The sequence below is a fragment of the bacterium genome (assembly GCA_008933615.1).
Classification (GTDB): Bacteria; CLD3; CLD3; order SB21; family SB21; genus SB21.
The window spans coordinates 1-57,671 of the sequence record WBUR01000011.1 but is presented as its reverse complement, the minus strand read 5'-3'; the positions used below and the strand labels follow the sequence as shown (position 1 = coordinate 57,671).

The following is a 57,671-nucleotide window of genomic DNA, read 5'->3' as shown; positions in this document are numbered from 1 at the left end:
ATGCGCATGCTTATTTTCTCCCAGGGATCGGCTTCGGCGCTGACGGCAAATCTTTTCAGCCTGTTACCCGGCAAGTTTAAGTCTGACAGATTCAAGCCGAATGTGGTGAAATTCCATTTCCTCGAAACGCCCAATTGCAAACTAAGAGGGAGCTTTTCTTTGTGGTCAAGAAATGCATGAGTCGCGAATCCGGCATTCAAAAGACTTGCGCCGAGCTGCATATCGTATTGCTGCAAAACATAAATGGCTCCGAGATCCACAGCGACCGCTCCGGATGAATAGTTTTCAATAGCAGATCGAATGATCTTTACCGTCGCGCCGAAATGAACATTTTCTTTCAGCTGACGCGCATAGAACAAACTAAGAGCATAATCGCTGGAAGAAAAACTGCTGGTCTCATAACCCGAGGCATCATAACCTTGAAAGTCCCCATAACCGAAATAGACAAGCCCTGCTCCGAATACGCCGATATCTTTATACGGCTGCGCGTAGGCTGCATAACCGGATCCAATGTCAAGGATATGGTTCATATAGCCGGCGGAAAATTGCCTATGGGAAAGTTTAGATAGACCGGCAGGATTATACATGAAGGTATTCACATCGCCAAATTGAGACACATATGTGTCACCCAGCCCCGTCGCCTTGGCCGGAACGCCTACACGTAAAAATTGATATCCGCTTTCACCTGCGTATGATGAAGAAAAGCCTATAAAAATTATTAATATGACGAATCGTAACATGAAAAATCCTATAATCGTATGTAAAAAGTTATAACAAAATAATATACGCACGGACTGAAACGAGAGTCAAGAAAAGAAAAACTGAGCGGTCAATCACGATCTCCGATTTTTTTATAAAGTTCATTGATCTCCTGCTCGGCTTTTTCAATGCCATACCGCTTCTGAAGCAAATAAAAGAACAGCGCAGTAAAAGTTACTAAGCAAATAACAAAGGTCAGCATCATTTCGGGCGCAAGACCCGACTTTTCTCCGCCGCCCATCACGGCCGCAGGATGCTGAGTACGCCACCAACGGATCGACATGTATACCAACGGCACGTCAAGAAAACCAATGATACCCACGACGGCCGATAGTCGGGCGCGTTTGCCTTCGTCGTCAATGTAGATCCTCAACATTACGTATGCAACGTAAATCAGCCACAGTACAAGCGCCAGCGTCAGTCGCGGATCCCATGTCCACCAAATCCCCCAAACCGGCTTGGCCCATATCGGACCTGTGATCAACATGATGGAACAAAAAACAAGCCCCAACTCAGCGCTTATCGCCGCAATGAGATCCCAATGGTCATTACGGCTGACCAAGTATGCTATACTCGCAGCAAATACAATTCCGAAAGCCAGGAACGCAACCCACGCAGCCGGCACGTGAAAATAGAATATTCGTTGAATGATTCCCATTGTTTTTTCGTTCGGAACCCAGATAAAAACAAAGTACAGAGCAACTAACATCAAACATAATATCACACCGTCAAATACTCTGTCAAGTACTGTCGATTTCATAATTTTTCCTTGAAATAGATTAGTAAGTTAAAGCATACACTACAATATTCGTCGCTATTTTAAGCGCCTGTTGATGTTTTTCTATTCCATCCTCGGGAAAAACGTCCGGCCCTTCCAGCCCGTCGCTGATATCGGTGTTTTTGGAATAGAAGCAAACCAAACGTCCCTTCCAGAACAAACCAAATGCTTCGGGTGCGCCGCCATCGTGTTCATGAATCTTGGGAAGTCCGTTCGGAAAATTATAATAAATATGATATAAAGGATGAGAGAAAGGTATTGGAACAAATTCAAGTTCAGGAAAAACTTTCTTCATTTCGCGTCTAAAAAACTTATCTATTCCGTAGTCGTCATCGCACCAAAGGAATCCGCCATGAGTCAGATGCGTTCGTAAATTTTTCACATCGGCATCTGAAAATTTGACATTTCCATGTCCCGCCATATACAGAAAAGAATAATCGAATAACTTGATGTCCGACAGTTCAACAAAAGTTTCGCTGTTGCCGGTAACAATATTGGTTTGCTCTTTCAGATATCGTAATAGATTGTTCAACGCCGTCTTGTTACCGTACCAATCTCCTCCTCCGCCGTATTTGATTCGGGCAATTGTAAACCTGCTCGTTTGTTCGCTACCGACTGGTTCATTTGTGATACCTGCCCGGTTCATGAACAAAACACAAAATGTTGCCGTCAGTATTTTCGTAAATCCGTTCACAATTATTTAATTTTAGCTGATATCTTATTCAATTCCGCTTTAGGTTGTATTTTGAAAGCCCAAAACATCCAGATTCCCCCAAACATTATCAAAACCAGGCTGATCAGCTGTGCGCCGCTGAGATCGAAAGCAACTTTCGGATTTATGCGGAGAAATTCGATCAGGAAACGCTGAAGCCCGCCAAGCATAAAATAAAGTGAAATCTGAAACCCGGTTGGCAGTTTTTTCTTCGTGGTATACCATAGTATAGCAAAAATAATAACGGAGAATACGGTTTCATACATTGGTGTTGGATGGCACAACGTGTGGTCCGGTACAATTCCGTTAGGATAATCTTTTGCAATCTCCGTTCCGTAAAAAGCCTGCGATGGCGGTACGATGCCTCTGGAATAATCCGTTGCAAAAACGCCGTCCCAGGGCTTACCGTAATCTCCGTCGCCCGCCAGATGGCAACCGATACGCCCGATGCCATATCCTAACGGCAACGGTACCGATATCATGTCAATCGATTTCAGTATCGGCAACTTATTTTTTCTGATCAGCCAGATGATGCTTATCATAGCAAGAACAAACCCGCCGTACCATGTCAGACCTGCGCCGGAAAAAAGCATGTCTATCGGATGCTTCATAAATCGGTCAAATGCTTCAAAGAGAAGGTAATAGAACTTTGATCCGGCCAACCCGGCAATGGCCGCGACCAATATAACCTGATCGGCCAAATCCACCGGATAATTTGCCCGCTTAAATAATTTCTTAAGCACAAAACTTGTCGTAAGAAATGACAATGCCAGCATCAGGCCAAAGCTGTGAATCGGTATGCCGCCGAAAATCGGAATTTCAAAAAGAGTCGGTATCATGAATCCTCAAATGGTAAATTAACTTAACTTTATTATTCGTCTTTCATTGCTTGATGAACTTTTTTCTTTCGCTCGAGCGCATTATGTTTGATCAACTGAGCCAATTCAAAGTCCCTTTTTTCCTCCTCTGTTTCGACGATCAACGGCGGAATTGGCGTCGGCGAACCGTCTTCGTCCAGAGCGACCATATTGAAAAAGGCCGTCGTACAATGCTTACGCTTACCCGATAAAGGGTTCTCCGAATAAGCGTCAATCTTGATCACCAACGAGGTATTGCCGACATACACCACGCGCGCAATTGTCTCCAAACGATCCCCGACCTTCACCGGGTTTCTGAAATCTACCGCCTCCGTTGACGCGGTAACAACGATCTTGTGGCAATAATGGGATGCAACGATTCCCGCTTGAATATCCAGGATCGCCATCACTTTCCCGCCAAACATGGTGCCGTGAGGATTCGCGTCGTTCGGGAAGGCTATGTGCCAACTGCTAAGGGGAAGCGCTTTTTGTGCTTGCATGTGCTTTCGTGATTATGAAAATCGTTATAGCCTCCTTAAACCAGTTCCGCCGATGGTCATTTCACCTATCTTTATAGTCGGCTGTCCGACCCCAACGGGAATATTTTGACCCTCTTTACTGCAGGCGCCGGCGCCGGTTTCTATTTCTAAATCATTTCCTATTGCATCGATCTTATTGAGAATGTCCGGCCCATTGCCTATCAAATTTGCGCCGAGCACCGGATACGTGATCTTACCGTTTTCGATCCAGTATCCTTCCTGAACTTCAAATACGAAATTGCCGCTGGCAATGTCAACCTGACCGCCGCCAAGAGTTTGAGCATACAGGCCCCATTTGACGGAGCGAATCAAATCTTCCGGATTATCTTTTCCACGCGCGATATAAGTATTGGTCATGCGCGGCATCGGAAGTTGCGCAAAACTCTCCCTTCTGCCGTTGCCTGTCGGCACCGCATTCATCAAACGCGCATTGTAGTTATCATACAAATAATTTTTTAAAATTCCATTGTCTATCAGGATATTTTTTTTTGTGATCGTTCCTTCATCGTCGGAATTCGATGATCCGCGCCCGTTGAGTATGGTACCGTCATCGATGATCGTTACATATTCTGAAGCAACTTTTTGGCCGATTTTTCCCGTGTAGACAGATGAACCTCGCCGGTTAAAATCACTTTCAAGTCCGTGGCCGACGGCTTCATGGATCAGCACGCCGCCCCAGCCTTTATTGATAACAACCGGGAATTGTCCCGCCGGACATTCACACGATCTTAGTTTGCGCAGCGCCTGCCGGGACGCGTCACGCGCGATCATCTCCGGAGTTCTCTTTTCAAAATAGGTAAAAGGATATCGGCCTCCGCCGGTTGCGTATCCGAAATTATTTTTGCCTCCATCGCCCGTCAGAACAAACACATGAAACCCGTAAAGCGAGCGTTGGTCATCGCATTGCAACCCGTCGGAATTAACAATACGAATCTCCTTTTCTTCGTCATAGTAGGTGCAACTTACTTCCTTTACGCGGTTGTCTTCGTCGCGCGCGGCTGAGTTGGCCCGGCGCAACAAGTCAGTCTTTTTCTTACCATCGGATTCGAGCCGGTAGAACGTAACTGACTGATCCGTTCGTGGTGGAGTTACATTAACCGGGTTTGAGAAAGATTCCGGACTGCCTTCATGAGTGATATACGCTGCCGTTTTTGCGGCGATTTCGATACTCTCCGGGCGGAGATCCTCACAATAAGCATAGCCAACGTGTGTGCCGCGAATCACACGGACTCCGGCGCCTGCTTTAATGCCGGCCCGAACTACATTGATCTTGTCCTCTACCAAGGTAATCCATGTCGACAGACGCCGTTCAATGTATACCTCTGAAAAGTCGGCGCCCTTCACGCGCGCAGACTCACAAATTTTGGATAAAGCGTCATAATCCAAAATATGGTCAAAGCCATTTGCAAATGCCGTCGCAATTTGTCTATGAGTAAGATCTGGAAGAGTCATGCTTATCGGTTTGAATCGGAGGCTTTGTTAATATCAATGATTTGACTTGAACCCGCGTACGCTGTCGTTTCATATTTCCTGATCCGCTGAATCTTGTGTATAACGTCTGTAGCGCGCTGAAGGCACTCATATAACATTTTCATTTCAGTATCGACATCTGTTATTTCTTTTTCGCGTTTAGCCAAAATGACCTGAATTAAAGCCATGGCGCCCGTTACGGGCTGAGCCAATTCGTGAGCCGCTGCGCCGGCCATCTCAAATAATACTTTCAGCCGTTCATCTTTCAGCAGCTGCAGATACAATTCCCTCAAGCGAAGCTGCGCCCGGGTTCTGCTATACACTTCAGAATAATCAAACGGCCGCATGATAAAATCGTCCGCTCCGTAATTAAGCGCATGACTGCGGTTATTCAATGCGTTTTCCGATAACAGCGCGACGACAGGAATATTCCACAAGGCTTCATCGGACTTGATAAATTTACAAATGACAAACGGATTTGGATGATCCATCTTAGTATCGAGAATAACGATGTCAATAGGCTCCGCCTTTAAGATCAACTGCGCATCGGGTATCGATTGGCATAAAAGAATATTGATGCCCAAAAGCGTAGATAAATTAAATTCCATTTCCTGCGCATCGCCATGATTCTGGCTTACAATCAATCCGGTTCTCTTCGTAAAAACATCAATGGATTGATGCAGACTAGCGTCGCTCATAAGTGCTGCTTTCTGAAACCCGTCAACAATTAAACTCGTATCCAATCATGAGAAGCAAAAATTGCCGCCTTGGTGTCCGACTCGCTTCATCTATTTATTATTTGATACCTTTACTTCGTTCGGAAAGTTTTTCAAGATCTTTTTTGAGACGCTCTAAGCTTTCGCCGTATTTTGTCCAGTTCCCTTTTTTCAGTGCATCCTGAGCGTTGTTATAATTGTCCATTGCGGAACGCGACAAATCCCTAATTGCTTTTGCCGTTTCCGAAGAAATGGCAGCCACATTCTTGTCCGTCACCGATGAAGCTGCCTCTGCAGACTCGGCAGACTGCTTGTCTCTGTTGAATGCGGCAAAATTTCCTCCGAAGATTTTTTCTAGGCCGTTCTCCAGATTGTCTTCCATAAAGATGTAATTGTCAAATGCAACTATGACTTTTTTCAGTTCCGGCATTTTGCTTTGCTGCGACTGAAGATACAAAGGCTCCACATACAAGACGGAATTGTTGATCGGTATGACGAGGAGATTGCCCCGGGTCACACTGGATCCCTGTTGATTCCATAAGGTTAGTTTTTCAGAAATTTCCGGCGTCTGGTCGATCCGGCTCTCTACCTGCAATGGCCCATAGACCAATTCACTCTTCGGAAATTTATATACTAACAGTTTTCCATAATTATCTCCATCGCTCCGGGCGCAAAACCACGCGATCATATTCGGTTTGGTGTTTGGCGTGAACGGAACCATGAGCAAAAATTCTTCTTTCGATTCACCCGGAAGCCTCATGATGACATAATAACTCTCCATACGTTTCACATCGTCGCCGTATTTTTCCGTCGCGATATTCCACTCATCTTCCCGGTTGAAAAACACATTGGCGTCATCAACATGATAGAACGTGAATAATTTTGCCTGAATATCGAAAAGATCCTGTGGATAACGCAGATGTTTCCTCAAATACTCCGGCATATCCTGAATCGGTTTAAAAACTCCGGGGAAGATCTTAGCATACACCCTAATCAGCGGATCGGTTTCAGAATTAAAACTATAAATTTGAGTGGAACCGTTGTATGCGTCGATCACAACTTTGACGGAATTTCGAATATAATTATATGTTATGCCTGCGCCAAATGGAGACGAACTTTTTTCGTACGACATCTTGGCATACGGATACTGATTCGTGGTAGTAAATCCATCGTAGATCCAATATAGCCGTCCGTTTTCTGCGACCATATAAGGATCTTTATCCAGCTTGATATAAGGAATTAATTTTTTAATGCGATCGTTGATATTCCTGTAATAAATGATTTTGCTTTCCGGCTGAATGTAATCGTTCAGCAGAAAATTGAATTTACCGAACCGAATTGCAAACATGGCCTTACGTGCAAAACTGCCGATACCTACCCCCGCATCTTCTTTATAGAACGTGTGCTGATTTTTTTCTCCGAGCGGGAAATCAAATTCCTCTTTGCTTGTTTTAACAACGATATAATCGTCAATGCCCTGGAGTTCTCCGAAATAGATTTCAGGCCGATCTAACGTAATATCCACAGATTTTTCGGGTGGAATATTTTTGATAAAGAATTCCGGTTGGCCTTCGGTCGTCACCACATTCACCGGGCTCATAACGATGCCGTGTCCGTGGGTATAGATGAATGTTTTATTGATCCAGTTATCGCTTCCGATCTTCTGGAGATTGAGTTCGCGCGCAGACAACATGACCTGCCGGTATTCGCCATTGACAAAATAACGGTCAATGTCCACGTCATAAAAATTATAATAGGGACGAATTTCCTGTAACTGCGAATAGGAATCCCGCAACGGCCGGTAATCCCAAAGCGTGACGTTTTTGATTGTTGCATTGTTTGCTTTAATATCCGACGACGTCAGCGCAAGGTCATACTTGAAATCTTTTTCGGTAATTTTGTCCAGTTCGTACGCGCGGCGTGTCTGTTTGATATTTTCTTCGATATACGGTTTTTCTTTTTCCAATTCATTGGGCTTCACGACAAATCGCTGTATCAACGACGGATAAATATTCAGAAGCAGGAATGCGGCGCCGAATTGCAGTATGACGCTTCCGATAAGCCACCGCCAAGTTCCTTTAAATGCGCTGATAAACGCACCGCACGCGCCGACCAAAGCAATCACCTGCATGAGCATGTACCCCGTAAGCGCGGCGTTTACATCGGTGTACCCCGCGCCGACCACAATGCCGTTATCCTTATATAAGATATCGTACTGGCTGTAATGATAATCAAACGCGTAAAGAAATAAGATCAGTCCGATCAGCACCATGATATGCCGACGCGTAAATTGGCCAAGACTGACACCCTGCGGCGTAAAATTAACGGCGCGTTTGTATACATGAACGGCGGCCGTCGCAATGATCGTTACAACCAGGACGCCAAATAGCCAATTGATAATACTCTGATAGAACGGCAATTCATAAACATAGAAGCCGATGTCCTTTTGAAAAACCGAATCCAGTTCGCCAAAGGACTCACTGTTAAAATACTGCAGCACACGCATCCATTTCGTCGCCGGCGCTGCTGCCATGATATAACTGACAAACAAAAGCAATCCGAAAAATATGAGCTTTGCAGGTTTTGCAAAAAACTGAAGCTGCTGCTGAAACACCTCCCCGCCGGGCTTTACCACTACCGATTTTACCCGAGAAGCGATCAGTATGTTCGAGCCTATGATGATCCAAAAAACCGCAAAATATACGAATCCTAGCAGATACTCCGATGTATACATCGTCCAGAATGGATTTTCATAACCGAGTGATCTGAACCATAGTAATTCAGTATAAAACCCGGTCGCATTCGTTGCGACATAAAAAAAGAATACCGCTAAAAGCCCAATGGCTACCCATTTTTTCATATAACTACTCCTAAATATTAATCTGTTTTCGTATCGTTTTGTTTAGTGTATTTTCCGCCGGACAAAATGTCTAGAATCGTAAATGCGGCACGTACTCTCACTATCAGCTCGCCATCATTTTTAAGCCTGTCGAGCAGCAGAGGCAGGATCACTTCATTCTGCAAGGTTTCGTCTTCAATACTGCCCAGGCCGGATATCGCAACCGAACGCATCGAATAAGTATCGTCATTGATAAGTTTCTTAAGATCTTCCAGCATTAGTTTTCCTTTCAGCCTCGATAAAACGCCAACCGAAATTTCCCGAACTTCCTGCGACGGATCATTCAATGCCGATTCAATAATATCTATCGATTCATAATCCTTTAAGTTCCCAAGCGACGCGACGGAGGATATTCTCACCCAGTCCGAAGGTTGCGTGGTCAGACTCCTCAAGAGCGGGATAACTTTGTCCCGCGCCGGTTTAGACTTAACTTCCCCCAGAGCGAGAATGATCCGGCTTAGCACATCCTCGTCCCCGCTATCCAGCAACTTTAATAACAGGTTTACGGATGTCAATTCATCGTATTTCATCAATCCGATCGCCGCATTGACCTGCATATCTTCAGCCTTGTCACTCGCTAAAATGTGTCGCAGCCGCGATTCGATGTCGTTTGGCTTAATCTTAATCAACGATTCCAGAGCTTTGGAGCGAACATAGGAGGATGAATCTTTCAAAAACGGTAACAGCAAATCTAACGAATTGGGCGGATTAATTTCTCCAATAACTTTCGCAATTGAAATCCGGAACTGAAGGGAACGGTTTTTTGCCAGAGATTTCGTATACGTTTGACCGGACCTGTCGCCGACTTTAAGCAAAGCCATCCCGATCTTTGCCCGAAGTTCGAATTTATCCTGTGAAATTTCAGCCGAATCATACAATAGAGTGTCAACTGCAATACTGTCCACGCTATACATCATTTTATTCAGATAGCGCGCAACCAACGTATCGGGAAATAGATCGGACATCCGCGCAATTCCGACAACGACGTATTCCCTTATCATAAAATCCTTTGAATCAGCAAAATGTCGCAGGCTGTAAAAAGCTGCACTGTCGTGGATTTGCGCTAAAGTTAGCGCGCACGTCTTGACGGCGACCGGTTTCCAGCCATAATCGAAAGAACCCAGCGCATCGATCGCCGTCCGATTTCCAATGCGCCCCAAAGTACGAATGGTATTTGTTCGGATAAATTCGTTTTTATCTTTCAGTCCGAATTCAAACGTTTGCCAACAGTATTTGATGATCGTTTCGCGGGGAGGGAGTTTCCCTACAACCGGCATCTTAATATTGCAGGATGATAACAGAACGAAAATAACAAGCGTAATCAGTGTTTTGTCAATCTTCATTGGCTCTTTCTCATGATGGATACTGCGGAAACGCCCAAAAAAAACTTGATAATGGTTTGGAAAATGTATATTATCGCCTACCTAAAAATCCTCTGTAGGTTGACGTTTTCCGTCATGATATGAAAAAAATTCTGTTCAATAGTATAATATTTATCACTAAAAGTCAATCTTAGAATCAACCGTTCCTCTCTGTAAATTCACAATTCATGCCAAATAAGCCAAAAACTATCTCAAAAAAAACAAAAGCGGCTCGTGATACCAAGGAATACGCTAAGTCTAAAAAGCCCGCTCACCATGTGCCTACAAAAATCCTGATCATCGAAGACGATCAGGATACCGTTTCTATCCTGAACATGTTCTTTTCCAAAGAAGGGTACGACATCGACATTGCAGGCGACGGTCAGGAAGGCTTCGACAAACTGAAAAAATCACATCACGACCTTGTTTTGAGCGATGTGATGATGCCGAAAATAGACGGGTTTAAATTTTGTGAAATGGTTCGCAGCGAGCCGTTACTCAAAATGACGCCGATTGTCCTTGTCACAGCCAAGAATGATCCGGGCGACAAAATTGTCGGCCTTGAAAAAGGCGCAGATGATTATCTTACAAAACCGTACAACCTTGTTGAATTACGCGTTCGTATAGCATCCATGCTTAAACTAAAGAAATTGCGCGGGGAACTGATTCTGAAAGAAAAGGAACTTGAACGTATCAAAACGCTTGAACAAACGCTGATTGCGATATCGCATCACATTAACAATGCTACGGCGCCTATTGCCGGCCGGGCGCAGATCTGCGACGTTCATGATCCGGATGGCGTCAAGAAACTCGTTGACGTATGCATCGATGGATGCCGCAAGATCACAAACACGATAGAACTTTTGTCACAGGTCATCAAAGCAATGAAGCAGCCCTCGAACACTGTTCCCGTTGATTATTCAAGTTTGACAGTCAATGAATTATTAACTAAATTCGAAGACCAGAACGGGTTTTAATTTTTCACTTCCGCATTACACTAATTCCAAAATGTCCGTACCCGAAGAAAAATCAAATATCATCGAATTTTCCGGCCGCATCCCCCCTCAGGCGCTCGAAGTGGAGGAAGCGATCTTAGGATCCATGCTGATCGATGACAATGCAGTGGGGAAAGTCATAGAAATAATCGATGAAACCTGTTTTTATAAAGAGGTGCACCGCATTGTTTTTCAAGCCATGCTGAGCCTTTATGGCCACTCACAACCTATCGATCTGATCACGTTGACGGAAGAATTACGTAAATCCAATCTACTTGATCGTGTCGGAGGAAGTTATTTTATTTCCGGTTTAAGTCAGAAAGTTCCCAGCGCCTCCAATATTGCCCATTATGCCAAGATCGTACTTGATAAAGCCCGTTTGCGTAAACTGATCCATGTCGGCGGACAAATCGTGACACAGGCTTTTCAGGAAACGGAAGAAGTGGATAACCTGATAGACTCGGTGGAACAGCAGATATTCAAGATCGCGGAGGACAAGAGCAGGCAAGGTTTTATCGCTTTAAATCCGGTACTGCATAAGGCATTTGAACAGATCGAACATTTTCATCATCAACCGGGCGGCGTCACCGGAGTTACTTCAGGCTATAAACCGTTGGATCAGATGACCAGCGGATTTCAAAACTCCGATTTGATTATCGTAGCCGGCCGGCCGAGCATGGGAAAAACAGCGCTTGTATTATCCATTGCCCGCAACGTTGCGGTCGACGCAAATAAACCTGTCGGTTTTTTTAGTTTGGAAATGTCCTCGTTGCAATTGGTCATGCGTCTGCTTTGCGCCGAAGCCCAGGTCGATGCGCATAAAGTTCGCACGGGCATGCTCCCCAGCAATGACTGGTCAAAATTATCCACCAGCGTGGGCCGCCTCTCCAAAGCGCCTATCTATCTGGATGACACGCCGAGTTTGAATATTCTCGAACTTCGCGCGCGTGCCCGCCGTCTGAAAGTCGAAAAACAAATTGAAATCCTGATCGTGGATTACATGCAGCTGGTCAATGCGAACGCCAAGAGCAACGCCAACCGCCAGGAGGAAGTTGCGATCATTTCACGTTCGCTCAAAGCCCTCGCTAAAGAATTGGATATCCCGGTTCTGGCGCTCAGTCAACTGTCGCGCGCGGTGGAGCAGCGTGGCGGCGATAAGAAACCCATGCTTTCAGACCTACGTGATTCCGGATCAATCGAACAGGATGCCGACGTCGTTATGTTCGTACACCGGCAGGATTATTACGATCAGGATGACTTCAATCGCCAGGCAGACGTAGTGCCGGCTGACATCATTATTGGTAAACAGCGTAACGGGCCTGTCGGCGATGTCAAATTAGGGTTTATAAAGAAATTTGCTCGCTTTGTCGAAATTGATACCACCCGCAGCCAGGAAGTGCCTCCGCCCTACTCGCGCGATGAACAGCCATTTTAATCAACCTGAATAAACATCGATCGCTTGCATGAATCCATCTCCGCTCGTCTCCGTCGTCATTCTCAATTATAACGGCAAAAAATTTATAAAAAGTTTGTTCGATTCGCTTTCCAAAACGACTTATCCTTCCGTCGAATGGATCATGGTGGACAATGCATCGATGGACGATTCTGTTGCTTATACGGAGCAACATTATCCTCAGGTCATGTTGATCCGATCTGATGCCAACCTCGGATACACCGGCGGCAATAATCTCGGAATAGCTGCGGCGCAGGGTAAATATATCGTTTTATTGAACAATGACGTTGAAGTAGCTCCCGACTGGCTCGACCATCTTGTAAATGAAGCCGAAAAGGACGAGACGGTCGGCGCACTGCAACCCAAACTTCAGTCTATGATCAACCGCGGATATTTTGAGTATGCCGGAGCATCGGGCGGATTTATTGACCAATGGGGGTTTGCATTTCTCCGCGGGCGTATGTTCGATACGATCGAAACGGATCGCGGCCAATACGATGATATCAGGGAAATATTCTGGGCCAGCGGCGCGGCGTTATTTCTCAGGCGGTCTGCATTGGATGAGGCCGGAACGCTTGACGAAACTTTTTTTATGCACTACGAGGAAATCGATCTTTGCTGGCGTCTGCACCTCCACGGGTATATAGTCAAGGTAATCCCTCAATCTAATGTATTACATTATGTGAGCGCATCTCTGCCAGCGGCAGATTTTAAAAAACTGTATTGGAACCATCGAAACAGCCTTATTTTACTTATTAAGAATTTACCGGCGCGGCGCTTATTCTTGACTCTGCTGCAACGATTCATTTTGGACGGAATTGCCGGGATACATGCATTGGTACAGTTTGAACCGATGCGCATCGTCGCTATTTTAAATGCCCATTTTTGGGTCTATGCGCATGCCCTTGTGCTTCTCAAAAAAAGGAGGTTGGTGCAAATAAACCGAAAAGTCACCGATGCGCAATTCCGTCATCTGATCTATCCTAAGAGTATTGTTTTTGATTATTTCTTGAAGAAGAAAAAAGAGTTTCATACTTTAGGCTTTTAGAAAAATAAAAGGGCGGCTGTGCAAAATATCTTGTTAATTGGCGCAAACGGACAACTGGGACAAGACCTTATCCGTGTATTATCGCGCGACTTTAACATTACAAAAACGGACGTCGACCAATGCGATATCACTAGTCCGTCGCAGGTGGCTGAGCTTTTTGAGTCCCATCGCCCCGACCTGGTTATCAATACCGCTGCATGGACCGATGTGCCGGGGTGTGAAACCAACGACAGGAAAGCTTTTGAGGTCAATGCCCTCGGCGCAAAACATGTTGCTCAAAATTGTGAACAAGCGTCATGTAAACTGGTTCATATCAGCACCGATTATGTTTTTGACGGGAAAAAAAACAAGCCGTACATTGAGTCGGATTTGCCGGCGCCCTTGAATGTATATGGAGTGAGCAAATTAGCCGGTGAACATTATGTTTCTGCGTATGGCCGTAAAAATTTTATCATTCGTACTTCGGGTCTTTACGGGATTTATCCTGCAATCGGCAAGAAATCCAATTTTGTTGAAACAATGCTGAATCTGGCCAAAGAAAAAGATACGATCAAAGTGGTTGATGATGAAGTTTTGACGCCGACTTTCACGATACACCTTGCGCAGCAGATCAAAAAGTTGATGTCAACGAACCATTACGGACTGTATCACGCAACCAGTGACGGCGCATGTTCCTGGTACGAATTCACAAAAAAAATATTTGAGATCGCACAGGTCAAAACCAAACTTGAAAAAACGAGCGTGAAGGAATTTGGAAGCCCGGTCCGTCGCCCGGCGTACTCCGTTCTCGGAAATTACAATCTAAAGGAGCGGGGCCTGGATATTATGAAATCATGGGAAGAGGCGCTCGCGGATTATTTTCTCGATAAAGAAAACAAGTTGAAAATATAATAATCTAAATTATCAGGAGATCAAACCGACTATGTTCAATTATGTAAAGGTCAATCGCATCACGGGCCTCGTTGTATTTGTGTTATCCTTATTTGGATATTTAGCGACCGTGTCACCGACATTATCTTATTGGGATTGCGGAGAATTTGCTGCATGCGCCTACAGTTTAGCGGTACCTCATCCTCCCGGTTCACCGCTGTTTCTGCTCGTCGGCCGGCTGTTCTCCATGCTGCCGACTTCGGAAATTGGGCATGCGGTAGGCATTGCCGTCACGGATTACGATATCGGATTCCGTGTGAATATGATATCGGTGCTGTGCAGCGCCTTTGCAGTATTGTTTTTGTACCTGACTATCGTTCGGCTTTTGTTACAATGGAAGGAACGTCCGACGGATACGTTTGGCGCACTGAAAATCACACTATCCGCGGCCATCGCCGCATTGACATTTGCTTTCACCTACAGCCATTGGTTTAATGCCGTTGAAGCGGAAGTATACGCAGCGAGCACTTTTTCTACCGCGATCGTGGTATGGCTCATTATGGTATGGCTTGAAAAACCGGACGACATTCACAGCGATGTATATTTACTGCTCATTGCGTACATGGTAGGCCTGGCCATCGGCGTCCACCTTTTAAATATACTTGCGCTTCCGTTCATATTCTTTATCATCTATTCAAAAAAATTCGAGATCACTGTTTCCAGTTTCATCAAGTTTGTCATCGTCGGACTGATTGCAATGGCCGTTATTTACAAGGTGTTCATATTCTGGAGTATTCAGGTTCCCCTCTTTTTTGACCAATTTGGGTTAGCCGGCGCTTCTATTCTATTGTTTTTCGGAATCCTGATCTATTTGTCGTACTACATGATCAAACAAAACAACCATGCCGGTGCGCTGGTTGTTATTGCTTCGCTGCTTATTTTTGTAGGTTATTCAACGTACGCCATGATCATGATTCGTTCCGGGATGAATCCGAATATTGACCAGAACGATCCGGGCAACTGGGCGGCTTTTATCCGGTACATGAACCGCGAACAGTACGGCGATTTCTCATATTGGCCACGCGTGGCTCCATTCTGGGATTATCAGTTCAACAAGATGTTCGTCCGCTATTTTAACTGGCAATTCATAGGGCGGCCCGATGATCTGGCATTATCCTTTGTCGATCACGTACGGAATGCAATCGGTTGGTCGGTAGACAAATTACAGGATACTCAGGAAGACCGGTACGGATATGTTTATACCGTATTCAGCATGCGCGGGCTTTACGGAATTCCATTTATCGTTGGAATCATCGGCGCTGTACATCATTTCAGCCGCGATTGGAAAAGAGCGTTAGCGGTATTCGGCCTCTTCATTACGACCGGTTTTGCCATCATTATTTATCTGAACCAGCCGGACCCGCAGCCGCGCGAACGCGATTACAGTTATGTTGGGGCGTTCTTTTCTTTCTCCGTATGGATCGGTATTGGCGTATATTCCATTCTGGAATCTATCGAAGAAAAGTTGAAAAATAAAAATTTCATGCCCACGCTTGTATATACGGCGTGTTGTGGCCTTATTATTCTATTGCCACTAAATATGTTCTTGTATAATAAAAATACGACCAGCCGTCAGGGAAACTATGTTGCATGGGATTATTCATATAATCTGCTTGAGACTTGCGAACCGAATGCGCTCATTTTTACCAATGGCGACAACGACACCTTTCCGTTATGGTATTTGCAGGAAGTTGAAAAGGTCAGGCCGGATGTACGCATAGTCAACTTGAGTCTGCTGAATACGGAATGGTACATTCACCAGCTGAAAAACCAAGAGCTGGAGTATAGAATGAAGGACGGCTCAACGGTCAAAGCAATGAAAGTCCCAATCGGATATACCGATCGGCAAATTCTCGGCGATCCGAAAATCCCGAACTCCAGTATCCAGCCGACGCGGTGGAAATCACGCGAATTTACGATAGATGTGCCGAAGGAGATTTATTGGAAAGACTGGGTCGAGTCCGGTAAAGCGCTGCCGAAGAATCATGATACCCTCGTCATCCCCAAAATGAAGTTTAAAGTGGATCCGACTATTTCCGGTCAGGGTCTGCGTGTTCAGGATCTGATGGTTCTGGATATTTTGTTTGCATCAAAATTCTCTCGCCCGATCTATTACGCAATTACCGTAAGTGATGATAATAAAGTCGGCCTTGGCCGTTACTTGCGAATGGACGGGCTGGCTTATAAACTGATTACCGTACCCGATCAGGATATGTCAATTGACCTTATGTATGAAAACACGTTCAAGAAATATAAATACCGAAACATGAACAATCCGGACGTGTCATATGATGATAATATCCGCCGTTTGACGCAAAATTACCGCACCCTGTTTCTGCGCATGGTGGAATATTATCGTCAAAGGAAAATGATGGGAACGGCGGAAAATCTGAAAAATAAAATTGATCTGGAATTTCCAGAATCGCTTACGGCCGATCAAAAAATAGTCGCAATATTAGACTCCATGCAGTCGATAATCACCGAGGAGGCGGTTCCCATGCGCGATTACCGCCTGAAACTCGCGATAGGCCAATTTTATGCGGACGCGGGACAGCCTGAAAAACTAAAAGAATATATAGCCGAAGTACTCGCGAATGAAAAATTATATCGCATCGATCAAAACGGCAAGATTCGTATTGCCGCATTGCACCTGTTTGTTTTAAAGGATGCCGCAACGGCTGTGGACATTCTGAAACCGATTTACGAATCCAATCCGGCCAATCCGGAGGCTTTGGGTTATTATATACAAGCGTTGGAGGAAAGCGGCAATCTGACAGAAACGGCATTGATACTTGAGTCATGGCTCGCGCGTAATCCGCAAGATGTAACGGCTAAAACGAAATTAGCTGAGATCAAGGCAAGATTAGATTCGAAAAAATAATTTCTTCTAAAAGGATGATGAAAAAATATTTATACGTTGTTCTTAAAATTGCAATCAGTTTCGGAATCATATTTTTCACCGTCCGTTCGATCGAGCTGGATGCTTTACAGGCGCAATTTCTTAAAACGGATCCGGCGTGGATCGGTTGGTCTTTGATCTTATTGTCCTTCAGTTATTTTTTAGGAGCCTTTCAGTGGAGGCTTATTTTACGTTTGTCTGAGATCAGAATCAGCTATCAGGTTACGCTGGGTTACTATTATGTCGGTTTGTTCTTTAATAATTTTTTGATCAGCGGTATGGGCGGCGATCTTTTGAGAGTCTATGACGTTAAGAAACATTCGCCGGATCGTGAAAGATTATCGCCGGCGGTCGCAACGGTTTTTTTTGACCGGTTTGTCGGATTGCTAACTTTAATCTTTCTGGCCTGCATCACCGGTGTATTTATGATCGGACGCGGCGAATCGATAAGAATGTTTTTGAGCATTGTTGTACTGCTTACGATCTGGATTATGGGGTTGGTATTTGTGTTGAACAAGAAAGTTGCCGATGCCGTAGTAAAGCCTTTTACGGTTTTCATTCCAAATAAACTATACGAACGTCTCCGTCATCTGTATCATGAAATACATAATTTCAGAACACGGAGGTTTGACTTGCTTATAATTTTCTTGATTTCCATCGGCGTGCAGGGTCTTCGAATAATGACTATCTGGGCTATTGGGCGGGCAATGGGTGATGAATCGTCGATATTATATTACATAATTTTCGTTCCCATTATTTCACTGGCCGCCAGCCTGCCTATCTCCATTGGAGGAACGGGCCCCAGAGAACAGACGACTATCTTACTGTTCAGAAAAATCGGTGTGACGGCTGAAATCGCATTTTCGATCGGGTTCGTTACTTACATTATCTCAATGATTTCTACTGTTCCCGGCGCATTGATTTTTTTTATGAGAAAGAGTAAACACACATGAAGACACTTTTTTGCGTCATGGCGGCGTGCTTTATTGCATCCTGCGGGAAGGTTTACAAGTCTCCGGCGATCGGCGGCGATGATCAGATCATTGTTTTTTCGGATTCGGCCAATTGGAGCCAGGGTAAAGAATCATTACAGATCGTATTCGAAAGAAATTTTGTGACGCCGCAGAATGAAACCGATTTCTATCTGCAGCGCGCACCTATCAGCGTTTTTGATATTTATAAAAAGTATAAATACATCGTCATGATTGGCACGTTGGACTCGAAAGAACCGGTATCGCAAACGGTTCAGAGTATGCTCAATGAGGAAGCGGCCAAGGCGGTAGCGTCTGGCGAGTATTTTATTTTTACGCGCAAGGACGAATGGTCGGTCGGGCAAGTCATCATGGTACTGACGTCAAATACCATCCAGGAAGTTAACCGCTTCATCCAGGCTAACGGAGATCAGCTTTTTGAAATTTTCGACACGCATAAAACAAATCTGATGTCTGATTTTCTTTATGGTTCGTCAGCCCCTCTCGAAGACAAGGCCTTGCAGAAAGAACTTTTTATGAAATACCAATGGACCCTGCGAATTCATCCTGACTATAAACTCGTTGAAGAAAGCCCGGACAGGCATTACGTTCGTTTCCACGCATCGTCATACTACAAGTCGCTGCAGCGATGGCTCTCGGTATATTGGGTTCCGCTCGACTCTCAAGCCGTTCCTGACAGCTTTTTGACCAAAACATGGATGACACAGACGAGAAATAAAATAGGATCCTGGTTTCTGGATTCAGTCAAAACGACGCCATCTTTCGATTCATTTTACAAAACTGAGATCGGCGGCCGTCCGGCGCTTGCATATACCGGAATTTGGAAAACCTTAGATTTGCAAAACGCATTTGGCGGCCCGTTTCGTAGTTACGCGTTTTACGATGATCGCACGCGGCGTATTTATTTTATTGACCAAGCGTTGTTTTTTCCGGAGGAAATTAAGAAGCTTAAATTTCTCAGAGAATTGGACGTCATAACAAAAACATTTACGACTAACCCTCCCGCTGAACAATGACAAATGAAACCACTGGCGGTAAAAATCCTCACGCCGACAAAATATTTACCGTTTCAAATATCCTAAGCCTTTCGAGGATTGTTATTGTCATACCTATCATTTATTTTCTTGATCTTGGCAATACAAATCCGCGCCATAATCTGACCGCACTTGCCCTTATGATCATCGGGGGTCTCACAGATACGTTTGACGGACAGCTTGCAAGAAAAATGAACCAAATTACCAATTTCGGCAAAGTCATTGACCCGATCGCTGATAAAATAGGAATGGCTGCGATTCTCTTATTTTTAGCTTTTTCACGTGACGATTTCCCGGTGTGGTTCCTTGTTGTCGCGCTGGTTAGGGACATATTGATCTTTTCGGCAGGACTCTACATTAAGAACAAATATGCTTTTCTTTTTACATCAAATATGCTCGGCAAAATTACAATTACTGTTGTTGCGCTCATGGTGACGGTCTACGTTGTCAAAGATGTATTTCTAATCGAGGGGTTTTATGTATTCTTGCTGTGGGTAAGTACTATTTTACTCGTTACGTCCTTTTATGTGTATGTCCTACGCTTATTGAAATTTTTACGTTTGAATCAAAAGAATACGAAGGATGTTATATGAAAAACTTAATGGCTATCTTAATAGGTTCGTTTGCATTATTTGTTATGTCTGTGACCGTTTTACACAACGACGCCTGCGCTCAGAAGCGCCCTGTAAAAAGAAATTTGAAAGAAGGTCCCGATCCGCATTTCAGGGAAGCGGTTGCACACTATAAGAAAAAGGAACCTGCCAAAGCTGAACAAATATTAATAAAAATCACCGAACTATATCCGCAATTTACTCCGGCCTGGGCTTTAATGGCAAGAATTCATCATGACCGTCAAGACTATAAAGAAGCAAAAAAAATCGTATATCATGCTCTTAAATCAAACCCGCAAAGCCGGCTTTTAAATTTGCTTGCGGCAAAAATTTTGTATAAAGAAAATAAGCCTTTGAAAGCTATGGAATTCATGAGCAGGGCCAAAAATTCGTCCGACTCAGGCGATCACGAAATCGACGATGCAGAAACAAATATGGACGAAATGCAAAAGCAAATTGCTTCGGCTTTTTCTCAACAAACAAGATCAAAACCGCAATTTTACACATCGCAAACAAACGAAAGCTCCGAGTGGCAGTCAAAGTTACCTTCGATTCAGAATGATAAGAAATTAAAAATTGCCGTACTACCCTTTCAATTTAAGGCTATGGCCGGCTGGCAGGACACCGTCGTTGGACAGGCTGGGAACATCGTATGCGACATGCTTACCACCTCCATGGTCCAAACCAACTGTTTTATGGTGGTCGAGCGGCAGCAACTAGAAAAAGTTATGACCGAACAGGATTTTGAAATGGGTGAAGCTATTGAACAATCCACCGCGGTAAAAGTCGGCGAATTAATCGGAGTAGATGCCATCATCGTAGGCGTTTTAACGCAGCTTGGTTCGCAGACGGAAATAGACGGGCGGTTGGTGAATATCCAATCGGGGCAGATTATCAGCGCCGCCAACGTGAACTACAGTTCGCAGGAACAGCTTCGTACCGCGGTCAATTCGCTCACGGTTTCGATCACTCAATCAGCGTACAAATAATTTTACTTGTTGACAGTATCTTCAAAAATGATTAGTATAAACCTACTGCTTTGATTGACACATCTTATTAATTTTTCGGGATTCAGACCAAAATGCTAGCGGATAAAATCAGGGAATTAGCGAATGATTTGCGCAGAATTCATCTCGATTTGAAATCCATGGAACTGGATATGCGTATCGAAGCCCCGGAAGAGCGGGAAGTTGATATCGATAAAGTCATTGACGATCTGAACGTATTCAAACTTAATATTACCTACTTGCGGCTGAAGGCCAACGAGCTTTCGCAATCGCAGGAACTTGATTTCACAGAGGTTCGAAAAGATATCCGGTATTTTGTAACCTACTTAAAACATTCCGCCGATACATTCGATGAAATATGCAATAGCCTTACCTATGGCGGCCGGAGCGGAGATGAAGTCGCTATGCAGAAGACCGGGGAAGAAATATGGATTCTTGAACGGCACCTTCATGATATGAACATGCATTTGAGTGAAATTAACACAAAATTAGAAAGTAAATAAATATACACCTTGAAAACACCAATGAAACAAAGCAAAAAAGTGCAAATTGCCAGCGAGAGCAAGGTCAAAGTTACGTCCCGTAAGGTAACCGACACTCTGGCCGTCGTAGAAATCCAGGATAAACTCATGACGGAAGAGCACATCGAGATGTTGCAGGCCGCCGTTCGGGAATTATTGGACGATAATGTCGATAAGATAGTTATCGATCTGTCAAAGATAAAAAGAATCAACAGTTCCGGCCTTGGCAGCCTTATTTCACTCTATACAGCGGCGCATAACAAGAACGGCGTACTAAAAATTGGGGGCTACAACGAGTTCGTCAAAAATGTACTCAACATCACCAAATTAGCCGAAGTATTTGAAATTCATCCCACTCAGGAAGACTGTATCAAAAGCTTCAGCTAACTCCTGCCGTCTAAAAATAATCATCACACGAGAAAAACTCATTGATTATTTCTTAAACGAAATTTATATTACCACGCTTTTGGGCCATTAGCTCAGCGGTTAGAGCAGAGGACTCATAATCCTTTGGTCCGGGGTTCAAATCCCTGATGGCCCACCAACAAAAAAATCCCATTCGCCTTTGACGAATGGGATTTTCTAATTTTATTTTTAATTTACTATCCCCTGAGCTTGAATACTACCGGCACGGATATTCTGACTTTGACGGCTTTATCGCGCTGCTTGGCAGGATTAAATTTAGCCTTCATGATCACTTCTACAGCGGCTTGCCCGAAACCGACATTACCGTCTTCTTTGACTACTTCCGCTTTAAGCACATTCCCATTTTCGTCAACAACACAACTGACAATCGCTTTACCTTCTATACCCGCCTGTCTTGCCATATCGGGATATTTGAGATTTCTGCGAATGAAATCAAATCCGCCTTTCAGATCAGGCGGCGTATCGTATGCCACAAAAATTTCAGCATCGCCATCACCCTGGTCCCGTTTTGCCGGCGGCGGCGGCGGCGGTGGAATTTCTTCGAGATCCACATCGGTATCATCAATAGTCTCATCGCCCAATAACGTTTCCGTTTCAGATGCAACCGGAACAGCCGGACGATTTGGCGGTGGCGCGCGTTTGATCTGCTTGGTCAAATCAACCTTGCTGACTTCAAACTGTATATCCGCTTTTCCGATAGTGCGGCCGCTGTCTCCAAATGTATAAAAACGGATGACCAATGTAATTAAAACCAGCGCCGCGATCATCGAAGCCTCTAACACAACTTTGTATTGCCTCTTCAATTCATACAATGTCATTGTATTTTCCTTTCTTCGCTATGGCAAACTATAGTCTAATAATTTGGCGAAGCTTTTGTTTTAGTAGCGTAATAGACCCGCAATGCCCCCGCTTTTCTCAATTCCTGTTGTACATCCACTAATACGCCCATTCGCATATTCTTGTCTATTCGCATAAAAATTAATAATTGGACATCTTTAACAATTTTCTCCCGAGCGATGGTGTATATTTCTTCCATTGAGGAAATAGGATAATCGTCAAATGAAATATTTTCACCTTCATCGATCCAGATATAAGAAGTGTGTGTCTTTGTCTGCAATTTTTCCACCTGATATGCTTCCGGCGTGTCGACGGGCAGACCGTTGAATTTCTTGATGACCGTCGAGACCATAAAGAAAAGCAATAAGGTAAATACAATATCGGACATGGATGCCCCGGGTATAGCGGGCGGCTTATTTTTTTGATTACTGAATTTCATACAATCTCCGTGCTTTTTAAGATTATTTGTCCGGCTCCGCTATGGATATTTTTTTTGCCTCGGCCTGTTTGAGCTGATCTAAAACGGCAACAAATATCTTATATGGCGTTCTTCGCGTCGTTTTAACCGACACGATGATCTTGTCATTCTTGGCAATCCTGTTTTTCACAATATCCTTAATCTGATTCATAAATCGCGGTTCTTCTTCAATCAGGATATCGCCGTTATCATTGAGAAGGATATTCATGATATTTGTCTTTGGAATTTCTTTTACATCGCCTTCCGGCGGCAAAACAAGGTCAATCCCTTTATCCGTGCCAACGGTGGTGATAACAATGAAAAATATGAGCAGAAGAAATGCCATATCTGCCAGCGAACTTGTCGGTATTTCTGCTGTATTTTTTAATCTTTTTTCAACTAACATGTGAGTGGTCCTTTGGTTTGGCTATCGGTGTTCCAACTCAACAATGGCGTCAACTAATTCTGCCGATGTCTCTTCCATGTCCACAACCAGACGGTTGATCTTCGCTGTAAAATAATTATGGAAAAATTGAAGTATCATAGCGACGATCAAACCAAATAGAGTGGTGAGCAACGCGACTGAAATACCGGTTGCAACAATGGTAGGAGAAATGTCGTTAGCTTTCGCGATCGCTTCAAAAGACTGAATCATACCTTGCACGGTTCCTGTAAATCCAAGCATGGGAGCAACGGCAATAAAGAAAGCAATCCAGATCATGCCTCGTTCCAGAAATGCCATTTCGATGGCGCCGGCATTCACGATAGCTTTTTCGACCTGATCCACGCCTTTATGAGCGCGAAGCAAACCGGCGTGGAAAATGGAGGCAACCGAGCCGCGTTGGTTAGCGCTGACTTCTACCGCTCTCTGCACGCCTCCTTCATCAAGGGCTTGTTTGATCTTCACAAGAAATTTTCTTGTGTTGACGCCCGAACGCGACAAAGTGATGAAACGTTCGATACAAATGGCAAGACCCACGACCTGACAAAAAAGGATTGGCCACATGAAACCGCCACCTTCGTTAAAATAATCAACTAATGATTTCTCCATAAAAGACATGCCTCCAAGTTATAATGTGTTAAACATTGTGATAAGTAATTTTTAATAGCATTTAAAAAATTATTTGTAGCAAGTACTCTTGATTTGCGCAACTTTCGACCTGCTGGATTGCAGTGGACAATATTATCGCAAAAAATATAAAAAGTCAATACTATTTTTGCCGTTATCTGATCAGCCGCAAGGAAGGATTCGGCGCAAGGTCCCATGACGATACTTCCCCTTCCAAATGCTTCAAGTACGCCGTCATACCGATCATGGCCGCATTATCGGTACAATAGGGTTTAGCCGGAATGAATAACCGAACGCCCGACCTTTGAGACTGTTCGTTCAGTATGTCTCGCAGGCGCGAATTGGCGGCCACACCTCCGGACAGTACCAGCGATCCTACGTGATGCTCCTTGCATGCGCGTAATGATTTAGAAACTAAAACGTCCACGACGGCCTCCTGGAAACTTGCGCAAATATCGTTAATTTCCTGCTCACTCCACTTCTCTTGCTTTTTTGAATAGTTCAGAACCGATGTTTTTAGCCCGGAAAAACTAAAATTAAAATTATCCGAATTCCCCAAAGGGCGGGGAAATTTGATTTTTCCAGAATCGCCCAAACGAGATCTAACATCGACCATCGGGCCGGACATGCCGGAACCATTCTCCGGAGCTATATTCAGAAAACGCGCAACTTTGTCAAAACATTCCCCAGCAGCATCGTCCTGCGTCTCCCCCAGTATCCGGTATCGGCCCAGGGCCTCAGCCAGAACCAACATCGTATGACCGCCGGAAACTATCAATGAGATAAATGGGAAATCCGGATGCGGTTTTTCAAGAAACGCCGCTAGCATGTGCGCTTCTATGTGATTGACGCCAATGTAAGGGATATCCAGGCTATACGCTAACCCTTTTGCAAAATTAAGCCCAACCAACAAACTTCCGATCAGTCCTGGCCCATACGTAACACCAATTAACCGGACATCTTGCAGCTTAATCCCTGCTTGAACCAATGCATCTTCGATGACCGGAATAATATTGGCTTGATGCGCGCGGGAGGCCAATTCCGGAACAATTCCTCCGAATTTCAGTACATCGACTTGCGACGACACCACATTGGACAAGACGGACCGGCCGCGCATAACGGATACGGAAGTATCATCGCACGATGTTTCGATGGCCAGTGTTATAAGATCAGGGAAGTTTTTCTGCATCGAGTCTTACTAAATTAAACCTGGAAGGCGTGATCTGACTCCAGGACATGTCTCGCGGCGCAATGATCGTAAGACGCGGCTGGGTAGTGGCGAAACGCTGTTCCATCGCATAATCGATTACTGCATAGACGCTGTCCCTGCGCAAAGACGACAGAAAATCCACACCGCCGCGTACCTTGATCGAAAAAGTTGACGGTTGTACTATGACATTCACGTCTTCAGGAACGTTGATCAGCTTTATTGGAAGATTCTCCATCACGGTTTCCCCAAGCGGCTGTATGTCAATCAGAACGCGAATATCTGTTTTTTTTATTTTGACATTCGGCCGGAGCATGTCCGCCAATTCTACATCGACTTCCTTGTCCTCTGAAATATTAGTCAATTGCATCCTGGTCGTTGAAACAAAGTGAATGCTGTCCCTGAGCGTGATGGGACAACGTACAAAAACTGAGTCGGGGATCGTACGAAATCCGCCTACCATTACGAAGCCGGGGGCGCAGGAAACTTCTATATCCGCGATCACCGGAACCTGTTTAGTGATCCATTTTTTTGAAATAATGTGCAGCGTGTCCCTGGACGGAATAGCATGCGCAATTGCCTCTACGGTACTTGGCAGTTTCACATTCTCTATATATTTTGACGTGATGACAGTGAAATCGTCTTTTTGTTCGGCATCAATTACATATTTAACATCATACACGTATTCCAAACCTAGCAAAGTTCTTCCGTTGGCTTCAAATAAAACAGGTATCGTCTTCGGTAACCCGGAAACAATGGCATGTCCTTCCTTAAGATTGACGACCTGAAGCGGAATTGAAATAACCTGCTGGTACGGTGAGGACAGCCGTACGTAAAACCACAAAAAGAAAGCAATAAATAAAGAGAAGAAAAAAATGCGATAACTGGTAAATAATTTCATATCGGAGAAATGGGTTATATAACGCTTGCTTCGGGAATATAGATGGCCTTGTATTCCTGCACAGCGAAACTATCGCTCATACTTGAAATATAGTCGGCAATGTGCCGTGCGTATAATGGATCTTTCTGAAATTCCTTAATTTTTTCATGAACTAGTTTTGGCGCCAGTTTGCGCAACCGAAACTGGGAATCCACTGCGCGGGAAGTATAACGCTCAAGAAAACGGTCGCTCATTTGAAGCGGATTCGAATAGTACGCCTTGAATAGTTTGCGAATGACTTTTTCACTTTTTTTATTGACGCGGTTAACCTGGAAATTATTGGCGAGTTCTTTCTGAATAAACGTATCGAGTTCATTCTGTTTCCGATTGACGTCTAAACTGAAGATCACGAGCCATTCATCAAAATTATTCGATCGATTTTTGCGTTCACAAAAACTCTTGATCCTGTGAACTGTATTTTGTATCACATCGCTCACCAATAAACGCACCAGTCCGCTTATCAGGAGATTGATATATTCGTCCTGATTTGACTCCAGAACGTCATGAATACTGCATTTGATTTCGACATCCTGAATGAGTTTCAATTCACGCGCATCGCTGACCTTGATGTAATCCGCACGCAGCGCATCTTCCAGGTCAAATGTGCGTTGAGCTATTTCATCGGCAATAGCCGCGACTTGGCCTTCCAGGGTTAATGCCATGAAATGATCGTAATTCAGCGAGTTGAGGTTCATGTCGGGATAATAATAGCGTTCATTGCGTGTGCTGGTGTGTTTTAGAATGCCCTCCCGGACTACGGAAGTCAGATTAAGGCCGTCATACCCGTATTTCTTTTCAATATAATCTACGACCCGCAAGCTCTGGTAATTATGTTTGAATCCGCCAAAATTCTCTCCGCTCAGAGTTCCTTCAGCTGTATCCTCGCCGTTAAGCAGCGAGTCCAGAAGCGCCTCCCCGGTATGCCCGAATGGCGGATGTCCCAGGTCATGCCCGAGGGCTATAGCCTCGGTCAGGTCTTCATTCAGCCCCATCGCATTGGCGATCGTTTTGGAAACCTGCACCACTTCGACGGTGTGCGTGAGCCGGCTTCGATTGCGCTCGCTCACATGTTCCACCAAAATCTGCCGCTTATCGCTCAGGTTACGAAAAGAATTGGAATAAATGATACGATCCCGGTCACGTTGGAACGCCGTACGATGTACATCTTCAATTTCGTCATTCACTCTCGTCTTGTGCATGTCCTTACTTTTGCATGCATGCGGCGCGAGAAAACGTTCTTCCCACTCTTCAAAAAATTGCCGCCCCCGTTCTTCAATAACGTTATCTTTGGCCTTTATTTCCATGTCCGCAGACCTCTATTCAGTTTATGATTCTTTCTGTTTTATTGATTCAAAAAAATAAGCCCCGATTAACCGGGGCTTATTCAAAAAGCTTGGTTTAACCAAGATACGATCGCAGAGACTTACTGCGCGACTTATGGCGCAGGCGGTTGATGGCTTTTTCTTTGATCTGTCGCACCCGTTCGCGGGTTAGTTTGAATTCTTCACCTATCTCTTCCAACGTCAACGATCTTTCAATTCCCAACCCAAAATACAACTTAATGATCTTAGCTTCGCGGTCGCTCAAAGAAGCTAATGTATTTTCAATGTCCTGTCTCAGCGATTCATTCATCAGAATATCATCCGGAAGCGGGTTCACTTTGTCCGGAACAGTATCCATGAGAACGCTTTTTTCATCTTCCTGCAGCGGCGCATCAAGGGATAAATGCCGTTTGGAAATTCGAAGCGCATCGGACACATCGTAATCTTTGATCTCCAGTTCAGTGGCAATTTCTTCCGTGCTGGGCTCGCGCTCAAATTCCTGCTCAAGTTCATTGTATGCTTTACCGATCTTATTCAGCATACCGACGCGATTGAGCGGAAGGCGAACGATTCGGGAATGTTCTGCAATCGCCTGCAGGATTGACTGGCGAATCCACCACACAGCATAGGAAATAAACTTAAATCCGCGTGTTTCATCGAACCGTTCCGCAGCCTTCATCAGACCCAAATTACCTTCATTAATTAAGTCGCTTAAAGGCAGACCCTGATTCTGATAATCCTTGGCCACGCTGACAACAAATCTTAAATTCGCTTCAACTAGCTGTTTCAATGCAAGCTTGTCGTTTTTTTTGATTCGTTTGGCTAATTCGATCTCTTCGTCAGGTTTTAACAATGAGACCCGGTTAATTTCCTCAAGATAACGCTCAATAGACTGATCTTCCCTGCTGTTAATTCGCATCTTTATTCTGGCCATCGTAAATAAACTCCTTTTTCTTAATTCTATACCAATTTATAACTATATTACTGTATTGCTGTTGATTCTAACAAATCCGCATGTAACTTCTTTATTTTCAATAAACTAATTATGTCATGCCCTGATTAAACGCCCGAAATCAAAAATAAGTTCCCTTTTTCACAACTATTTTTTTGTTTTTTTCAAGAATAGTGAAAAAGCCGGAAATCTAGTAATATTTGACCAAATATTTGGGATGAATGCCTAAGCGATATAGAATAGTAATGAGAAAATTATAGGTTATTCTTTTAAAAAAACCATCCGATTCGTGTCGCCGCGGCGAAGTACAGACGGGCGATTGCAATATCTCAAAACCTTTTTCTTTTTGAAGCCGTTGTACGAATTCCACATCCTCCATCAGCGGATAGTCCTCACGATACCCTTGCATTTTTACAAACAGATCTTTTCTTACAAAAATAGCCTGATCGCCGTATGGTAGTTTCAATACTCTCGTCCGTATATTCACTAGTTCTTCCATTAAACGATATCGCAGTTTATCGCTGGCGACTTGAAATAAGAATGAACCCGATTGAATCGCATTACTATTTCCGACCATTGTGCAGAAGTTGGCCCATGATTTCTCAGGTATAATGGTATCTGCATGCAAAAATATCAGCCATTCACCCGTTGCCCGTTTTGCCCCGGCATTTAACTGAACGGAACGTCCGCGGGAAGAATGAACTAACTGAATGAACGGATATTTAATGAGGAACGAGCCGATGAGTCCGCAAGTTCTATCCGAACTGCCGCCATCGGGAACGATGATCTCAATATTGGAAAATCCAATAAGGGATTGAAGAACCGAAACGATATTCACTTCTTCGTTCAGCGTAGGAATAATAATGCTGACCAGCATAGTTTACCGGGAAATACGAATTGACGAATTAAATAAAACTTCATTTGGAATCAAAAATGAAGAGCCTTCTTTATCAGACCATTTTCTCCGGCCTGACTGCCTCATCAAATTTTTCACCCGTCATCAGTTCCAGTTCAATCACCGCTTCGCGCAATGTGATATTATCATGAAATGCTTTCTTTGCGACTTTCGCAGCATTGTCATAGCCGATATGCGGATTAAGGGCCGTGACGAGCATTAGGGAATTATCCAAGTGTTTCTTGATCACCGTATCATTGGCCTCTATACCTATCGCACAATGTTCATTAAACGACTCGCATGCATCGGCCAACAACCGGATTGAATTTAGAAGATTAAATATCAATACCGGTTTATATACGTTTAATTCAAAATTCCCGGACGCACCGGCAAAATTGATCGCCGCATCGTTTCCCATCACCTGCACACACACCATTGTCATGGCTTCGCATTGCGTCGGATTGACTTTGCCCGGCATAATGGAACTCCCGGGTTCATTGTCAGGAATAACGATCTCGCCGATGCCGCATCGTGGACCGGAAGCAAGCCAACGAACGTCGTTTGCGATTTTCATAAGCGATGCGGCCAATGTTTTCATAGCGCCGCTGGCAAATACAATCGCATCGTGGGCGGCCAATGCTTCAAACTTGTTAGGCGCGCTTCGAAACGGCAGGCCGGTGATTTCAGAAATATGTTTCGCTCCGGTTTCTGCAAATTTCGGATGGGTGTTAAGCCCGGTGCCTACCGCGGTACCGCCCAGCGCAAGATCGTATAATCCGTCTAACGCAAAATTGATGCGTGTGATATCGTTATCTAACTGCTGCACGTATCCTGAAAACTCCTGTCTCAGTGTCAGCGGAACGGCATCCATCAAATGGGTACGGCCGATCTTTATGATCTTCTTGAACTTTTCCGATTTCAAATGCAATGTATCCCGAAGTTTTTTTACCATGGGCTGCAGCCTGTGAACAACCTGTTCCGCCGCCGCAATATGCATGGCCGTTGGAAAAGTATCGTTGGAAGACTGCGCTTTATTCACATCGTCATTCGGATGAATCGGTTTCTTACTTCCCATCACGCCGCCTGCAATCTCAATAGCGCGGTTGGATATCACTTCATTGGCGTTCATATTCGTCTGCGTGCCGCTGCCGGTCTGCCACACCACCAAAGGAAAATGAGAATCGAGTTTTCCGTCTATGACTTCCTCGGCGGCCTGGATGATCAAGCCAGCTTTTTCTTTGGGTAGAGAACCAAGTTCCTGGTTGCTCATTGCGGCGGCTTTCTTGAGTACGCCCAGCGCGCGGATCATTTCCCGCGGAAACCGGTCGCCGCCGATCTTAAAATTACTTAACGAACGCGCCGTCTGCGCGCCGTAATACGCTTCATTGGGGACTTTTACTTCCCCCATACTGTCTGTTTCAATTCGGTATTCCATGATGTACTCCTGCAATTAATCCTGCCTATTTACATTTATCAAGCGTTTCATACCACTCTCTCACTACCATGCCATTTTTATCTTTAGACATGTATAAAATATACAATTGATCTTTCAAACACGTTTCAAAGCCGCCCGTACCTGTATTATAATAATCACGGTCGCTGTTCGACTTTTCTAACTGTCCATCCATGATCAGGTTTAGCGGCCGTAATGTAATGTCATCGGTAACTCTGACCTTGATCACGCTGGTTCTGCCGCCGGGATAAGAGAACACTCCGCCGTCCCTTGTGATCGGAACAAATACAGCCGCCATACTCATTTGTTTCAATCTCTGCTTAACAGCTCCCAATTCTTGTTTTTGTTTTTCCGATTCGGCCTTTTTCTTGTCTAATTCCTCTCTCGCCGTCATTTCTTCTTTAGCCGCTTTTTCTTCTTCCATCTTCATCATCTCTAACGCTTTCTTGGCATTTTCTTCAGCCGTATCTTTTTGTTTATCGCCTTTGGCGGCTGTTTCGGATGAAGCGCAACCCGTCATGGCTGCAAACGAAAAAATAAGAACGATGATCCATGTTTTCATAACGGCTCTCCTTATTTTGATGACTCGAACATATGAACTAAATGTATAGAAAAATATTTATTCAATCATTATTTTTTTCAATTGTTCTACTATAACTTCAACTTCATCGGTACGAACGGTACGCATATCGAGATGAAAAGCGTTCTCCTTAACGAAGCCTACAATGGGTATATCTGAAAACCTAAAACGTTCCGCAATTTGTTTCGCCGACATGCGGCTTGACGTTATCGTAACGTCAACGCTTGGAATTTTTTCTAGCGGCAGCGTACCGCTTCCCGCCTGTGCAAAAGTATCACGAACAACGATGCGAATGTGCGATTGCTGCCCAACGGCATTTTGTACTTTAATTGCCCTCCCTTGCACTTCGTCGATACTTTCAGTGAGCATGCTGATTACGGGTGACAGAGATTTCAACTGATCAGGCCGGAGAATTTGTTTAAGGGTCGCCTCAAGTACTGCAAACGTCATCTTATCGCTACGCAATGCCCGCATCAACGGATTTTTTTTTATCGCGTCGATATATTTTCTTCTCCCCGCAATAATCCCTGCCTGGCATCCCCCGAGTATCTTATCCCCGCTAAATGTAACGACGTCCGCTCCCGCAGCAATGCTTTCAGATACGACCGGTTCGTGCGAAAGACCAAATTGCTCAAGTCCTATAAACGCCCCACCCCCTAAATCATAAACGAGCGGTAATTTGTGTTTCTTGCCTATAGCGGCTAATTCCTTAAGGCTTACCGATTTTGTGAAGCCGATAATCCGGTAATTACTCGTGTGTACGGCGAGCAGTAAACCGGTTTTCTTTGAAACGGCGTTTTCATAATCCCGGAGATGCGTTTTGTTTGTTGTGCCAACTTCGTGCATGACGGCTCCGCTTTTTTCCATGACATCCGGAATACGAAACGAGCCGCCAATCTCCACTAATTCACCTCTGGAGATGATCACTTCTTTTTGATAGGCCAGCGTATTCAGTACGACTAAAACGGCAGCCGCATTATTATTAACCACCGTCGCGCCTTCTGCGCCGGTGAGCAGGCATATCAATTCCTCCACAAGCGACATCCGATCGCCGCGCTCACCGCTATGAAGATCCAGTTCAATGTTACAATAATTTTCCGTAACGCATTTAAGGTTCTGTATAGCGGCTTCGGATAAGGGCGCACGGCCAAGGCCTGTATGTAAAATGATTCCGGTTCCATTGATGACTCTTTTGAGGCTCGGTTTAAGTAATCTGCTCAACCGATTATTAATTTCATGGAGCAAATGGGTATGCGCCTCCGCTTTCGTCGTGAAGGAAACCGCGTGAAGTCTTTTTTTGAGCTTCACAATTTCATCACGTACGATCCTGATAACCATGTCCCGCGGAAATTCAGTCGTCTGGAGTTGTTCCGCCAGTTGATGGACGGACGGAATCAGGTGCAGTTTTGTTTTTGCAGAAGTTTTCACAGCAACCGCTTTATTCTTTTGATTTAAGAAAAGGCTGAGAAAGCGCGTCGAATTTAATCTTGCGGACCGTTTCGGAAATCGTCAACTGTTTCGACTGCAAAAGATAATAGATACAACTGATGGTAATCAATGAAGCAATCAAGCCTTGGTCAATACTAAAATAGTCTCCAACGGCAATATTCCGCAAACCGACCTCCGCCTTGAATAATGAATACGAAGGTCGAATACCGTAAACCGGAGTGCCAAAACAAAAATTCTGAATAAAATTCAGCGCAAACTGGACGCCTATGCCGGTCCATAAGGCGCGGGTTCGGAAATAACAGATTGCAAAAACGAAACCGAGTAGCGCGATGTTTACTCCGTTAAGAATTTCGTCGATGTGAAATTGCGTTTGTATCAGTGCATACATGAGTGAGACAAATATCGCCGCAACGATCTTGCCCATACCTTCTGCCATGGTTTGCATAAAATATCCGCGTAGAACGAGTTCTATCCAGATCGCGGCTACGGCCCATATAAGTATGTTCATACCCAATCCGCCGATAAAATCTAAGAATGCTACCGGCTGTGGCGTAAGCGATATAAATCCCCACGGCAGCAGCAAAATCAGCAATACTACAGGCATCAGCATTCCGAGAAGTAAACCGAAAATAAGTTCTCTTATCCATTCCGCATGAAAACTCAGACCGATGGAACGCCAAGACCGCTTATCGAGTATCTTCAGGGCAGCAATCGTTAACATACTAATCCCAATCAGCCAGCCTACTAAATGCATTAATGTCCTGAAATCATGACCTGGCGCCGTAGCGGGCAACGCAGGCAGGTATACTGCATAAAACACCGAAATAAAATTGGACAGGACAAACAAGAAAAAGAAAAAGATCAATATACGCCATTGCCACTTTATCTGGGCAATGTGATTAAAAAGAAATTGATAGACTTTACCGTCAGGATTCATGATGATGTTCCTTAATTATTCAGTTCGATATCTTTGTAATAAATATCCTGCTCCGTGTCCGTGCTGTCAGCCGCCTTAATGCCGATCATGAACCGGCGCGCTTCGCCGGTGATCTTGAATGTACAGGGCAGGTTTTTGGCCATGGTCAATGAATCGATCACATCTTTTTCATGAAGCATCTTGACTATCAGGTTCATGAAATTAGCGTGTTTTTTTTTCGGTACGCCGTCTTCAAAATACCGCTCGTATTTTTTCGGATTCGGAATGATGGTTGCCAAAAACACCGACTCGCCTACCGTCAGATCTTTTGGCTTTTTATGAAAATAAAATTCTGTGGCCCTCCCGACGCCGTGAACATCCGGGCCCCATTCTATGATATTCAAATAAATTTCCAACAGTCTTTTTTTATGTTTTTCTTTGTCTCGTTTTTCATCCAATAGTTTCTCATGATTAAACAGCCAGGTAAGGATCAATTCCTGAAACTTGCGTGAAATCGTTTTTTCTCTGCTCAGGAAAATGTTTTTCACGAACTGCATTGAAATCGTGCTTGCCCCGCGTGCGAATTTTTTTTCCCGGATATTGTCGCGCAGGCTGCGCCCGATCTGCAAAACGTTAAACCCGTCGTTCTTGAAGAAAGAATTATCCTCGCAGAATAACACGCTATGGATCAGAATCGGCGGAATGCTGTCGAGCGGCTGGAAATACGAATTACTTCCGCCAACAAGATAGGTGCTGTCCGTGTCGTCTTCCCGTGTAAACGTATAATTGAAACTGTCCCGCAGGACCTTAACTTCAATGGAATCGCCAAGAGAAAGCACCCTGAAATCATCGCTCACGGTCAGGGTCGGGTCATACTTGATACTGTCCAACTGTTCAAAATCCAATTTCAATGCAGCTTCAAATTCGAATGACCCGCGCACCTTAATGCCTTCAATTCGCGTCAGCAGACCTTCCGGCACTGATGAAAAAAAATCATCCATTGGAATCATCGGCAATTTGAAGTGCAAATCTAACAGCGGCTGACTATGCAAGCGTTCGATCTTACCGCTTATAAAACCCGTTATCTTATTCAGGTAGACTCGGGTATCGGGGCGAATGACCAGTTCATCCGCTCCAAAATCAAGATCCAAATCAAAACCAACATTGAGATTACGTAATTTTTTTTCGGAAACCGCGTCGGATAAGATTTCCATTTCATTGATATTTACGGCTGCCTTCATGTTGCTCCAATCGTCATCATCTTCGATGCTGTATATCTGAGCGTCAAAACCTTTCAAAGATATTTCGCCGCCAAAAAATGACCGTATAAAAGGTACTTTGAAATTCGAATCGAACAAAGCATTAAACACAATCTGGCGTTTGGAATGATTCAGCGATCCGTTGATCTCCAGTTGATTCACCATTGCCGTCGATTGAACGATGGAGCCCCGCATTTCAAACTGGGCGTCGCGTAACAGGCTTTCATGTAAGGTTAACCTAAAATTTTTGAAACTTATTTCGTCCGGCTTTCGGGTGAAATTACGGATAGAAAAAAGTTTACCTGAATAATCCTGATACAGGACATCCATATGACGAATTTCAAACGACGGAAGTTTTTTTTGCAGGTAGGTGTCAACAAATTGCGCGATTTTATTTTTTTGTTCCGGCCTGGCGGCTTCCGTACCTGTTCCCGGGCTCGATTGAAAAGCTTTGAGAATAGTTAAGAAATTATTCGTGCTGTCGGAAGTGCGTATAAGGTTGGCGCTCAATGAATCTATCGTAATCGCATGTACATACCGGCCCGTTAAAAATCCTCCAAGATACAAATCCACCTTCAAATTTTTGATTTCTAGAAGTTTGTTTGAATCGGCAATTCCTGCGCGGGACAACCTGGACATGGTAACTGAATCGGATGCAACGGATAGGTTCTCAATTTGAAACGTCGTTGTATTCAAAAATGACAACGACTGAAGAGTTATTTTGCAGTTGACCCTTTTTTCCGTTCGTTCAATCGCATCGAGGATCTTATTTTCAATCACCGCATGCAGAATAGGCGGCACAACAAAAACCACCATGCCCGCGCCAATGAAGACAACTCCTATGATCCAGTATTTGAAAAAAAAATCTTTCATTAATACCAATTACAGCAAAATTCCGGCGATCGTGCCCGCCATCAACGTTGCCAGCGCTCCGCCCAAAACGGCGCGCAGTCCCAATGCCGCGATGTCCTTACGGCGTTCCGGCGCCAGTGGAGCAATGCCTCCGATCTGAATGGCGATTGATGAGAAATTAGCAAAACCGCATAATGCGAATGTGGCAATCATGATCGATTTGGGGTCTTGAATGGCTTTACTGTGAATTAATCCGGCCATATCGGAATACGCAACGAACTCGTTAAGAACAATTTTCGTTCCTAACAATCGCCCTACTTCCTGAGCTTCACTCCATGGAACGCCGGTAAGAAATGCCACGGGCGCAAATACATAGCCAAAAATGTCCTGGAGCGTTAAATTTTCAATGCCGACCCAACCGCCGACGATTCCAAATAAGGAATTGAATAGTGCAATGAGCGCGATAAATGCCAGGAGCATTCCGGCAACGTTTAAGGCTAAATTCATTCCGTCGGCCGCGCCGGTTGCCGCCGCTTCAATTACATTCGAGGCGTTTTTTTCGACCTCAACTTTGACGCTGCCCTTCGTCACGGGATCTGAAACTTCAGGAAATATTATTTTCGAAATGGCCAGGCCTGCAGGCGCCGCCATGATACTCGCGCCCAGTAGCTGCGTAGCAAACATGATCTGCCCCTGTTCGATAGGAACGCCGTAGGTATCCGCGTACGACTGTCCCAGCATTTGAATGTAAGCAGCCATCACGCCGCCGGCAATGGTGGCCATACCGCCAACCATGATGGTAAGTAATTCTGAATTGGTCAAAGTCTTAATGAACGGCCGTATCATCAAAGGCGCTTCTGTCTGACCAACAAAAATATTGGCGGTACATGATAACGACTCCGCGCCGCTCGTGCCCATGAGTTTGGACATTACCCATGCCATGCCATGCACCACTTTTTGCATGACGCCCATGTAATACAGTAGCGACATCAGGGAAGAAAAGAAAATGATGGTCGGCAAAACCTGAAATACAAAGAAAAATCCAAGGCTTCCGTTCGCTCCGGGACTGATCGCCAGATTCCCAAATACAAATTGCGCTCCTGCGGTTGTGTAACCAAGAATGGCCACGAATCCCTCTCCAATCTTCTCGAAAGCGATTGCAAGAAAATTGAACGGCGCACCCCATTCCTTCCCTTTAAGAACCAGGAAACCAAAGACAACCTGTATGAGCATCCCCATCCCGACCAGGCGCCAGTTGATGCGTTTCTTGTTGTTCGAGGCTGCGTACGCTATGCCGAGAATGCCGATCAAACCAAATAGGCCGATGAATCTTTCCATGTTGACTCCGCTTATTTTAAAAAGAAGTGGTAAAAAGGTTTGGCAAAGTAGAAAATTAATTTTTTTTAAGCAAGGTTATCTTGCGGTCTAAAATTCTCAAATGTAAAGATTCAATCGTTAATCAAAAAAAGTCCTGAAAATCTTTTCGGCCGCTTCTTTCAGAGATTCCACGGAGCCGTTATTAGTAATCACTATATTTGCGCGGCGGGCCTTTTCTTCTAAGGGCATTTGGGATGCAATCCGATGATTGATTTCATCTTCGGTCAATTGGTCGCGCTGCTTTATTCGTTCTATGCGATTTTTAAGATCTGAATTAACTACGATCACCTTGTCAAAGATATTTTCAATGCCGGTTTCGTATATGAGCGCGGCATCAACCACAATAACTTTGTAACCTGCATTTTGCGCCACTTCGATCTCTTGCTTCACACGCTTAAACAAATGAGGGTGAACGATCCTGTTCAACTGCCTCTTTTTTTCTTCATCAGCGAATACGAAACGGCCCAGTTCTTTTCGTTTTAATGTTCCGTCTGTGTCAACAAATTTCCGTCCGAAAACATGCACTATTTCCGTCAGGACGTTCGGCTGAGTTTCGACCACTGATTTACCGATCTCGTCTGCATCAATGATCTTTGCGCCAAGCTGCTGAAATATCTTAGCGACTTCCGTTTTCCCGCAGCCGATACCGCCTGTCAGGCCGATGACGACACTTTTCATAAGACGCTTATGTTTTAAGTTCAGGTAGCGATATGCTTGCTAAAACACAATTTGAATAATTCGATTTTAATATAAAAGCTAAATTTTCGTTGAAATAATAACCTTAAACCGTTAAGTTCGTTATGCATATAACGAATTCAGCACCTCAAACGGCCGTTCATGAAAACAATTGACCTTAGAAGCGATACAGTTACAAAACCCTCACCCGAAATGCGCGCGGCCATGTCCGCCGCAGAAGTCGGCGATGATGTCTTCGGCGAAGACCCGACTGTCAATGAACTGCAGCAGGTGGTTGCCAGAATGTTTGATAAAGAGGCCGGCCTCTTTATTCCGAGCGGAACCATGGGTAATCAGCTTGCCGTCAAAACGCACACCCAGCCCGGCAATGAGATCATCCTTGAAGCCGATGCGCATATTTTCAAATACGAAGCGGGCGCCGCGGGTATGTTATCCGGCGTGATCACAAAAATTATACCCGGAACAAACGGCGTGCTATCTGCAGATCAGATCGACCGATCCGTCAATAATCTAGACGATATTCACGCTGCGCCAACCGGACTTATTGCGCTGGAGAATACGCATAACCGCGCAGGCGGAACGATTTATCCGATTGAGGAAATTAAGAAAATAGCGGACGTCGCGCGTCGGCGGAATATCCCGCTTCACCTCGATGGGGCGCGCGTAATGAATGCATGCGTCGCAGCGAATATCAAACCTCTGGAATACGGAAAATATTTTGATTCTATTTCAATCTGCTTGTCCAAGGGGTTAGGCGCGCCGGTAGGTTCTGTTTTAGTTGGAACAAAGCCGTTTATCGACAAAGCGCGTTATTTCAGAAAAGCATTCGGCGGCGGAATGCGTCAGGTTGGAATTCTTGCGGCGGCCGGCTTGTATGCGCTTCGGCATAACGTTGATAAACTACGCGAAGATCATCTCAAGGCAAGAAAACTTGCCGAGTCTATTTCGGAATTAAAATCATTTACGATAGACTTGCCCACCGTGCAAACCAACATTGTGATCTTTAGCGTTAAAACCGGTACTTCTTATGCTATTATTGATAAATTAAAATTGCAGGGCATTCTAGCCATTCCGTTCAGCGACGTTAAAATTCGTTTCGTCACGCACCTCGATGTTTCCATGGACGATATCGATCATACGATCAGCATTTTGAAAAAACATTTTAATTAAAAATAAAAAACTATGAATTTCTACACAGAAAAAATGCTTTCCGATCAAATTGAAAAAATCATTACCGATCTGAAATCCGCCGCCGCTATCAAGATGCCGTCCGATGAGACCACTTGCGAGACATGCACCAACACCGATTGTAAACGTTCCGACAGCTGTCACTGCATCGTCTCCAAACATCCCGAGGTCGCCGACCAGATGATCGAATGCGGCGCGTGCCGTATTTCCTCGAGCCTCGGGATCAGTCCGGCCAAACAGCAGATCGCACGTTTGATCGATCATACATTACTCAAACCCGAAGCAACAAAGCAGGAAATTGACCAGTTATGCGATGAAGCGCGCATGTACTGTTTCGCTTCTGTCTGTGTCAATCCCGGCTGGGTCAAACGCTGCGCGCAAAAACTTCATAAAAGCGGCGTACTTGTATGCACGGTGGTCGGCTTCCCGCTCGGAGCTACCAGCAGCCAATCTAAGGGATTCGAAACACAAACGGCCGTTGCGCAGGGCGCGCAGGAAATTGACATGGTCATCAACGTCGGCTGGCTCAAATCTCGCGAATATGATTTGGTCAAAAAAGATATTCAGGAGGTCGTTCGTAATGCCGGACGACGCCCGGTCAAGGTAATCATCGAAACCTGCCTGCTCACCGACGAAGAAAAAATAAAAGCGTGTTTGCTCGCCAAAGAAGCCGGCGCGGCCTACGTGAAGACATCAACGGGATTCAGCAAGGGCGGCGCAACTGCGGCAGATATTGCTCTCATGCGAAAAGTGGTAGGCACTCAGATAGGCGTGAAGGCCTCCGGCGGCGTTCGCACCTACGAGGACGTCGTACAAATGGTCGAGTCGGGGGCTACCCGCATCGGCGCCAGCGCCAGTGTCAAGATCGTCAGCGGAAAATCCGGTCCCTCTCAGGGATATTAGTTTTTTTTTTACATCGTATGGTAAGTTCGCCAAAGATTTCTATCAAGTCGATGCGGATCTAAAGTATGGCGCTTATAAATTATTGTGCATATCCGGTTGACTCACAAATGGAAAAGATAAGTTCAGCCTGATCGCAGTCGAAGGCTGATTTTACTATACTTTGTCATGGTTCGACTCCGCTCACCATGACGTATGTGAGTAAAGCGGATAAGCACATAAATTATTTTTAACAAGTTCACAATAAAATCGCACAGGAAAACCTATGAGCTTCAAAACGATCGACCGCCACATCATTGACATGGAGCGTACGCACCCGGAAGCAACCGGTGAATTGTCCGGATTGCTTACGGATATTGCGCTGGCCGGCAAAATCATCGGGCACGAAGTGAATCGCGCCGGGTTGGTTGATGTGCTGGGTTTGACCGGAACGGAGAATGTACACGGCGAAGCGGTAAAGAAACTGGATATATTTTCCCACGATACTCTTGTCAATATTATTTCCGGCGGTCGCGGCGAAATCTACATGTTGGGATCGGAAGAAATGGAACATCCACTCAGCTTAAAGGACACCATACCCGGCGGAAAATATATTATCAACTTCGATCCGCTCGATGGTTCATCCAATATCGACGCCAATGTCAGCGTCGGAACGATATTCTCCATTCTCCGCAAATATCCCAACGCCAACGTAAGCGAAACGGATATGTGCCGTCAGCGAGGCATACAGCAGGTTGCCGCTGGGTATATCATCTACGGATCCAGTACCATGTTCGTGTACACGGCCGGGCAGGGCGTTCACGGATTCACACTTGATCCGGGTTTAGGTGAATTCATACTTTCCCACGAGCATATACAGACGCCCAAGCGCGGCAAGATGTACAGTATCAACGAAGGCAATTCCAATAAGTGGAATGACGGCGTCCGCCGCTACATCAGCTATCTGAAAGAAGACAACGGCACTGATAAAAGACCCTACTCCTCCCGTTACATCGGTTCGCTGGTCGCCGATTTTCACCGTAACTTATTGTACGGAGGCATTTTCTTGTATCCGGAAGACAAAACCAATCCAGAAGGGAAACTGCGACTACTGTACGAGGCCAATCCGCTTGCTATGCTTATCGAGCACGCCGGCGGCCTTGCATCCGACGGCCATCGCCGTATTTTGGAGATTGATCCGACCGATCTGCATCAGCGCGTACCTTTGATCATCGGGAGTCAATACGACGTGGACCTCGCATGTAAATTTATTCAGGGGAAGATAGGTAGGTAAAGAAAAAGTTCGCGAGAAACAGATGGTCTAGTTTGTTATGTTGTGAGCCAATAACCAGGAGGAGTAGATGTCTAGAAGTTTTCTAAAATCGTCGATATTGCTTCGCATGGCTATCATAGCTTTTTTGACTCTCTTGTTATTAATTCCAGCAGCCATTGTGGAATCATTGATTAAAGAACGCAGCGAACGCCGAGATTCGGCCATTCATGAAGTCAGCGAAAAATGGGGACTGCCTCAAATAATTAGCGGCCCTATCTTAACAATCCCCATCAGACATTTCGTTCAGGACGAAAAAGGAAAAGAAATTCCATTAATTGAGCATCTGCACATCTTGCCTGATTCATTGGCAATAGAGGGGCAGCTCTCGACAGAAACAAGAGCGCGCGGCATTTACGAAGTGATCCTGTATAATAGCCGGCTGTCTTTATCGGGAGGATTCAATTTAGAAATTATCTCCTCTTTCTTGCGGAAGGGTTACACGGCTATTTGGAACGACGCTACCATAACGATTGGAATTTCTGACCCTCGCGGGATTAAGGAGAATGTGCAAATGGTCATTGGTGAACAAGCGTATTCCGCCAGCGCAGGAGTTCGATTTCCTGACATTGTTTCTTCCGGAATTACTATACTTCCCAAACTGGACAATACAACCAAGAACTACTCGTTTTCATCTTCACTCAATCTCAATGGAAGCTCAGAAATACAGTTCTGCCCGCTTGGAAGGCAAACTACCATAAACCTGAAGTCATCGTGGCCAAGCCCCAGTTTTACCGGCGCCTTCCTTCCCGACTCCCGATCACTGAGTGATTCAGGTTTTTCTTGCAATTGGAATGTACTGGAACTCAACCGCAACTTTCCGCAATTTTGGTTGAACAAACGCTATGACATAACTGAATCCGTTTTCGGCGTGAGACTACTGCGTTCCGTCGATGAATATCAAAAAACACTACGTACCGCCAAATATGCTATACTTATAGTCTCTCTTACATTTTTAGCGTTTTTTCTATCCGAAGTTCTTTCGAAAGAAACCCTGCATCCTATTCACTATTCGCTTGCCGGCCTATGCCTTGTCCTATTTTATCTACTCCTTATTGCACTTTCGGAGCATTTTGGATTTGACTCCGCCTATTTCATCTCGGCGACTTCAATTATTGTTCTTATCGGACTTTACTCAATGGCGATCGCTGCACAGCGTAAAACAGCCGTTGTTATAGCTACGGTTCTTTGTTTAATATATGTGTTTCTCTACATCGTCTTGCAAAATGAGGACTATGCCTTGTTGATTGGCAGTTTGGGACTTCTGACTATAATGGCCATAGTCATGTATTTGACACGAAAAGTTGACTGGTATTCAGTTGAAAACCCAGATAAGTAGTCATAACAACATTATGCAGAATGAAAATGAATTTTTTGAAATCGAATCTTAACATTGTTAGAAAAGATCCATAATGAGTAATACCTTACCGGCGAATAGCGGTCTTAATCAAATCGGACAAATTGCCGTTCCGGTCACTGATATTGAAAGAGCGATCGTATTTTACCGTGACATTTTGGGAATGCGTTTCCTTTTCAAGGCGCCGCCGGGATTGGGCTTCTTCGATTGCGGTGGAGTTCGCCTCATGCTGGATGAACCGGCCAAGGATAATGCCGGACACGGATCTGTTATTTATTATAAGGTAGACGATATAGTACAATCATTTGAAACGCTTTCTACACGAGGTGTTATTTTTGAAACTAAGCCTCACATGATCGCAAAGATGCCGGACCATGAACTTTGGATGGCTTTTTTTCGGGATCCCGATAAAAACCTTCTTGCGCTCATGAGCGAAGTCAAGTAGATGGCGGTTTTATAACGCCTTATACTAAATAATCATGTTGTTACTTGCGATTCACAAATTAACATATAAATTAGCTTAAACTACCGTGCCTTAGTGAGTTAATCAAGGTGAGAAATGGACATAGAGCAAAACACTAATAAACCGGCAGGCCGCATCAACCGTATGGCGCTGACTTTTGCGGGACATGCGTTTGTTGGCTTAGGCATTATCGGCGCTATCCTCCCGCTTGTTCCGACAACTGTATTTCTTCTTTTGGCCGCAACCTGTTATGCGCGCAGTTCGCCGCGATTTTACCATTGGCTCATGCATAACAGATACTTCGGCAGTTATATAAAAAATTACAAAGAAAATCAAGGCACACCCGTCTCCGCCAAGATTTTTTCGATCTCGCTTCTTTGGATAACCATTCTGTTTTCTATATACGCAGCTAAAACTCCCTGGTATGTAGACATTATTCTTATCCTCATTGCCGTTGGCGTGTCCATCCACCTCATCATGATCAAGACCTTAAAGAAAAAGTAACTTTACTAGCCTGTTTTCGAACATTTCTCCACTCATCATTTTCAATTTAACGCAACTTGATTTTCCCATTATCGTTCAGTATATTGTTATTGATTACCCACACCAAATAGAAACTTAATGATCTATTCCCCCGCTACGATCGACAAACGATCATGGTTGAGTTTAGATGAACATCCGTTCATTCGCCCGGATCGGCGGTTTTTTACTTACAATCAGTACATTCAATGGCGTTTCGGCCACCGTATTCATCGCGTGACCATCGATGCTGGATTTACCTGCCCCAACCGCGACGGCACCATTGCCAGCGGCGGATGTACTTACTGCAATAACGATGGATTCAGCCCGGCGTCCCAATTATTCCGTGCAAAGGTCTATCTTAAACCGTCTGTGCCCGTACAGAATCAGATCGATAGTCAGCTTCCCTTCCTCAAAAAACGTTTTCATACTGACCGGTTTCTTGCTTATTTTCAGTCCTACAGCAATACCTACGCTCCGGTGAATGAACTTGAGTCGCTTTACCAAGAGGCGCTTTCGCATCCTGATATTATGGGGCTGGCCATTGGAACAAGGCCCGATTGCGTAGACGATGAAAAGCTTGCTCTGCTTGAAAGTATCGCTCAAAAACATTATGTCAGTATTGAATACGGTTGTGAATCCGTTTATGACCGAACTTTGCAATGGGTCAATCGCGCGCATGATTACCGGTGTTTTGTTAATACCGTAAATTCGACTGCCGGTAGAAACATAGACATCTCCGCACACATCATTCTTGGATTCCCCACAGAAACGCGCGAAGAAATGATCGCGATGGCCGATGCGCTTTCTGAACTTCCCATTGATTTTATCAAGATTCATAATCTCCATATAGTTGAAAAAACCGCACTGGCCTCTATTTATCATTCTGATCCATTCCATATATTCGAGAGGGACGAATACATACAACTCGCCGCCGATTTTGTCGAACGCCTCTCGCCGCGCATCGGCATCCAGCGTTTGTATGGCGATGCCCCTAAGGATATGTTGATAGCGCCTAAATGGTTAACAAACGGAAATGAAATGGCAAAATGGATACAGGAAGAACTTGAACGACGAGATTCCTATCATGGCTCAAAATGTTTAACGCATGTTCTTTCATTATGATTTATATAATTTCTGTGTATTATCCTGCATATTCTGCTTCTTATCCGTTAAATAAATAACCTTACCGGTTTTAAGAAAGGAGACCCCATGCTGAATCAAAAAACGATCGAACGGCTGTCGAAAATGGGCAGTAAAGATTATTTTATTACATCGATGTATCTTCATCTCGACAAAAATAATAATCATAAGATTGCCTTAAAAGATATGATCAAAGACCGGCGTCAGGGATTAGACAAAATAAAGCATGAAAAAAAATTAGCCCGCGAGCAGGTTCTCTCCCTTGAAAACGACTTTTCGAAAATTGAACATTTTGTCCATCACGACTTTCTTCACAACGACCATCATAAAGGTTTGGCCATTTTTTCTTGCAGCGCCAATAATTTTTGGGAACTTTTGGAACTTCCACAGGCGGTTTCCAACCATTTGAATGCCGACTATGATCCCTACATACGAACGTTGAGCGAATTGATATGCGAGCATCGCAGTTACGGTATTGTGCTTGTTGACAGCGCCAAAGCGAAAATTCTGAACGTGACGCTCGGGTTTGTCAAGGAATACCTCAGCATCCACAATGACGTCTTGCCGAAAATAAAATACGGCGGCATTGAGGGGACTCAGGAAAGAAACATTAATCGCGCCCACGACGAAATGGTGCAGAAGCATTTTAATCATGTGGCGGCACAGACAGAAAAACTCATCGAAGAGGAGGATATGACGCGCCTGATCATCGGCGGCAGGCAAAATATTATATCACAATTTGAATCCACTCTTACTTCATCCACGCGCAAAAAAATCGTCGGCCACATTGTGGTTGAACCGGAAGCGCCTCTGAACGACATACTAAAAAAATCGCAGGAAGTTGCCCAGGCGGCTGAAAAGAAGTACGAAACTGAACTAATAGATAAACTCAAAGGCGAAGCGAATACTGCCGGCGGTAAAGGAATATTCGGTTTACAGCCCACGTTACAATCACTGCGTCGGGGCGGTGTGAATACACTCATTGTCGCCAAAAGCTACAAAGCTCCCGGTTTTGTTTGTCACCAATGTTTTTTTATCGGAGTTCCCGAAGAAAAGGGTCCCAAAGATACTTGTCCGATCTGCTCCGGTAAAGCCCATGACCTTGATGATGTTATAGAAGAAGCTATCACTTTTGCCTTTATGCAGGGCTGCAAGGTAGAAAACACATCGGACAATTCCCGATTAAAGATCATGGGCAACATCGGAGCCCTACTCAGGTATTAGACTAACCAGGAAATAGATCTATGAATAAGTATCTTCTCGGATGGTTCCTATTAGCAATCATGATGAACCTGAGTAAAAGTATTGCCGCCCAGGATCAGGCGCATTTTGAAAAATTTGCGAAAGTACAGGCGGTCTTTAACGCAAAATGCGTATCCTGTCACAGTTCAGAACAAGCCCCGATGGGACTCTCACTTGAAGCCGGATACAGTTACAGAAATCTGGTCAATAACGCCAGTATTGAAGATCCTTCTCTCAAGCGCATCATGCCTAACAACGTCAGTGACAGTTATCTCTACCGAAAAATAATCCGCGATCAAGAACAGCTTCCATTCAAAGACGAAGGTATGCCCCTGGACGATGAGAAATTATCGAAGGACGAGATTAACGTTATCGAAAACTGGATTCAGTCATTTCCAACAAACATCTGGGGAGAAATAGCAGAATCCAATTCCGAAATCTCACCTTCTTCCAATGAAAGTTCAGAAGCCTTTCTCGCCACACAACTCATTAATCTGCCGACGACACGCGTATTGAGTTCAAAGACCGCCGAATTCCGTATTCTGCACCGATTTGCGGTCAGCAACGGAGGCGGAAGCAATACACTGGGAAGTTTTTTTGGATTAGATAATGGGGCGATCACGAGTATCAATTTATCCGTCGGACTGAACAAAAATACAGACATCCTGGTCCGCCGTTCCGGAGAAAATAAGGATGTTGAAGTTGCCGTAAAACATGTTCCAATCCAGCAATCCGGGAACATGCCGTTGTCAATTGGAATCTATACGGGCTTCAACTGGATCAGCCGAAGCGATGTGAATGCAAAGCACCGGTTTTCACCTAACGTCCAATTACTTGCCGCCTCAAGGATCAATAATAGATTCTCCATTCTGGCCGCTCCATCCATTGCATTCAGAAGCAATCATAATGCAAGAATTATCAAGCAGATTAACGATACCACTTTTCAAAACTATAAAGACAGCCGCGCAACGTTTGCGATCGGCCTGGGCGCTCAATACCAACTCATGAAAGACTTTGCTTTGACCGCCGAATATATTCCAAGGATGGGAGGATATAAAGGAAATGATTTTGCAGATGACCGGCGTTATGATACGTGGTCGCTTGGCCTTGCCTATAAAGTGCGGCTGCATGTGTTTCAGCTGCTTATTTCCAATTCCCAATCTATTCACACAACGCAGTACATACCAGGCAGTTCTACAAAACCCGTTCCATTTAATAAATTGACTACTAAAGATCCGGCAGTACATCTCGGATTCAATATTTACAGGCAATTCAAGTGGTAAACTTTTTAACAGAATGAGGCCTATGAAATTTGTGTATATAATCACACTATGTTATAGCTTTTTTTCTTGCGGCAAACTGGAGCAAGTTGACAATTTAGGAACCGGCAGTGGCTCGTTAGTTCCGGAAAATGTTCAGAATATTTTTACCAATGAATGCGCCACTTCAGGCTGTCATGCTGGATCCTCACCGGAAGCAGGAATGAATTTATCTCAGTTTTCTGCTTACGACGATATTGTGAGCGTAAATAGCGAGGAACAACCATCACTAAAACGTGTACTCCCTTTTGCTCCGGACAACAGTTATTTAGTTAAGAAGATTGAAGGTGCGCCTGGAATTGATGGCGACCGGATGCCAGGAGACGGGCCGCCATTTCTTACAACGGCACAAATTGACACCATCCGTTTATGGATATCCAATGGGGCGCTCCCGCGATAATGCCTATAAACAAAAAAGGTGATAATGAAAATTTCATTATCACCTTTCAGGTAATTTCGTAAAAAAGATTATTTCATCAGAACCGTCACGACCGTCCAATATTTGACAGGCTGTCCATTTGATAATCCTGTTTCAAACACCCACTTTTTCACCGCGGCGATCGCTTCGTCATTAATCATTTGATCAAAATCCTTATTTCCTATCTTCTTTGATACGTATATCTCCTCAGGTACACCGTTAGCGCCAACCAAGACGCGTAATGAAACCGTTCCGTTCACCTTCGCCTTTTTCGGCAGGTCAGGCATTACGGGATTAACCTTCTGTATCGGTTTCGGGTTGTTATCAAGTTCATTCGCCATTTTAGTAGGAATAAAACTTGGCGCAGAAGTAGAGGTTGTTTCCTTTTTCTCAGCCGTCACCGCGGCGGCGGCTTTCTGCTTTTCAATTTCTTCCGCTCTTTTCTGGGCTGCCAGCGCTTTTTCCTGTTCTATTTTTATCTGTTCCTGCTGTTTAATCTGAGCCTCAAGAAGTTTTAACCGCTCGTTCTCTTTGGCTTGGTCCTCTTTGAGCTTTTCTTTCTCTTCCTTCGAGGTTATGTCCGATGCGGAGGCCAGCTGCTTGGACGTTTGTTCTTTCTTTTCGGCTAGTTTCTTTTTTAAATCCTCAAGTTCTTCTTTCTGCGCTTTATTTTCAGCCTCGGTCGGAACCGACGTTGCAGTAGCGCTTGCCAGGCTCTGCAATTCAGAATATGAAATACTTCCGGTGCGGTATACGGGTGTATACACCACAAGGCCAAATTTTCTGTTTTCATCGTCATCGTGAATCATCTGATCTGCATTCGTATTATCTCCCCAATCGTTACGCTGCGCATATATGACATTCTTAGTGTGATTATAGAGATTGAATTCCAGGTTTCCGTAAATCGCATTTTTTCCTGCATTTTCGCCAAGCCGCATATCGCCGATCACAGGTTGAGAAACGTCTTGTATAAGTATTCCGTATCGGTTGCCGCTTATTTCATTACTGCTCACGCTGGGCGAAGATCCGATCTTACAATTCAGTCCGGCGTATCCGTTATTCATGATCCGGTTACTGTTAATTTTAGGAGCCGACATAATGTCGCATAAGACGCCGTTCCAATAATTTCCTTCGATGCGGTTTCTGAAAATACGAGGCGAGGCATTGATGCATGTGATGCCGTCATAAGCAAATTCAATGACACTGTAGGAAACAATACTCTTATCGTTATTCCCTTTTTTGAAAATGATGCCGTACCAATCGCTCGCCTGAGGTTGGGCGTTCAATGTAGACTCCTGGCCTGGAAGGCTGAAATTGATCGACGTGAAACGAATCTCATATTTTTCCTGTCCTTCTGCACGCAGCATACCTTCGATGATCAATTCACATTTATTTATATCATAGCCGCCCTGCTGATCGTCCCGGTTTGCCGCAAATTTTATTAAAGCATTCGGCCGGATGCGAAGCGTAACGCCCTCGGGCACAGTAACGTCGCCGGTAATGATTACCACTCCTTCCCATGTTTCATCGCCTTTAAGAACACCGGAGGACGTCGCTGCTGATGCGATCTGACTCCAACAGCACCAGATCAAGATTAACTTAAATACAGTACGCATAGTTTAGCCTTTAAATCTATGAAGTTTTATAACTGACTTATTGCGTTGCAGAATGTGCCATTTCTTCGAGAAGTTCTGCAGCGCCTTTATCTACTTGTTTCAAAATGGGGTCGGATGCAAACTGAATGTCTTCAAAATAATCGGATTGGGATTTTGATCGTTTTTTAGCCTTTTTGGGTTTTGCGATTGAGGCGCTTTGTTTTTGTTTCGGAGTTATGCCCTGGTCGGCCTTTTTTTCCAGCTGCATCAATTCTTCCACCACGTCCGTAATGTCCACATCAACGCCGTCCCCAAGTTTTTTCAGCGCCGTCAAAGCATTTGTAAAAAGGTCCACAATTTCCTCATTCACCGCCAATGTGCCTTCATTAATATGTTCCGCCACATCCTCGATCGGTTTGACCACATTACCGATCTTCTGAAAGCCGAGCATTTTGGCCGAACTGCGTAGGCTGTGCGCTGATTTTTCTATATCGCGCATCGCCGTTTCATGGGCCGGATTGTCCCGCAGCGCCGCAAGAGAATTGGTTATGAGCATGAAATAGGTTGACGATTCCTCCTTAAATATTTCTACAATCTCTTCATCGACGCCGATCTTAGCAAAATAATTTTCTGCGGACTCCGTTTTAATTTCTTCCGGCTCGTCTTTTTTTACTTCAATCTTTTCTACTGGCTTTTCTTTTTCCGGTTCCACTTTCGTCTTCGATTCAACCGGTATTGCCTCCTTTATTTTCAAGGAAGGCGGGACAACAAATACGCCGGAGGAAACGGCAGCCGGCGCGCCGGGAATGTTACCGATAAAAATATTCGGCGCAGAGAGTTTCGCTTCGAGCTGCAGCAAAAATTCAATAATACCGCTGACGTCCGCCGGTTTGCGTTCAAGCAAACTCGTGATGCTTTGAACTGTTACGCGCATTATGTTTCTCAGATCGGCATCCATGCCTAGTTCTTTTTCGTTGCAGCGCTCCGCGATCAACTCTATCACGCCGGCAAGTCCGCTCACTTTGGCGAGGCCCAGCATTCTGGAGGAGCTTTTCAAACTGTGACTCACGCGCTCAATATCCTTAAGGGCGGTTTCATCGGTGATTTGGCTTTCGAGTTTGGTAAGCGACTTATCCAAAATTTTGAAATAACCGTCCGCCTCCTGATTAAAAATATCCAGAATCTCCAAATCTACGGTATCAAAATTAGACTCTTCAAGGCTGAACCGGCCTGCTCCTGGCGCCGAAACCGCTTTCTCCGTTTGTTCATTAGCCGAAATTTTTGTTTTTTCATTGCCGGCTATGGAAGCGGTTTCTTTTTTGGTAACTTTTTTCTTACCTGATTTTGTTTTGGGAGCAGCGATATTTAGCGGTTCAATATTCAATTTGTCAATAAAAGAAGGCAGTTCAAAATCGCTCAGGTCAACATCGCCGCCTGCCATCAGTTCAACCAGGTTAGTAGGAATGATAACATGATCGGGCTCCGCCGTTTTTTCTTTTTCAGCCAAAATATCTTTTGCTTTTATAACTACGGCAGGTTCTGCTGCTTTGGCTCTTGCAATCTCCGGCACCGGAACTGGCGGAACGCGGGATTTCACTTCAGCGGTTTTTGCTAACTCAACCGGCTTTTCTTCCTTAGTTTCTTTAACAACAAAAGGATGGCTTTCGAGAATCGGCTGAAATTCTTTGATCCAGTTTTCGTTGGAGGCAAGCACTGAATCGCTCACCGGCTGAACGGCCTTTTTCACAATCGTTTTTTCCGTCGGTGCCGTTTTAACCGGCCGCGCTATAAATTCTGCCGGCGTTTCTCCGGTCGGTAATTCCTTTTGCGTTCCGAATTTTTCTAATCTTAATTTTATTTTGTTCCATTCTGCCTCGGTGACCCTTTCTCCCTGAATAAGAACGGCGCCGTTTTTTACCGTTTCTTCGATCAGATGTAATAATTCCGGAGCAATGGCATTTTGCGACGTAATGCAGGTTTTCAGTTGCGCGAGGATCAGCTCAAAATGACCTGTTAGCAAATTAAATCGGAGCAATCTGGCGCCGGTAAAAAGACTGCGGAATGACTGCTGGATGTCCTTTATTGAATCGGGATCACTTCCGGAGGCCTTGAGTTTTTCTACGGCCGATCGAACCGTTTCAAACGTATATCGAACTTCATCTTTAAAAACCTGAAAATCATCTGCAGCCACGTTGGAGAGATCAAGGTTTACGGATTTCTCTTCATCGTCGTCGATTGACGATTGCATCAATTCTGCATCGACCGCTTCGACTCTGTCAGATACGCGCGCGTCGGACATATCAGCAGTATTGTCTTCCAGCGCAGATGTCGTAAAATTTTCCAAACAGGCATTGATCTCATTCAATAAATACAGGTTTAGGGGAAAAGTTTTTTGCAGTTCAATTTCTTTTAACAACACGGCCAGTTCCTGTATGACACCGAACGACGCCGTATCCAATCCCTTTTTCTTACCGTCTGCATTATCGGCAACATCGATCAACGCTTTTTCCATCGCATTCATAGTGCGGCTGAAACGCGGTAATTCGAATATTTTTCCAATGCGTTTAAATTCGCCGAAAGAATCCGCAACTTCAACGATATAGCGGGTTCTACTTAAGTTAGTTCGCAATTGGGTTAACGCGGATTCAAGCCGTGCGAATTCCGTGCGAAATTCGCTGAAAAAGTCTTCCGTATCCGAAGCAACGCCTTCGCCTTTGCCTCCACCCGTTGCGAGAGACTCTGCCGATGAGCGCGCCGCAGAAGTTTCTTCCTTCGTGTCATCATGACGCTTGCTCCTCTTCCCGCGCGTGGAAAGAAAACCGATCATGTCGTCGACTTTTTTGAATTCCGATGCGGTGAGTATCTGTGGTTTTGGAGACTCTTTTGTCTTAATAGGTTGTTTGGCCGTGCTTTTTTCTTTTACAGGCGTAATCGTTTTAGCGGGTTTTTCGGACGGTTTATCGGCCATCCTGACCGGTTCATTCCGCAGCGCCTCGGTGCTGATCTCAATTCCGATTTTCGCCAGTTCCGATTCCAAAAGCGTTAGTGTATCCCGCGATTGTAGTATCTGTACCAGAATCTGCGATAATTTTTCCGAATCGGTCTCGATCACGGAAATCATCTGGCTTTTTTTAAAATCGGGCTGTTGAACTTTTTCAATGATCTTCTGCAGAAATGCGTGAAAAGCAGATAAAGTGGAAACCGAAGATAGCTTCTCAACCTGTGAAAGATGATCGCGCGGCTGCGTGATAAAAATGATCACCTTCTTAATGAGGTTATATTCCAAAGGCGAATAACGGTGCTCGCTCATGCTTTTCACATGCGTGAGCAATTCGGATAAATAAAATTCTACAAATTTTCTGGCTTTCGGATCGGTGATCATAACTGTAAGGTAAAGAAAAAAAACCCTAAACAAAACTTTAGGGTTTTCTTAGTTAATTCACTATGCTCGTTATCATTTTATTTCGCAATATATTCATGCACTTTTGAAAGTAAATCCTCATCATGGAAAGGCTTCGTAAGGAAATCATTGGCGCCGTTATTGATCGCCGTATCTTTGTCCTGAGGTGAATCCTTGCCGCTTAAAACGACGATGGGAACTGTCGTAAAACTCCCGCCCAACTCGCGAACCGCTTTCATAACTTCCAGGCCGCTCATATCCGGAAGCATCATGTCAAGGAGAATAAGGCTCGGTTGCAGGTCCTTAGCTATGCGAATGGCATCTTCGCCCTTCATCGCGCTGGTCAGCGCATAATGCTCGTTCTCCAATGCGATCTCGACCATTTTTTGGATTACAATGCTGTCGTCTACAACGAGAATTTTCTTGCCGCCCGCTCCGGCTGCGGTCGCTACAGGTTTGGCGGTTGCGGTGGCTTTCGCTTCAACTTTCTTAGGTTCCTCTTTCGGCGAATCGGTCATGGCGGACATCAGATCAAAATCTTCTTTCTTCGGCGCCGCAACGGCTTTAGGCTCCTCTTTTGGCTTCGGCGCTTCCTTCTTGATTTCTTTTACCGGCTCCGCTTCAATGACCGGTTCCTTTTTCTTGGTTTCCTTTTTCTCTTTTTTGGAATCCGCTTTTTTGGTTTCCGCTTCGGGTTCCTTGGTTGTAACTCTTCCCGAAGGCGCGCCGCCGCCGGTGATCAGTTTATCGCCGGCCAATTTCTCAAGGATTTCCCCGACAAAATTTTCATCGCGTTCCACTTTAGCGGCGATGTCCGGTACAGAACGTTTCCCGTCCACGGAAAAAAGAATGCGCCATTCGATTTTTTTCAACATGATCGATTCAACTTTTTCGCGTAAATCTTTGGCTCTTGCGTAAACTGGTTCCACGATTTTACCTCATCATATTTGTAGTATTAAAAAAGTATTAATAAATTCTGAGTAGAAATATTGCTCAATTTAACCGTAAACTTAATACAAATATATTATTATGTCAATGTTTTTTTTCAGCCTCGCTGCAGTCTTTTTTCCCGATTCTTGAAAAATTGGATCAGGGCTTCGACATAATCCGTTCCGGTTGCCATATCGATAAGATCAACTTTACTTTTTCTGAAAATATCTTTTTGGGTCTTTGTTCGTGCCGTTACTTGCACAGCGATAGCTTGCCGCGTTTCCTCAGACGAGGTATCCAACTCAACCAATTCTCCCGTCTCCTCATCTTCCAAAGTCAGGATACCAACCTTCGGCAATTCTATTTCGCGACGGTCAAAAATCCGAATAGCGATCAGATCGTGTTTTTTTGCGGCGGCGCGAAGTGGCCGGTCGAAATTCGCATCAAGAAAGTCGCTCATCAGAAAGACAATGCTTCGCCGATTCAGCACGTGCATGGCGTACTCGAGCGCGGCTGAAATTTTAGTCGCTTTCCGCTGAGGCTTAAATGTCAAAAGTTCACGAATAATCCGCAGCACGTGCGATTTGCCCTTTTTGGGGGGAATGAATTTCTCCACAATATCGGTAAAGATCAAAAGCCCGACTTTGTCATTGTTCTTAATCGCGCTGAAAGCGATGAGCGCGGCCATCTCGATCATCATCTCCATTTTGGTCTGCTTCACTGTGCCGAAATTTCCCGACGCGCTCGCATCAAACAATACCATTAAAGTCTGTTCACGTTCCTCTTCAAATACTTTTAAATACGGCCGGTCCATGCGCGCAGAAACGTTCCAGTCGATGAAACGCACTTCGTCGCCGAACTGGTATTCGCGAACTTCAGAAAAGGACATCCCACGCCCTTTAAATACCGTATGGTACTCGCCGCTGAAAATATTATTGACCAGTCCGCGCGTCTTGATTTCAATACGTCGAACCTTTTTTAGAATATCCTTTGTGATCATATTTTAAATTATCTAAAAATATTTTTCAGTTCCATAAGATCGTTGATGCTGAAATCGGCGTCCTTTGTGTCTTCAACGGGCTTGAACCCGTACGTCACGCCGCACGTTATAACTCCGGCCGATTTCCCGCATTGTATGTCCTGATGCCCATCGCCGATCATGACGGTTTTTCTCTTCTCAACTTTTAGAAGTGAGACGGTGTGTTCAATCACCAACGGGTCAGGTTTTTTGCTTGACAATGAATCGCCGCCGATGATCAGGTCTAAATAGGAAGCTAATCCCAAACCTTCCAGAATCTTTTTGGTGAATCGCTCCGATTTATTACTCACTACCGCTTTTTTCTTTGAACGGAAATGTTCCATCACCTCTAATGCGTTTGGATACATGTGAACATGATCGAGACAGTGTTGTTCATGATGCTCATAATAAATCTTCCGCGCGCGTTCGACTAAATCATCCGAAACGTCGGCCTGCGTTCCTACGGCTCGAATGAGCAACATTTTAATGCCGTCGCCGACGTAGCTTTGAATTTCATCGCGTGAAAGTATATCCAGCCCCAATTGCGGCAAGGTATGATTAACGGAACTGACAATATCATCCAGCGAATCAACCAGTGTTCCGTCGAGGTCAAAAATTAGTAAGTCAATGTCCGTCATTGTCAACTCATTTCTTCAAATACAGCAAAAAGTCATAACCGAGATAAATTCCGAATACGATCAATACCGTTCCCGTCGCCATCGTAATTTTTTTCACCGTTTTTTCGGAGATCACTGCCCGTTTATACGCAACGATCTTTGCGAGCGAAAAAAACCACGCCGCCGTTCCAATCGCCATACCTGAAATAAAGCTCACCTGATCCGGCATGTTTCGCTCGATCAATCGATGCGAAAAAATAAATCCCGCGGTTATGATCCAGAATCCGATGGCGAGCGGATTCGTCAGATAGATCAGAAAACCGAGAGAAAAATTCTTGGTCAATTCCTTTTGCGTGGGCGGATGAAACGTTTGGACCATTTTGTTACGGTAGCCTTTATAAACCAACCGGCCGCCGATCAGCGCCAGAACGGGAAATCCGAGCGGTTGGAACATTTCCACAATATAGTCCTTGATCAGCGAGACGCCGAAAATTCCGATCACGCAATAAAAAATATCCACGACTAACGCGCCAAGTCCGATCATAATGGCGTGACGGAACCCGCGTTTAAAGCCGGTATCAATGATCGATACATTGATCGGTCCGATCGGAATAGAATTGATAAATCCGATTCCCAATCCTAAGATCAATGCCGTGGATGCTTGAAATATCATGGAACTATCCTCGCCTGTATAACGATATCCCTATCCATGGGTTTCGCCGAAAACGAATTCAGTTTCACCGCCTTGCCGATCGTCTTGGTCAGTTGGCCGGTAACCGACGATACTCCGCTTCCGATGATCTTCGGCGCAATAATTAAGATCACATCATCCGCGAGTTTGCTTTTTAGCAATTCACCATGTATGACCGAACCGCCTTCTGCAAGAATGGACGCGATTTTTTCTTCTTTGAGTAATTTTCTTAACGCAGCCTTGAGATCAAACCTAAATTTCTTTGCAGGAAATTCGTATATATGAACGCCTCTTTTTATCAACTGATCAATTTTTTTTCGATTAGAATTTTTGGCAGTCAATATGATCGTGTTCGAAACGTCATTGCCCTTTACGACATTCGCGTTCAGCGGAATCCGCAGGCGTCCGTCGACGATGATTCGTTTCGGGTCGCGGCCTTTAGCGAGGCGAACATTCAGCTGCGGATTATCTTTGCTCACCGTCTGCGCGCCGACCAACACAGCATCGTATTCTGTGCGCAATTGATGAACATACCGACGCGAGGCTTCGGAACTGATCCATTTAGAATCGCCGCTCCTGGTCGCAATCTTGCCGTCTATCGATTGCGCAAATTTCAACGTAACCCAGGGTAATTGAGTGCGAATGTGTTTAAAAAATACTTTGTTTAGTTCCATACAATCATTTTCAAGAAAACCGAATTCGACTTTAATCCCCGCGTCTTTCAACTGCGCGGCGCCTTTTCCTGAAACTGCTTTGAAAGGATCCAGCGTTCCAAAAACGACGTGCGGAATTTTTTCCTGAATGATCAGATCCGTGCACGGCGGCGTCTTTCCATGATGGCAACAGGGTTCTAAATTGACATACAAAATCGTATTTGAAAAATCGGTAACTCCCATTCGTTTCGCCCGACGGATGACTTCCACTTCTGCGTGCGGCTTGCCGTATCCCGTATGATAGCCTTTGGTAATAATGCGTCCTTCGCCGTTTTCAAGCTTCACCAGAATAGCGCCTACCATTGGATTAGTTGCGGTCTTACCAATACCCTTTCCCGCGAGTTTGAGCGTCTGACGTATGAAGTGTTCGTGGTCGATCATTTGGATTGTTTTATGTACTTATCGGGTTTACTCACATACGTCATGGTGAGCCCTTCGGCAGGGCTCAGGACAAGCTTGTCGAACCATGACCAAGTTTAGTAAAATCAGTCTTCGACTTCGCTGGTATGTAAATAGTCAATAGTCACGCTGTCTTTTTTTATTTATTAAGGATAACTAAATCGATTCTTATGCTGGCATTA

Annotated in this window: 53 protein-coding genes and 1 tRNA gene (1 of these 54 running past the window's edge); 22 read left to right on the top strand and 32 right to left on the bottom strand. The window is 44.6% G+C overall.

Going from position 1 to position 57,671, the window contains the following annotated elements; all coding sequences use genetic code 11:
- The 9 genes from F9K33_05805 to F9K33_05765 form a co-directional block, all read right to left on the bottom strand.
- Positions 1–740 carry the 5' portion of a PorV/PorQ family protein gene (locus F9K33_05805; protein KAB2880320.1) on the bottom strand. The gene continues 178 nt to the left of window position 1, outside the view, so 740 of the gene's 918 nt are visible here — the first part of the coding sequence; its start codon is at positions 738–740; the stop codon falls past the left edge of the window.
- Between the two features lie 89 nt (positions 741–829).
- The gene (locus F9K33_05800; protein KAB2880319.1) at positions 830–1,519 is read right to left on the bottom strand and encodes a cytochrome C assembly protein; all 690 of its coding nucleotides are present in this window, start codon (positions 1,517–1,519) and stop codon (positions 830–832) included.
- Between the two features lie 19 nt (positions 1,520–1,538).
- A complete protein-coding gene (locus F9K33_05795) occupies positions 1,539–2,183 on the bottom strand; it encodes a DUF4159 domain-containing protein (protein KAB2880349.1) in 645 nt (214 codons plus the stop codon).
- A gap of 50 nt (positions 2,184–2,233) precedes the next feature.
- On the bottom strand, positions 2,234–3,088 hold the full coding sequence (locus F9K33_05790) for a prolipoprotein diacylglyceryl transferase (protein ID KAB2880318.1): 855 nt from the start codon (positions 3,086–3,088) through the stop codon (positions 2,234–2,236).
- 32 nt (positions 3,089–3,120) lie between these two features.
- A complete protein-coding gene (locus tag F9K33_05785) occupies positions 3,121–3,606 on the bottom strand; it encodes an acyl-CoA thioesterase (GenBank protein KAB2880317.1) in 486 nt (161 codons plus the stop codon).
- A gap of 24 nt (positions 3,607–3,630) precedes the next feature.
- The gene (tldD, locus tag F9K33_05780) at positions 3,631–5,097 is read right to left on the bottom strand and encodes a metalloprotease TldD (protein KAB2880316.1); all 1,467 of its coding nucleotides are present in this window, start codon (positions 5,095–5,097) and stop codon (positions 3,631–3,633) included.
- Positions 5,098–5,099: 2 nt separating this feature from the next.
- Entirely contained in the window at positions 5,100–5,813 is a 714-nt protein-coding gene (locus F9K33_05775) for a response regulator (GenBank protein KAB2880315.1), read from the bottom strand.
- Positions 5,814–5,910: 97 nt separating this feature from the next.
- On the bottom strand, positions 5,911–8,691 hold the full coding sequence (locus tag F9K33_05770) for a UPF0182 family protein (GenBank protein ID KAB2880314.1): 2,781 nt from the start codon (positions 8,689–8,691) through the stop codon (positions 5,911–5,913).
- A 17-nt stretch (positions 8,692–8,708) separates the two neighbouring features.
- Positions 8,709–10,073: a HEAT repeat domain-containing protein gene (locus F9K33_05765; protein KAB2880313.1), complete on the bottom strand. Its 1,365-nt coding sequence runs from the start codon at positions 10,071–10,073 to the stop codon at positions 8,709–8,711.
- A 206-nt stretch (positions 10,074–10,279) separates the two neighbouring features.
- On the opposite strand from F9K33_05765, the gene F9K33_05760 reads away from it, so the two are divergent.
- The 12 genes from F9K33_05760 to F9K33_05705 all read left to right on the top strand — a co-directional run bounded on the left by F9K33_05760 (position 10,280) and on the right by F9K33_05705 (position 22,125).
- A complete protein-coding gene (locus F9K33_05760) occupies positions 10,280–11,068 on the top strand; it encodes a response regulator transcription factor (GenBank protein ID KAB2880312.1) in 789 nt (262 codons plus the stop codon).
- 31 nt (positions 11,069–11,099) lie between these two features.
- On the top strand, positions 11,100–12,521 hold the full coding sequence (gene dnaB, locus F9K33_05755; GenBank protein KAB2880311.1) for a replicative DNA helicase: 1,422 nt from the start codon (positions 11,100–11,102) through the stop codon (positions 12,519–12,521).
- Positions 12,522–12,549: 28 nt separating this feature from the next.
- Positions 12,550–13,587, top strand: a complete 1,038-nt coding sequence (locus F9K33_05750) for a glycosyltransferase family 2 protein (GenBank protein KAB2880310.1) — start codon at positions 12,550–12,552, stop codon at positions 13,585–13,587.
- Between the two features lie 18 nt (positions 13,588–13,605).
- On the top strand, positions 13,606–14,478 hold the full coding sequence (rfbD, locus tag F9K33_05745; protein ID KAB2880309.1) for a dTDP-4-dehydrorhamnose reductase: 873 nt from the start codon (positions 13,606–13,608) through the stop codon (positions 14,476–14,478).
- Between the two features lie 31 nt (positions 14,479–14,509).
- Complete coding sequence (locus F9K33_05740; GenBank protein KAB2880308.1) at positions 14,510–17,398, top strand: DUF2723 domain-containing protein; 2,889 nt, start codon at positions 14,510–14,512, stop codon at positions 17,396–17,398.
- 14 nt (positions 17,399–17,412) lie between these two features.
- The gene (locus tag F9K33_05735; GenBank protein ID KAB2880307.1) at positions 17,413–18,369 is read left to right on the top strand and encodes a flippase-like domain-containing protein; all 957 of its coding nucleotides are present in this window, start codon (positions 17,413–17,415) and stop codon (positions 18,367–18,369) included.
- Positions 18,366–19,424 (top strand): DUF4837 family protein, encoded by a 1,059-nt coding sequence (locus F9K33_05730; GenBank protein ID KAB2880306.1) that lies wholly within the window; start codon positions 18,366–18,368, stop codon positions 19,422–19,424. The genes F9K33_05735 and F9K33_05730 overlap by 4 nt, the downstream gene beginning before the upstream one ends.
- Positions 19,421–20,035: a CDP-alcohol phosphatidyltransferase family protein gene (locus tag F9K33_05725; protein KAB2880305.1), complete on the top strand. Its 615-nt coding sequence runs from the start codon at positions 19,421–19,423 to the stop codon at positions 20,033–20,035. Before F9K33_05730 ends, F9K33_05725 begins: the two co-directional genes overlap by 4 nt.
- The gene (locus F9K33_05720) at positions 20,032–21,042 is read left to right on the top strand and encodes a hypothetical protein (protein KAB2880304.1); all 1,011 of its coding nucleotides are present in this window, start codon (positions 20,032–20,034) and stop codon (positions 21,040–21,042) included. The genes F9K33_05725 and F9K33_05720 overlap by 4 nt, the downstream gene beginning before the upstream one ends.
- A gap of 92 nt (positions 21,043–21,134) precedes the next feature.
- Entirely contained in the window at positions 21,135–21,563 is a 429-nt protein-coding gene (locus F9K33_05715; protein ID KAB2880303.1) for a hypothetical protein, read from the top strand.
- Between the two features lie 21 nt (positions 21,564–21,584).
- Positions 21,585–21,968, top strand: a complete 384-nt coding sequence (locus F9K33_05710; GenBank protein ID KAB2880302.1) for an STAS domain-containing protein — start codon at positions 21,585–21,587, stop codon at positions 21,966–21,968.
- An 81-nt stretch (positions 21,969–22,049) separates the two neighbouring features.
- A tRNA-Ile gene (locus tag F9K33_05705) sits at positions 22,050–22,125 on the top strand.
- Between the two features lie 58 nt (positions 22,126–22,183).
- Here F9K33_05705 and F9K33_05700 read toward each other — a convergent pair.
- The 16 genes from F9K33_05700 to F9K33_05625 form a co-directional block, all read right to left on the bottom strand.
- Positions 22,184–22,825, bottom strand: coding sequence for an energy transducer TonB (locus F9K33_05700; protein KAB2880301.1), 642 nt, complete (start codon positions 22,823–22,825; stop codon positions 22,184–22,186).
- A gap of 35 nt (positions 22,826–22,860) precedes the next feature.
- Positions 22,861–23,283 carry a biopolymer transporter ExbD gene (locus tag F9K33_05695; GenBank protein KAB2880300.1) on the bottom strand — a complete coding sequence of 141 codons (423 nt, stop codon included), beginning with the start codon at positions 23,281–23,283 and terminating at the stop codon, positions 22,861–22,863.
- A 22-nt stretch (positions 23,284–23,305) separates the two neighbouring features.
- On the bottom strand, positions 23,306–23,707 hold the full coding sequence (locus F9K33_05690; GenBank protein ID KAB2880299.1) for a biopolymer transporter ExbD: 402 nt from the start codon (positions 23,705–23,707) through the stop codon (positions 23,306–23,308).
- Between the two features lie 21 nt (positions 23,708–23,728).
- The gene (locus tag F9K33_05685) at positions 23,729–24,361 is read right to left on the bottom strand and encodes a MotA/TolQ/ExbB proton channel family protein (protein KAB2880298.1); all 633 of its coding nucleotides are present in this window, start codon (positions 24,359–24,361) and stop codon (positions 23,729–23,731) included.
- A 163-nt stretch (positions 24,362–24,524) separates the two neighbouring features.
- Positions 24,525–25,559, bottom strand: coding sequence for a tRNA (adenosine(37)-N6)-threonylcarbamoyltransferase complex transferase subunit TsaD (tsaD, locus tag F9K33_05680; GenBank protein KAB2880297.1), 1,035 nt, complete (start codon positions 25,557–25,559; stop codon positions 24,525–24,527).
- Positions 25,540–26,478 carry a hypothetical protein gene (locus tag F9K33_05675; protein KAB2880296.1) on the bottom strand — a complete coding sequence of 313 codons (939 nt, stop codon included), beginning with the start codon at positions 26,476–26,478 and terminating at the stop codon, positions 25,540–25,542. Before F9K33_05675 ends, tsaD begins: the two co-directional genes overlap by 20 nt.
- Before the next feature lie 14 nt (positions 26,479–26,492).
- Positions 26,493–27,821 carry a dNTP triphosphohydrolase gene (gene dgt / locus F9K33_05670; protein ID KAB2880295.1) on the bottom strand — a complete coding sequence of 443 codons (1,329 nt, stop codon included), beginning with the start codon at positions 27,819–27,821 and terminating at the stop codon, positions 26,493–26,495.
- A 94-nt stretch (positions 27,822–27,915) separates the two neighbouring features.
- Positions 27,916–28,773: an RNA polymerase sigma factor RpoD/SigA gene (locus tag F9K33_05665; protein ID KAB2880294.1), complete on the bottom strand. Its 858-nt coding sequence runs from the start codon at positions 28,771–28,773 to the stop codon at positions 27,916–27,918.
- 208 nt (positions 28,774–28,981) lie between these two features.
- Positions 28,982–29,668, bottom strand: coding sequence for a glycosyltransferase (locus F9K33_05660; protein KAB2880293.1), 687 nt, complete (start codon positions 29,666–29,668; stop codon positions 28,982–28,984).
- 73 nt (positions 29,669–29,741) lie between these two features.
- Entirely contained in the window at positions 29,742–31,121 is a 1,380-nt protein-coding gene (gene fumC, locus F9K33_05655; protein ID KAB2880292.1) for a class II fumarate hydratase, read from the bottom strand.
- 25 nt (positions 31,122–31,146) lie between these two features.
- On the bottom strand, positions 31,147–31,701 hold the full coding sequence (locus F9K33_05650) for a hypothetical protein (protein ID KAB2880291.1): 555 nt from the start codon (positions 31,699–31,701) through the stop codon (positions 31,147–31,149).
- 57 nt (positions 31,702–31,758) lie between these two features.
- Positions 31,759–33,147, bottom strand: a complete 1,389-nt coding sequence (locus F9K33_05645) for an L-seryl-tRNA(Sec) selenium transferase (protein ID KAB2880290.1) — start codon at positions 33,145–33,147, stop codon at positions 31,759–31,761.
- A 10-nt stretch (positions 33,148–33,157) separates the two neighbouring features.
- Complete coding sequence (locus F9K33_05640; GenBank protein ID KAB2880289.1) at positions 33,158–34,105, bottom strand: CPBP family intramembrane metalloprotease; 948 nt, start codon at positions 34,103–34,105, stop codon at positions 33,158–33,160.
- A gap of 11 nt (positions 34,106–34,116) precedes the next feature.
- Entirely contained in the window at positions 34,117–36,216 is a 2,100-nt protein-coding gene (locus tag F9K33_05635; protein KAB2880288.1) for a hypothetical protein, read from the bottom strand.
- A 9-nt stretch (positions 36,217–36,225) separates the two neighbouring features.
- Positions 36,226–37,533 (bottom strand): NupC/NupG family nucleoside CNT transporter, encoded by a 1,308-nt coding sequence (locus tag F9K33_05630; GenBank protein ID KAB2880287.1) that lies wholly within the window; start codon positions 37,531–37,533, stop codon positions 36,226–36,228.
- 117 nt (positions 37,534–37,650) lie between these two features.
- Positions 37,651–38,250 (bottom strand): dephospho-CoA kinase, encoded by a 600-nt coding sequence (locus tag F9K33_05625; protein ID KAB2880286.1) that lies wholly within the window; start codon positions 38,248–38,250, stop codon positions 37,651–37,653.
- Positions 38,251–38,409: 159 nt separating this feature from the next.
- Here F9K33_05625 and ltaE point away from each other — a divergent pair, with 159 nt between their 5' ends.
- From ltaE to F9K33_05575, 10 genes are all read left to right on the top strand, one after another.
- Positions 38,410–39,438, top strand: a complete 1,029-nt coding sequence (ltaE, locus tag F9K33_05620; protein ID KAB2880285.1) for a low-specificity L-threonine aldolase — start codon at positions 38,410–38,412, stop codon at positions 39,436–39,438.
- 198 nt (positions 39,439–39,636) lie between these two features.
- The gene (gene deoC / locus F9K33_05615) at positions 39,637–40,359 is read left to right on the top strand and encodes a deoxyribose-phosphate aldolase (GenBank protein KAB2880348.1); all 723 of its coding nucleotides are present in this window, start codon (positions 39,637–39,639) and stop codon (positions 40,357–40,359) included.
- A gap of 262 nt (positions 40,360–40,621) precedes the next feature.
- Complete coding sequence (locus tag F9K33_05610) at positions 40,622–41,629, top strand: class 1 fructose-bisphosphatase (protein ID KAB2880284.1); 1,008 nt, start codon at positions 40,622–40,624, stop codon at positions 41,627–41,629.
- Positions 41,630–41,696: 67 nt separating this feature from the next.
- Entirely contained in the window at positions 41,697–43,004 is a 1,308-nt protein-coding gene (gene creD / locus F9K33_05605; protein ID KAB2880283.1) for a cell envelope integrity protein CreD, read from the top strand.
- A 73-nt stretch (positions 43,005–43,077) separates the two neighbouring features.
- The gene (locus F9K33_05600; protein KAB2880282.1) at positions 43,078–43,467 is read left to right on the top strand and encodes a VOC family protein; all 390 of its coding nucleotides are present in this window, start codon (positions 43,078–43,080) and stop codon (positions 43,465–43,467) included.
- A gap of 114 nt (positions 43,468–43,581) precedes the next feature.
- Positions 43,582–43,989, top strand: a complete 408-nt coding sequence (locus F9K33_05595) for a DUF454 domain-containing protein (protein ID KAB2880281.1) — start codon at positions 43,582–43,584, stop codon at positions 43,987–43,989.
- A gap of 117 nt (positions 43,990–44,106) precedes the next feature.
- Positions 44,107–45,129, top strand: coding sequence for a TIGR01212 family radical SAM protein (locus tag F9K33_05590; GenBank protein KAB2880280.1), 1,023 nt, complete (start codon positions 44,107–44,109; stop codon positions 45,127–45,129).
- Between the two features lie 87 nt (positions 45,130–45,216).
- Positions 45,217–46,371: a hypothetical protein gene (locus F9K33_05585; GenBank protein ID KAB2880279.1), complete on the top strand. Its 1,155-nt coding sequence runs from the start codon at positions 45,217–45,219 to the stop codon at positions 46,369–46,371.
- 20 nt (positions 46,372–46,391) lie between these two features.
- A complete protein-coding gene (locus F9K33_05580) occupies positions 46,392–47,672 on the top strand; it encodes a hypothetical protein (protein ID KAB2880278.1) in 1,281 nt (426 codons plus the stop codon).
- A 22-nt stretch (positions 47,673–47,694) separates the two neighbouring features.
- Positions 47,695–48,108 (top strand): hypothetical protein, encoded by a 414-nt coding sequence (locus F9K33_05575; protein ID KAB2880277.1) that lies wholly within the window; start codon positions 47,695–47,697, stop codon positions 48,106–48,108.
- Between the two features lie 68 nt (positions 48,109–48,176).
- On the opposite strand, the gene F9K33_05570 is transcribed toward F9K33_05575, so the two are convergent.
- From F9K33_05570 to ribD, 7 genes are all read right to left on the bottom strand, one after another.
- A complete protein-coding gene (locus F9K33_05570) occupies positions 48,177–49,742 on the bottom strand; it encodes a hypothetical protein (protein ID KAB2880276.1) in 1,566 nt (521 codons plus the stop codon).
- Between the two features lie 37 nt (positions 49,743–49,779).
- The gene (locus tag F9K33_05565; GenBank protein KAB2880275.1) at positions 49,780–53,103 is read right to left on the bottom strand and encodes a hypothetical protein; all 3,324 of its coding nucleotides are present in this window, start codon (positions 53,101–53,103) and stop codon (positions 49,780–49,782) included.
- Positions 53,104–53,180: 77 nt separating this feature from the next.
- Positions 53,181–54,050 (bottom strand): response regulator, encoded by an 870-nt coding sequence (locus F9K33_05560; GenBank protein ID KAB2880274.1) that lies wholly within the window; start codon positions 54,048–54,050, stop codon positions 53,181–53,183.
- Positions 54,051–54,166: 116 nt separating this feature from the next.
- Positions 54,167–55,051, bottom strand: a complete 885-nt coding sequence (locus tag F9K33_05555) for a DUF58 domain-containing protein (GenBank protein KAB2880273.1) — start codon at positions 55,049–55,051, stop codon at positions 54,167–54,169.
- Positions 55,052–55,059: 8 nt separating this feature from the next.
- A complete protein-coding gene (locus tag F9K33_05550; GenBank protein ID KAB2880272.1) occupies positions 55,060–55,707 on the bottom strand; it encodes an HAD-IA family hydrolase in 648 nt (215 codons plus the stop codon).
- Positions 55,708–55,714: 7 nt separating this feature from the next.
- Complete coding sequence (locus F9K33_05545) at positions 55,715–56,359, bottom strand: hypothetical protein (GenBank protein ID KAB2880271.1); 645 nt, start codon at positions 56,357–56,359, stop codon at positions 55,715–55,717.
- Positions 56,356–57,471 carry a bifunctional diaminohydroxyphosphoribosylaminopyrimidine deaminase/5-amino-6-(5-phosphoribosylamino)uracil reductase RibD gene (gene ribD / locus F9K33_05540; GenBank protein ID KAB2880270.1) on the bottom strand — a complete coding sequence of 372 codons (1,116 nt, stop codon included), beginning with the start codon at positions 57,469–57,471 and terminating at the stop codon, positions 56,356–56,358. Before ribD ends, F9K33_05545 begins: the two co-directional genes overlap by 4 nt.
- Between the last annotated feature and the right edge of the window lie 200 nt (positions 57,472–57,671).

Bases quoted from the DNA above. Each gene is read 5' to 3' on its own strand.
- F9K33_05550 (KAB2880272.1), bottom strand. From the start codon at position 55,707: ATGACGGACATTGACTTACTAATTTTTGACCTCGACGGAACACTGGTT.
- F9K33_05665 (KAB2880294.1), bottom strand. From the start codon at position 28,773: ATGGCCAGAATAAAGATGCGAATTAACAGCAGGGAAGATCAGTCTATT.
- F9K33_05690 (KAB2880299.1), bottom strand. From the start codon at position 23,707: ATGTTAGTTGAAAAAAGATTAAAAAATACAGCAGAAATACCGACAAGT.
- F9K33_05590 (KAB2880280.1), top strand. From the start codon at position 44,107: ATGATCTATTCCCCCGCTACGATCGACAAACGATCATGGTTGAGTTTA.
- F9K33_05750 (KAB2880310.1), top strand. From the start codon at position 12,550: ATGAATCCATCTCCGCTCGTCTCCGTCGTCATTCTCAATTATAACGGC.
- F9K33_05795 (KAB2880349.1), bottom strand. From the start codon at position 2,183: ATGAACCGGGCAGGTATCACAAATGAACCAGTCGGTAGCGAACAAACG.
- F9K33_05570 (KAB2880276.1), bottom strand. From the start codon at position 49,742: ATGCGTACTGTATTTAAGTTAATCTTGATCTGGTGCTGTTGGAGTCAG.
- F9K33_05635 (KAB2880288.1), bottom strand. From the start codon at position 36,216: ATGAAAGATTTTTTTTTCAAATACTGGATCATAGGAGTTGTCTTCATT.
- F9K33_05730 (KAB2880306.1), top strand. From the start codon at position 18,366: ATGAAGACACTTTTTTGCGTCATGGCGGCGTGCTTTATTGCATCCTGC.
- F9K33_05695 (KAB2880300.1), bottom strand. From the start codon at position 23,283: ATGAAATTCAGTAATCAAAAAAATAAGCCGCCCGCTATACCCGGGGCA.
- F9K33_05640 (KAB2880289.1), bottom strand. From the start codon at position 34,105: ATGAATCCTGACGGTAAAGTCTATCAATTTCTTTTTAATCACATTGCC.
- F9K33_05600 (KAB2880282.1), top strand. From the start codon at position 43,078: ATGAGTAATACCTTACCGGCGAATAGCGGTCTTAATCAAATCGGACAA.
- F9K33_05700 (KAB2880301.1), bottom strand. From the start codon at position 22,825: ATGACATTGTATGAATTGAAGAGGCAATACAAAGTTGTGTTAGAGGCT.
- F9K33_05580 (KAB2880278.1), top strand. From the start codon at position 46,392: ATGAATAAGTATCTTCTCGGATGGTTCCTATTAGCAATCATGATGAAC.
- tsaD (KAB2880297.1), bottom strand. From the start codon at position 25,559: ATGCAGAAAAACTTCCCTGATCTTATAACACTGGCCATCGAAACATCG.
- F9K33_05765 (KAB2880313.1), bottom strand. From the start codon at position 10,073: ATGAAGATTGACAAAACACTGATTACGCTTGTTATTTTCGTTCTGTTA.
- F9K33_05630 (KAB2880287.1), bottom strand. From the start codon at position 37,533: ATGGAAAGATTCATCGGCCTATTTGGTTTGATCGGCATTCTCGGCATA.
- F9K33_05760 (KAB2880312.1), top strand. From the start codon at position 10,280: ATGCCAAATAAGCCAAAAACTATCTCAAAAAAAACAAAAGCGGCTCGT.
- F9K33_05575 (KAB2880277.1), top strand. From the start codon at position 47,695: ATGAAATTTGTGTATATAATCACACTATGTTATAGCTTTTTTTCTTGC.
- creD (KAB2880283.1), top strand. From the start codon at position 41,697: ATGTCTAGAAGTTTTCTAAAATCGTCGATATTGCTTCGCATGGCTATC.
- F9K33_05800 (KAB2880319.1), bottom strand. From the start codon at position 1,519: ATGAAATCGACAGTACTTGACAGAGTATTTGACGGTGTGATATTATGT.
- fumC (KAB2880292.1), bottom strand. From the start codon at position 31,121: ATGGAATACCGAATTGAAACAGACAGTATGGGGGAAGTAAAAGTCCCC.
- F9K33_05650 (KAB2880291.1), bottom strand. From the start codon at position 31,701: ATGAAAACATGGATCATCGTTCTTATTTTTTCGTTTGCAGCCATGACG.
- dnaB (KAB2880311.1), top strand. From the start codon at position 11,100: ATGTCCGTACCCGAAGAAAAATCAAATATCATCGAATTTTCCGGCCGC.
- F9K33_05725 (KAB2880305.1), top strand. From the start codon at position 19,421: ATGACAAATGAAACCACTGGCGGTAAAAATCCTCACGCCGACAAAATA.
- F9K33_05555 (KAB2880273.1), bottom strand. From the start codon at position 55,051: ATGATCACAAAGGATATTCTAAAAAAGGTTCGACGTATTGAAATCAAG.
- F9K33_05785 (KAB2880317.1), bottom strand. From the start codon at position 3,606: ATGCAAGCACAAAAAGCGCTTCCCCTTAGCAGTTGGCACATAGCCTTC.
- F9K33_05790 (KAB2880318.1), bottom strand. From the start codon at position 3,088: ATGATACCGACTCTTTTTGAAATTCCGATTTTCGGCGGCATACCGATT.
- F9K33_05660 (KAB2880293.1), bottom strand. From the start codon at position 29,668: ATGCTGGTCAGCATTATTATTCCTACGCTGAACGAAGAAGTGAATATC.
- F9K33_05710 (KAB2880302.1), top strand. From the start codon at position 21,585: ATGAAACAAAGCAAAAAAGTGCAAATTGCCAGCGAGAGCAAGGTCAAA.
- F9K33_05770 (KAB2880314.1), bottom strand. From the start codon at position 8,691: ATGAAAAAATGGGTAGCCATTGGGCTTTTAGCGGTATTCTTTTTTTAT.
- F9K33_05720 (KAB2880304.1), top strand. From the start codon at position 20,032: ATGAAAAACTTAATGGCTATCTTAATAGGTTCGTTTGCATTATTTGTT.
- F9K33_05585 (KAB2880279.1), top strand. From the start codon at position 45,217: ATGCTGAATCAAAAAACGATCGAACGGCTGTCGAAAATGGGCAGTAAA.
- F9K33_05545 (KAB2880271.1), bottom strand. From the start codon at position 56,359: ATGATATTTCAAGCATCCACGGCATTGATCTTAGGATTGGGAATCGGA.
- ribD (KAB2880270.1), bottom strand. From the start codon at position 57,471: ATGATCGACCACGAACACTTCATACGTCAGACGCTCAAACTCGCGGGA.
- dgt (KAB2880295.1), bottom strand. From the start codon at position 27,821: ATGGAAATAAAGGCCAAAGATAACGTTATTGAAGAACGGGGGCGGCAA.
- F9K33_05715 (KAB2880303.1), top strand. From the start codon at position 21,135: ATGCTAGCGGATAAAATCAGGGAATTAGCGAATGATTTGCGCAGAATT.
- ltaE (KAB2880285.1), top strand. From the start codon at position 38,410: ATGAAAACAATTGACCTTAGAAGCGATACAGTTACAAAACCCTCACCC.
- F9K33_05565 (KAB2880275.1), bottom strand. From the start codon at position 53,103: ATGATCACCGATCCGAAAGCCAGAAAATTTGTAGAATTTTATTTATCC.
- F9K33_05675 (KAB2880296.1), bottom strand. From the start codon at position 26,478: ATGAAATTATTTACCAGTTATCGCATTTTTTTCTTCTCTTTATTTATT.
- F9K33_05685 (KAB2880298.1), bottom strand. From the start codon at position 24,361: ATGTCTTTTATGGAGAAATCATTAGTTGATTATTTTAACGAAGGTGGC.
- F9K33_05610 (KAB2880284.1), top strand. From the start codon at position 40,622: ATGAGCTTCAAAACGATCGACCGCCACATCATTGACATGGAGCGTACG.
- F9K33_05735 (KAB2880307.1), top strand. From the start codon at position 17,413: ATGATGAAAAAATATTTATACGTTGTTCTTAAAATTGCAATCAGTTTC.
- tldD (KAB2880316.1), bottom strand. From the start codon at position 5,097: ATGACTCTTCCAGATCTTACTCATAGACAAATTGCGACGGCATTTGCA.
- F9K33_05595 (KAB2880281.1), top strand. From the start codon at position 43,582: ATGGACATAGAGCAAAACACTAATAAACCGGCAGGCCGCATCAACCGT.
- F9K33_05740 (KAB2880308.1), top strand. From the start codon at position 14,510: ATGTTCAATTATGTAAAGGTCAATCGCATCACGGGCCTCGTTGTATTT.
- F9K33_05775 (KAB2880315.1), bottom strand. From the start codon at position 5,813: ATGAGCGACGCTAGTCTGCATCAATCCATTGATGTTTTTACGAAGAGA.
- deoC (KAB2880348.1), top strand. From the start codon at position 39,637: ATGATCGAATGCGGCGCGTGCCGTATTTCCTCGAGCCTCGGGATCAGT.
- F9K33_05625 (KAB2880286.1), bottom strand. From the start codon at position 38,250: ATGAAAAGTGTCGTCATCGGCCTGACAGGCGGTATCGGCTGCGGGAAA.